At 42.0% G+C, this 57,671-nt stretch carries 51 protein-coding genes (1 of these 51 running past the window's edge); 41 read left to right on the top strand and 10 right to left on the bottom strand.

What is annotated here, in order from left to right:
- The 10 genes from LKJ51_RS02130 to LKJ51_RS02085 all read left to right on the top strand — a co-directional run.
- Positions 1-548, top strand: the 3' portion of a protein-coding gene (locus LKJ51_RS02130; RefSeq protein ID WP_291978935.1) for a TatD family hydrolase. It extends 268 nt beyond the left edge of the window; only the last 548 of its 816 coding nucleotides appear in the window; its start codon lies off the left edge, out of view; its stop codon occupies positions 546-548.
- Positions 535-1,095 carry a ribonuclease M5 gene (rnmV, locus tag LKJ51_RS02125; protein ID WP_291978937.1) on the top strand — a complete coding sequence of 187 codons (561 nt, stop codon included), beginning with the start codon at positions 535-537 and terminating at the stop codon, positions 1,093-1,095. Before LKJ51_RS02130 ends, rnmV begins: the two co-directional genes overlap by 14 nt.
- Positions 1,092-1,985 (top strand): 16S rRNA (adenine(1518)-N(6)/adenine(1519)-N(6))-dimethyltransferase RsmA, encoded by an 894-nt coding sequence (gene rsmA, locus LKJ51_RS02120; RefSeq protein WP_291978939.1) that lies wholly within the window; start codon positions 1,092-1,094, stop codon positions 1,983-1,985. Before rnmV ends, rsmA begins: the two co-directional genes overlap by 4 nt.
- 87 nt (positions 1,986-2,072) lie before the next feature.
- Positions 2,073-2,324: a Veg family protein gene (locus LKJ51_RS02115; protein WP_291978941.1), complete on the top strand. Its 252-nt coding sequence runs from the start codon at positions 2,073-2,075 to the stop codon at positions 2,322-2,324.
- A 330-nt stretch (positions 2,325-2,654) separates the two neighbouring features.
- A complete protein-coding gene (gene ispE / locus LKJ51_RS02110; protein WP_291978942.1) occupies positions 2,655-3,506 on the top strand; it encodes a 4-(cytidine 5'-diphospho)-2-C-methyl-D-erythritol kinase in 852 nt (283 codons plus the stop codon).
- Positions 3,507-3,624: 118 nt separating this feature from the next.
- Positions 3,625-4,458, top strand: a complete 834-nt coding sequence (gene purR, locus LKJ51_RS02105) for a pur operon repressor (RefSeq protein WP_291978944.1) — start codon at positions 3,625-3,627, stop codon at positions 4,456-4,458.
- A 9-nt stretch (positions 4,459-4,467) separates the two neighbouring features.
- Positions 4,468-5,832: a bifunctional UDP-N-acetylglucosamine diphosphorylase/glucosamine-1-phosphate N-acetyltransferase GlmU gene (gene glmU, locus LKJ51_RS02100; RefSeq protein WP_291978945.1), complete on the top strand. Its 1,365-nt coding sequence runs from the start codon at positions 4,468-4,470 to the stop codon at positions 5,830-5,832.
- 150 nt (positions 5,833-5,982) lie between these two features.
- Complete coding sequence (locus LKJ51_RS02095; RefSeq protein ID WP_191684446.1) at positions 5,983-6,966, top strand: ribose-phosphate diphosphokinase; 984 nt, start codon at positions 5,983-5,985, stop codon at positions 6,964-6,966.
- Positions 6,967-7,355: 389 nt separating this feature from the next.
- Complete coding sequence (locus tag LKJ51_RS02090; RefSeq protein ID WP_291978946.1) at positions 7,356-8,030, top strand: hypothetical protein; 675 nt, start codon at positions 7,356-7,358, stop codon at positions 8,028-8,030.
- A 60-nt stretch (positions 8,031-8,090) separates the two neighbouring features.
- A complete protein-coding gene (locus LKJ51_RS02085; protein ID WP_291978947.1) occupies positions 8,091-8,978 on the top strand; it encodes a linear amide C-N hydrolase in 888 nt (295 codons plus the stop codon).
- A 198-nt stretch (positions 8,979-9,176) separates the two neighbouring features.
- On the opposite strand, the gene yidA is transcribed toward LKJ51_RS02085, so the two are convergent.
- The 3 genes from yidA to LKJ51_RS02070 are packed head-to-tail and all read right to left on the bottom strand — an operon-like array spanning position 9,177 to position 12,191.
- Positions 9,177-9,998 (bottom strand): sugar-phosphatase, encoded by an 822-nt coding sequence (gene yidA / locus LKJ51_RS02080; protein WP_291978948.1) that lies wholly within the window; start codon positions 9,996-9,998, stop codon positions 9,177-9,179.
- On the bottom strand, positions 9,988-11,361 hold the full coding sequence (locus LKJ51_RS02075) for an HD domain-containing protein (protein ID WP_291978949.1): 1,374 nt from the start codon (positions 11,359-11,361) through the stop codon (positions 9,988-9,990). The genes yidA and LKJ51_RS02075 overlap by 11 nt, the downstream gene beginning before the upstream one ends.
- 5 nt (positions 11,362-11,366) lie before the next feature.
- On the bottom strand, positions 11,367-12,191 hold the full coding sequence (locus LKJ51_RS02070; RefSeq protein ID WP_291978950.1) for a lipoate--protein ligase family protein: 825 nt from the start codon (positions 12,189-12,191) through the stop codon (positions 11,367-11,369).
- 148 nt (positions 12,192-12,339) lie between these two features.
- On the opposite strand from LKJ51_RS02070, the gene LKJ51_RS02065 reads away from it, so the two are divergent.
- The 8 genes from LKJ51_RS02065 to LKJ51_RS02030 all read left to right on the top strand — a co-directional run bounded on the left by LKJ51_RS02065 (position 12,340) and on the right by LKJ51_RS02030 (position 20,100).
- Entirely contained in the window at positions 12,340-12,750 is a 411-nt protein-coding gene (locus tag LKJ51_RS02065; RefSeq protein ID WP_291980077.1) for a DUF1934 domain-containing protein, read from the top strand.
- Between the two features lie 44 nt (positions 12,751-12,794).
- Complete coding sequence (rpoE, locus tag LKJ51_RS02060) at positions 12,795-13,343, top strand: DNA-directed RNA polymerase subunit delta (protein ID WP_291978952.1); 549 nt, start codon at positions 12,795-12,797, stop codon at positions 13,341-13,343.
- Positions 13,344-13,515: 172 nt separating this feature from the next.
- Positions 13,516-15,126 (top strand): CTP synthase, encoded by a 1,611-nt coding sequence (locus tag LKJ51_RS02055; protein WP_291978953.1) that lies wholly within the window; start codon positions 13,516-13,518, stop codon positions 15,124-15,126.
- A 229-nt stretch (positions 15,127-15,355) separates the two neighbouring features.
- Positions 15,356-16,630, top strand: coding sequence for a UDP-N-acetylglucosamine 1-carboxyvinyltransferase (locus LKJ51_RS02050; protein ID WP_291978954.1), 1,275 nt, complete (start codon positions 15,356-15,358; stop codon positions 16,628-16,630).
- A gap of 97 nt (positions 16,631-16,727) precedes the next feature.
- Positions 16,728-16,973 carry a type B 50S ribosomal protein L31 gene (locus tag LKJ51_RS02045; protein WP_003717829.1) on the top strand — a complete coding sequence of 82 codons (246 nt, stop codon included), beginning with the start codon at positions 16,728-16,730 and terminating at the stop codon, positions 16,971-16,973.
- 247 nt (positions 16,974-17,220) lie between these two features.
- A complete protein-coding gene (locus tag LKJ51_RS02040; RefSeq protein WP_366017767.1) occupies positions 17,221-18,420 on the top strand; it encodes a PTS transporter subunit EIIC in 1,200 nt (399 codons plus the stop codon).
- Positions 18,407-19,306, top strand: a complete 900-nt coding sequence (locus tag LKJ51_RS02035) for an alpha/beta hydrolase (RefSeq protein ID WP_291978956.1) — start codon at positions 18,407-18,409, stop codon at positions 19,304-19,306. Before LKJ51_RS02040 ends, LKJ51_RS02035 begins: the two co-directional genes overlap by 14 nt.
- 80 nt (positions 19,307-19,386) lie before the next feature.
- Entirely contained in the window at positions 19,387-20,100 is a 714-nt protein-coding gene (locus LKJ51_RS02030; protein ID WP_291978957.1) for a class A sortase, read from the top strand.
- Positions 20,101-20,588: 488 nt separating this feature from the next.
- On the opposite strand, the gene LKJ51_RS02025 is transcribed toward LKJ51_RS02030, so the two are convergent.
- Complete coding sequence (locus LKJ51_RS02025; RefSeq protein ID WP_291978958.1) at positions 20,589-21,059, bottom strand: low molecular weight protein-tyrosine-phosphatase; 471 nt, start codon at positions 21,057-21,059, stop codon at positions 20,589-20,591.
- Positions 21,060-21,198: 139 nt separating this feature from the next.
- Here LKJ51_RS02025 and LKJ51_RS02020 point away from each other — a divergent pair, with 139 nt between their 5' ends.
- The 5 genes from LKJ51_RS02020 to LKJ51_RS02000 all read left to right on the top strand — a co-directional run bounded on the left by LKJ51_RS02020 (position 21,199) and on the right by LKJ51_RS02000 (position 31,390).
- Positions 21,199-21,759: a LemA family protein gene (locus LKJ51_RS02020; RefSeq protein ID WP_291978963.1), complete on the top strand. Its 561-nt coding sequence runs from the start codon at positions 21,199-21,201 to the stop codon at positions 21,757-21,759.
- Positions 21,760-21,769: 10 nt separating this feature from the next.
- Positions 21,770-22,669 carry a zinc metalloprotease HtpX gene (gene htpX, locus LKJ51_RS02015; protein WP_291978959.1) on the top strand — a complete coding sequence of 300 codons (900 nt, stop codon included), beginning with the start codon at positions 21,770-21,772 and terminating at the stop codon, positions 22,667-22,669.
- Between the two features lie 321 nt (positions 22,670-22,990).
- Positions 22,991-24,373 carry a UDP-N-acetylmuramoyl-tripeptide--D-alanyl-D-alanine ligase gene (locus tag LKJ51_RS02010; protein ID WP_291978960.1) on the top strand — a complete coding sequence of 461 codons (1,383 nt, stop codon included), beginning with the start codon at positions 22,991-22,993 and terminating at the stop codon, positions 24,371-24,373.
- Between the two features lie 64 nt (positions 24,374-24,437).
- Complete coding sequence (locus tag LKJ51_RS02005; RefSeq protein ID WP_291978961.1) at positions 24,438-25,949, top strand: DEAD/DEAH box helicase; 1,512 nt, start codon at positions 24,438-24,440, stop codon at positions 25,947-25,949.
- 341 nt (positions 25,950-26,290) lie between these two features.
- Complete coding sequence (locus tag LKJ51_RS02000; RefSeq protein ID WP_291980076.1) at positions 26,291-31,390, top strand: DUF1542 domain-containing protein; 5,100 nt, start codon at positions 26,291-26,293, stop codon at positions 31,388-31,390.
- A gap of 126 nt (positions 31,391-31,516) precedes the next feature.
- Here the strand turns inward: LKJ51_RS02000 and dltD are convergent, their stop codons facing one another.
- The 5 genes from dltD to LKJ51_RS01975 are packed head-to-tail and all read right to left on the bottom strand — an operon-like array spanning position 31,517 to position 35,970.
- The gene (gene dltD / locus LKJ51_RS01995; protein WP_291979317.1) at positions 31,517-32,812 is read right to left on the bottom strand and encodes a D-alanyl-lipoteichoic acid biosynthesis protein DltD; all 1,296 of its coding nucleotides are present in this window, start codon (positions 32,810-32,812) and stop codon (positions 31,517-31,519) included.
- Positions 32,805-33,044, bottom strand: a complete 240-nt coding sequence (dltC, locus tag LKJ51_RS01990; protein ID WP_291979319.1) for a D-alanine--poly(phosphoribitol) ligase subunit DltC — start codon at positions 33,042-33,044, stop codon at positions 32,805-32,807. Before dltC ends, dltD begins: the two co-directional genes overlap by 8 nt.
- Positions 33,045-33,072: 28 nt before the next feature.
- Positions 33,073-34,287 (bottom strand): D-alanyl-lipoteichoic acid biosynthesis protein DltB, encoded by a 1,215-nt coding sequence (gene dltB / locus LKJ51_RS01985; protein ID WP_291979321.1) that lies wholly within the window; start codon positions 34,285-34,287, stop codon positions 33,073-33,075.
- A complete protein-coding gene (gene dltA / locus LKJ51_RS01980) occupies positions 34,284-35,837 on the bottom strand; it encodes a D-alanine--poly(phosphoribitol) ligase subunit DltA (RefSeq protein WP_434737669.1) in 1,554 nt (517 codons plus the stop codon). The genes dltB and dltA overlap by 4 nt, the downstream gene beginning before the upstream one ends.
- On the bottom strand, positions 35,827-35,970 hold the full coding sequence (locus tag LKJ51_RS01975) for a teichoic acid D-Ala incorporation-associated protein DltX (protein ID WP_291979352.1): 144 nt from the start codon (positions 35,968-35,970) through the stop codon (positions 35,827-35,829). The genes dltA and LKJ51_RS01975 overlap by 11 nt, the downstream gene beginning before the upstream one ends.
- A gap of 314 nt (positions 35,971-36,284) precedes the next feature.
- Here LKJ51_RS01975 and acpS point away from each other — a divergent pair, with 314 nt between their 5' ends.
- From acpS to LKJ51_RS01950, 5 genes are all read left to right on the top strand, one after another.
- The gene (acpS, locus tag LKJ51_RS01970; RefSeq protein ID WP_291979325.1) at positions 36,285-36,653 is read left to right on the top strand and encodes a holo-ACP synthase; all 369 of its coding nucleotides are present in this window, start codon (positions 36,285-36,287) and stop codon (positions 36,651-36,653) included.
- Positions 36,646-37,770, top strand: coding sequence for an alanine racemase (gene alr, locus LKJ51_RS01965; protein WP_291979353.1), 1,125 nt, complete (start codon positions 36,646-36,648; stop codon positions 37,768-37,770). Before acpS ends, alr begins: the two co-directional genes overlap by 8 nt.
- Positions 37,771-37,953: 183 nt before the next feature.
- Positions 37,954-39,330 carry a cytosine permease gene (locus LKJ51_RS01960; protein ID WP_291979327.1) on the top strand — a complete coding sequence of 459 codons (1,377 nt, stop codon included), beginning with the start codon at positions 37,954-37,956 and terminating at the stop codon, positions 39,328-39,330.
- Positions 39,320-40,558: a cytosine deaminase gene (gene codA, locus LKJ51_RS01955; RefSeq protein WP_291979329.1), complete on the top strand. Its 1,239-nt coding sequence runs from the start codon at positions 39,320-39,322 to the stop codon at positions 40,556-40,558. Before LKJ51_RS01960 ends, codA begins: the two co-directional genes overlap by 11 nt.
- 389 nt (positions 40,559-40,947) lie before the next feature.
- Complete coding sequence (locus LKJ51_RS01950) at positions 40,948-41,616, top strand: Fic family protein (protein ID WP_291979331.1); 669 nt, start codon at positions 40,948-40,950, stop codon at positions 41,614-41,616.
- Between the two features lie 66 nt (positions 41,617-41,682).
- On the opposite strand, the gene cbpA is transcribed toward LKJ51_RS01950, so the two are convergent.
- Positions 41,683-42,318, bottom strand: a complete 636-nt coding sequence (cbpA, locus tag LKJ51_RS01945; protein WP_291979333.1) for a cyclic di-AMP binding protein CbpA — start codon at positions 42,316-42,318, stop codon at positions 41,683-41,685.
- Between the two features lie 250 nt (positions 42,319-42,568).
- Here cbpA and pth point away from each other — a divergent pair, with 250 nt between their 5' ends.
- The 13 genes from pth to LKJ51_RS01880 all read left to right on the top strand — a co-directional run bounded on the left by pth (position 42,569) and on the right by LKJ51_RS01880 (position 56,943).
- A complete protein-coding gene (pth, locus tag LKJ51_RS01940; protein ID WP_291979335.1) occupies positions 42,569-43,129 on the top strand; it encodes an aminoacyl-tRNA hydrolase in 561 nt (186 codons plus the stop codon).
- 271 nt (positions 43,130-43,400) lie between these two features.
- Positions 43,401-46,919, top strand: a complete 3,519-nt coding sequence (mfd, locus tag LKJ51_RS01935) for a transcription-repair coupling factor (protein ID WP_291979337.1) — start codon at positions 43,401-43,403, stop codon at positions 46,917-46,919.
- Between the two features lie 15 nt (positions 46,920-46,934).
- Positions 46,935-47,204 (top strand): RNA-binding S4 domain-containing protein, encoded by a 270-nt coding sequence (locus LKJ51_RS01930; protein WP_291979338.1) that lies wholly within the window; start codon positions 46,935-46,937, stop codon positions 47,202-47,204.
- 114 nt (positions 47,205-47,318) lie between these two features.
- The gene (locus LKJ51_RS01925) at positions 47,319-47,675 is read left to right on the top strand and encodes an FtsB family cell division protein (protein ID WP_291979340.1); all 357 of its coding nucleotides are present in this window, start codon (positions 47,319-47,321) and stop codon (positions 47,673-47,675) included.
- A 149-nt stretch (positions 47,676-47,824) separates the two neighbouring features.
- On the top strand, positions 47,825-48,325 hold the full coding sequence (locus LKJ51_RS01920; RefSeq protein ID WP_291979341.1) for a S1 domain-containing RNA-binding protein: 501 nt from the start codon (positions 47,825-47,827) through the stop codon (positions 48,323-48,325).
- 1 nt (position 48,326) lies between these two features.
- Positions 48,327-49,712: a tRNA lysidine(34) synthetase TilS gene (gene tilS / locus LKJ51_RS01915; RefSeq protein WP_291979342.1), complete on the top strand. Its 1,386-nt coding sequence runs from the start codon at positions 48,327-48,329 to the stop codon at positions 49,710-49,712.
- Positions 49,712-50,248: a hypoxanthine phosphoribosyltransferase gene (gene hpt / locus LKJ51_RS01910; protein WP_291979354.1), complete on the top strand. Its 537-nt coding sequence runs from the start codon at positions 49,712-49,714 to the stop codon at positions 50,246-50,248. The genes tilS and hpt overlap by 1 nt, the downstream gene beginning before the upstream one ends.
- Before the next feature lie 216 nt (positions 50,249-50,464).
- Positions 50,465-52,624, top strand: coding sequence for an ATP-dependent zinc metalloprotease FtsH (ftsH, locus tag LKJ51_RS01905; protein ID WP_291979343.1), 2,160 nt, complete (start codon positions 50,465-50,467; stop codon positions 52,622-52,624).
- A 75-nt stretch (positions 52,625-52,699) separates the two neighbouring features.
- Entirely contained in the window at positions 52,700-53,602 is a 903-nt protein-coding gene (gene hslO / locus LKJ51_RS01900) for an Hsp33 family molecular chaperone HslO (protein WP_291979345.1), read from the top strand.
- Between the two features lie 105 nt (positions 53,603-53,707).
- Positions 53,708-54,718 carry a tRNA dihydrouridine synthase DusB gene (gene dusB / locus LKJ51_RS01895; protein ID WP_291979347.1) on the top strand — a complete coding sequence of 337 codons (1,011 nt, stop codon included), beginning with the start codon at positions 53,708-53,710 and terminating at the stop codon, positions 54,716-54,718.
- A 20-nt stretch (positions 54,719-54,738) separates the two neighbouring features.
- Complete coding sequence (lysS, locus tag LKJ51_RS01890; RefSeq protein ID WP_291979349.1) at positions 54,739-56,262, top strand: lysine--tRNA ligase; 1,524 nt, start codon at positions 54,739-54,741, stop codon at positions 56,260-56,262.
- An 80-nt stretch (positions 56,263-56,342) separates the two neighbouring features.
- The gene (locus LKJ51_RS01885; RefSeq protein WP_291979350.1) at positions 56,343-56,621 is read left to right on the top strand and encodes a hypothetical protein; all 279 of its coding nucleotides are present in this window, start codon (positions 56,343-56,345) and stop codon (positions 56,619-56,621) included.
- 1 nt (position 56,622) lies between these two features.
- On the top strand, positions 56,623-56,943 hold the full coding sequence (locus LKJ51_RS01880) for a hypothetical protein (RefSeq protein ID WP_291979351.1): 321 nt from the start codon (positions 56,623-56,625) through the stop codon (positions 56,941-56,943).
- The last annotated feature ends 728 nt before the right edge of the window (positions 56,944-57,671 follow it).

Below are 57,671 nucleotides of genomic sequence, written 5' to 3'. Positions count from 1 at the left end.
AATTGCATGATCCTAAGGTTGTTGGAATCGGAGAGATCGGTTTGGACTACTTTAACGATGAACAATCGCCCCATGACCGCCAGCAGGAAGTTTTTGCCCGTCAGCTAGAAATTGCCCGTCAATTTCACTTGCCTGTATCAATTCATGTTCGGGATGCCTTGGAAGATGCGTACCCGATTTTACGTGATTCACATGTGGATGAGTTTGGTGGGGTAATGCATAGCTTTAATGGGTCACCAGAAATGGCCGAAAAATTTATGGATTTAGGAATGGCGATCTCGTTTAGTGGCGTCGTTAGTTTTAAAACTGCCGAAGAAGTCCATCAGGCTGCGCTAGCGGTCCCGTTAGACCGGATGATGGTTGAAACTGATGCTCCTTACTTGACGCCAATTCCGTACCGGGGCAAAGAGAATGAGCCGGGATTTACCAAGTTTGTCGTTGATGCAATTGCCAAATTGAAAAATGTTGACGCTGAATTAGTAGCTTACAAGACATTCCATAATGCTCAGCAGCTATTTTTAACGGAGAAAGTTAATGAAGAAGATTAAAGAAGTAATCGTTGTTGAAGGAAAGGACGATACCAAGCAAATCTTAAAAGCAGTTAATGCCGATACCTATGAGACTAACGGGTCAGCACTATCGGAAGTTGATATTGCTCGCCTAAAGAAGCTCCAGGCAACTCGCGGGCTAATCGTATTTACCGATCCCGACTTTAACGGTGAACGGATTCGCAGAATGATTAGCAATGCAATTCCGGGGGTCAAACATGCCTTTATTCGCCGCGATCAGGGTGTTCCTGAATTTAAAGGAAGCCTTGGGGTTGAACATGCGGCACCAGAAGTGATTAAGTCAGCTTTGGCGAACCTTTATACTCAGGGAGAGCCAGGAGCAGCTGAAATAACGAGTGCTGATTTGAAGATAGCCGGACTAACTGGGAGGACTAATTCACGTCATCGTCGGGAACGGCTTGGTCAAATTCTCGGGATTGGTTACGGAAATGGTAAACAACTTTTGAAACGACTACAGCTGTTCCAAATTCACCGAGAGGATTTTGAAAATGCAGTTCGACAATTGGATCGGGAGGAAGAAAAATGAGTGAATCAACACAAATCGGTAACAGAAAAGAAACCCGTTCAATCTTGAACGAATATGGGATTCATGCCAAAAAGGGGTTTGGTCAAAACTTCTTGACCGATCCTGAAATTCTCCACCGGATTGTTGATGCGGCAGAGGTTACGAGTGAAGATAACGTAATTGAAATTGGCCCTGGAATTGGTGCTTTAACCGAACAACTAGCCAAGGCGGCTGGACAGGTGGTTGCCGTAGAAATTGACCAGGATTTGATCCCGGTTTTGGAAAAGACATTGGCTGCTTACGATAATGTTACGGTGATTAATCAAGACGTTTTAAAGGCAAACTTACCTGAACTAATTAAGCAGCAATTTACTAATCCAGATAAACCGATCAAGGTTGTCGCTAATTTACCGTACTATATTACAAGCCCTATTTTGATGAACTTGTTGTCAAGCCCCGTTCGCTGGAATTCAATCACCGTGATGATGCAAAAAGAAGTTGCCCAGCGGTTAACAGCTAACCCAGGAACAAAGCAGTATGGTTCACTAACGTTAGCGATTGAGTACCAGATGGAGGCGGAGATTGCCTTTAACGTTTCACGGCATTCGTTTATTCCTGCACCAAACGTTGATTCCGCGATCGTAGTCCTTAAACAACGACAAGAACCACTTTCTGTTGAACCATTCGATAAGCAAAAGTTAATGGGATTTATCCGTGGCTGTTTTGCTCATCGACGGAAGAGTTTATGGAATAATCTACAAAGTGTCATTGGTAAAGATGCAGATATAAAAGCGAAAATGACAAAAGTTTTGGAACAGATCGAGATCTCACCCCAGGTTAGGCCAGAAAAGTTAACTTTAGCCCAATTTATCAGCCTTTTGAACGCGTTCCACCAAGAAAAATTAATTTAAAATATGATTGAATTATCGCTAAACTTGTGATAAAATTTTGACTTTTATGCTAAATCAGCGTATAGTTCAGCCTGTGAGGTGAGATGTGTGGCAAAAAGTATATTAGAGATTAAGCAAGAACTCGAGGGACGGATTGGCCAACGAGTTCTAGTAACTGCTCAAGCAGGTCGTAAACGAATTGCTAAGCATCATGGTGTCCTTAGCAAGACCTATCCAGCAATCTTTGTTGTTCACGTTAATGAAGGACAAGGACAAATTAGCCGGATTTCCTACAGTTATACAGATCTCTTAACACAAAATATCTCGATTGATTTCGAAGATGAAGAAGCACAGGCCTAAAGTAATAAAGCTCCTGACATTGGATGTCGGGGGCTTTTTGTGTAGTTGAAATGAACATAGTAAACGTGCTCGCCGGGATCTTACTAGAGCTTTCTGGGCAACATAGTGGAAATGTGCGCAGTAGCTAATTAGACTTGCGAGGGTTCACGAACGAAAACAAGTTTTCTAGTTCACTCCTTCGCAGGGAAGACTCTATAGACAACAAACTCTCTCCCAGATGCTTTTAGCATCCAGTCAGGAGAAATTGTTGTCTTACGAGCCTTCTTTGCCTGCTCACACTCTGCTATAATCAATGTAAAATACTTGACTAAAACTGGGGAGGTGTGTGGGATGCTGATTACGGAAAAGGCACCGGCAAAGCTTAATTTAAGCCTTGATACTCCAAGACGCTACTTTGATGGGATGCTGAAGTGGGATATGGTAATGGTTTCTGCTGACTTAGCTGATTACGTTACAGTGGAAATTCATGACCAGCCAGGTGAAATTAAGGTATATACCGATAGCAGTTTTCTCCCAAATGACCAACGGAACCTGGCCTTTCAAGCAGCTAATATTTTACGGAATCGGTTCCATCGACGTGAAGGATTAACGATTAATATTAAGAAAAATATTCCGGTGGCGGCTGGACTTGGCGGTGGTTCATCTGATGCTGCTGCCGTGTTGCGAATTCTTAATTCTGCCTGGGACCTTGGCTTATCGCTAGAAGAATTGGCACGGCTATCACTTTCCATTGATTCCGATGTTCCTTATTGCGTTTATGGTAAGTTGGCTCACGTAACCGAACATGGCGAAAAAATTGAACTGTTACCACATCAACCACATTATTGGGTGGTAATCGCAAAACAGCAGATCAGTGTATCAACGCCACAGATCCTTCGCCAAATTGATTACACTAAGATTAAGCACTTAGAGAATGAAAAGCTAATTGAAAGTCTAGAAAATAGTGATTGGCAAACGGCCACTAAGTATATGGGAAATGTTTTAGAACCGTTGACAATGCGCTATTATCCTGAGATTAAGCGGTTAAAGGATAAGATGATTGAACTAGGTGCTGATGTGGCGCAAATGAGTGGGACCGGGCCTTCCGTCTTTGCAATTTGTCATACGGAATCACGGGCACGCCGAGTTCAAAATGGGATTTCTGGCTTTTGCCGTAACGTCAATATCGTCACACTATTATAATTTTTGACTGGGCCTCTTCTAATACTGAAGAAAAGTCCAGTTATTTTAATGAACATTAAGCAAAAGACGAACATTTATGTTAAAATCAAAGGCAATTAATACTTTTGGAGGATTGAATATGAAGGTTAGACGTAGTAACCGCCTTGTTGATATGACAAGGTACTTAATGGAACACCCGCGGTCCCTTGTTTCACTGAAATTCTTTGGGGAACGGTATGATTCTGCTAAGTCGTCAATTAGTGAAGATCTCAGCATCATTCGGCATACTTTTCACTCATGGGGAATGGGTCAACTTGAGACAATTCCTGGAGCAAGTGGTGGAGCAGTATTAACGCCATTCTATTCACGGGAGAATGCTGAAAAAGCGATTGCTGATCTGGTTGAGGCGGTTAGTGATGATACACGTTTACTGCCTGGGGATTACGTTTATCTCTCAGATCTAATCGGTCGTCCGGATATTTTACGGCGGGTTGGTCGTTTAATCGCTACCCAGTATGTTGATCAAGACGTTGACGTGATCATGACTGTTGAAACTAAGGGGATCCCGATTGCTCAAAGTGCCGCGATGTACCTTAATAAACCATTTGTGATTGTTCGGAATAGTTCTCACATTACAGAAGGACCTACAGTGAGTGTTAACTATGTCTCTGGTTCCGTTAAGCGGATTAAGAAGATGGAATTGTCACGGCGGACACTTTCTGCGGGCGCTAACGTTGTGATTGTTGATGACTTTATGAAGGGTGGTGGCACCCTGAACGGGATGAAGTCATTGATTAAGGAATTTGATGCGAACCTAGTAGGGATGACTGTCCTTGCAGAAGGTGAAGTTACGGGGAAACGGTTGGTAGATAACTGTACTTCACTGATTAAGGTTAATGCAGTTGACGATGAAAAGAAGACGATCCAAGCCGGACCGGGTAGTTTTATTAAAGATGTTTTTGAGAAGGAGTAACGGAATAAAATGAAGCGGAATGCGATTATTCTAGCAGCCGGTAAGGGAACCCGGATGCGGTCAAAGTTATACAAAGTTTTGCACCAGGTATGTGGAAAGACAATGGTCGAACACGTTGTTGGCCAATTGGAAAAGGCAAATATTGATAATATTATTACGGTTGTCGGCTTTGGTGCTGATCGGGTTGAAGAAGTTATTGGTAACCGGACTAAGTTTGCTTTACAAGACCAACAATTGGGGACTGGTCATGCGGTAATGCAAACAAAGAAGCTCCTTGCAGACGAAGATGGTGAAACAATCGTTGTTAGTGGTGACACACCATTATTTACTGCGGATACTTTCAAGAAGTTGTTTGAATACCATGAACAACGTCATGCTGCAGCAACGATCCTTACTTCCGTTGCACCGGATCCAACTGGCTACGGTCGGATTATTCGGAATGAAGTTGGTATCGTTGAACGGATTGTTGAACAGAAGGATGCCACTCCTGAAGAACAAGAAATCCATGAAATTAATACTGGTGTTTACTGCTTTGACAACAAGAAACTTTTTGCTGCTCTGAAGAATATCAATAATGATAATGCCCAAGGTGAATACTACCTGACTGATGTCATTGAAATCCTTAAGCGGGATCAAGAAGTCGTAACTGCCTACAAGATGGCAGACTTTGATGAATCAATGGGAGTTAACGATCGGGTTGCTCTTGCACGGGCAAATAAGCTGATGCGTAAGCGGATTAACACTCAGCTAATGAAGTCGGGTGTAACAATGCTTGATCCAGAGACAACTTACATTGATGATGGGGTCAAGATTGGCCAAGACACCGTAATTGAAGGTGGTGTCGTAATTAAGGGTAAGACCACGATTGGTAATGATTGCTATATTAGTGCTCATTCACGGATTGAAGATTCGACCATTCATGATGGGGTAACAATTACGTCCTCAACGCTCCAGAATGCTGAAATGCATGATGGTAGTGACATTGGCCCTAATAGTCACTTGCGTCCAGATGCTGAAATTGGTAAGAATGTTCATATTGGTAACTTCTGTGAGGTTAAGAAGGCCTTTATTGGTGAAGGAACTAAGGTTGGCCACTTAACTTACATTGGTAACGCAACTCTTGGTAAGAACATTAATGTTGGTTGTGGAGTTGTCTTTGTTAACTACGATGGTAAGAACAAGCACCACACGAATGTCGGTGATCACGCCTTTATCGGTAGTAACAGTAACTTGGTGGCACCAGTTAATCTTGCAGCCAATGCCTTTGTTGCGGCCGGTTCGACAATTACGGACAATGTTGACGAATACGATATGGCAATTGCCCGTGCACGCCAGACCAATAAGGAAAATTACGCGAAAAAATTACCTTGGTAAGCTTTCCGCTCTTGCTTTTTGTGGAGCAAATTTATATTATTGAAGTGTTGATATGATAATGCTTACTGCACATGTAATATTATTTAATCCGAAGCTGTAGGCATTGATGTCACAGCTTCCCAGTTTTGAATTAATCCAGTGGAGGATGCAATGACTACTAATCATTATTTTGACCCTAAGTTGAAGATTTTTGCTTTAAATTCAAACCGGCCGCTTGCCGAAAGTATCGCTAAGCATGTTGGTGTTGAATTGGGTAAATTGTCTGTTGACCGTTTTAGTGACGGTGAAATCCAAATTAACATTGAAGAAAGTGTTCGTGGTGATAATGTTTATGTTATTCAATCCACGTCAGCACCGGTCAATGATAATTTGATGGAATTGCTGATCATGGTTGATGCTTTGCGTCGTGCAAGTGCCAATACCATTAATGTGGTAATTCCTTACTATGGTTACGCACGCCAAGACCGGAAAGCGCGTAGTCGTGAACCAATCACTGCTAAGTTAGTTGCTAACATGCTACAAAACTCTGGCGTTGACCGGGTAATCGCTTTGGACTTACATGCTGCTCAAATTCAAGGGTTCTTTGATATCCCTGTTGATCACTTGATGGGAGCACCATTATTAGCTGAATACTTTATCAAAGAAGGCGTTGCTCAAGATGCCGTTGTTATTTCACCTGATCACGGTGGTGTTACTCGGGCACGGGCATTGGCTGAATTCTTGAAGTCACCAATTGCGATTATTGATAAGCGTCGTCCACGAGCAAACGTTGCCCAAATTATGAACATTATTGGGGATGTTAAGGGGAAAAAGTGTATCATGATTGATGATATGATTGATACTGCCGGAACGATTACCCTTGGTGCTCAAGCATTAATTGATGCTGGTGCCAAAGAAGTTTATGCTTCATGTACTCATGCGGTCCTTTCTGGCCCAGCAATTGAACGGTTATCTAAGTCACCAATTAAGGAAGTTGTTGTGACTGACTCAATTCAATTACCAAAAGAAAAGCAGATTGATAAGATTAAGCAAGTTTCCGTTGCCCCACTTATTGGTTCTGCAATTAAGCGGATTAACGAAAACCGTCCTGTTAGTCCTTTGTTCAAGCAAGTATTTAAGAGTGCTGAACTTTAATATATTGAAAATGAAAAAAAAGTGGTTGCTGTTGAACCGGCAATCACTTTTTTCATTTTCTGTTGTTTCATTGCAATATGGTCAAAATGTTGGAGTGAACTAGAAATTGATTTATCAATTTCGTCTGTGAACCCACTCAGTTACTGCGCTTCATCTGAGTTTCCTAGATTTTCCTCCTAATGCAACACAGTAAAAATGTGTTCGCCCTAGCCTTCCTCGAGCTAGCAACCTCCTTCCTAGGCGCAAGTCGCCTTCGTCAGGAGAAATTGCTAGCTTTCCGGAAACTCTTTGGGATGAAGACACTCTAATTTTTTCTTAAGCCTTTCTCTCAGGAAGGTTGGTAGAAAGTGGGAATGGTATAATTAGGGGTGGAAAAAGGAGGAGTAATTATGACAGTAAATAAGTTCTTCAAGAATATTTCGGTAGGGGCTGCGGCGGTAACGTTAGCTTTGACACTGGCTGCTTGTGGTAATAGTCAATCAACTAGTTCAACGAAGAGCTCATCTACCAGTAGTGCTCAATCGTCTGAAAGTGATTCAACAAAGGCAGTTCGTTCAGCAAATCGTTCAATTCATAATAATGATTTTCAAGCTGCTTACGATAAGTTGAATAATACTGAAAACCGTTCGAATGAGGCTAATAACTTAAAGGGCGATTTACAAAACTACCTAACTGCAAAGCAGGCATATGATAATGGCGATTATCAAACTGCAGCGAATAGTTTAAAGCCGTTGAAATCTACTAGTACCGCAATGCGTGATGCATATACGAGCTTACGGTCAAAGATTAACAAGAAACAAAACGTTAAGGTAAAGAACTCCTCATCCAGTCAACGAGTAGCTAACCAACAGGCATCTGATAAGACAAGTGATAGTGTTATTGAATCATTTGCTAACAAGATGGGCTTTACGGGAGAAAAAGGCTACTCAATCACGCCAACTTCTGCTAACGGCAATGTATATAAGCTAGAAGTACGGCAAAATAATAGTGACAATACTGTTGCTAACTTAATCGGAATTTACCAGTACAATAGTCAAACTGGCGCCGTTACTAAATTGCAATAATTTTAATTTCAAGGTAGGGCGTAAACCCTGCCTTTTTCTTTAGAAGGCGGGGAAAAGCTAATGTGTACAGTATTAACGTTAGATCATGAAAAATTATTCGGGCGGACGATGGATTTTCCACCGCGGACTCCATGGCGATTGACATTTCTTCCTGCTGGTCATAAGTGGTCACCTGCGGGTCAGACATTACAAATTCAGGATCAATACGCAATTCTGGGAGGAATGCGCCTCGTTGGTGATCACTATCTGATCGGTGATGGAATTAATGCGCGTGGGCTTATCTGTGCTGAGCTATTTTTCCCTGTTGCTGCTGATTATGGTTCACGCCAACCGGGTAAATTAACATTAACTCCGCAAGACTTTATTCATTGGATCCTGGCAAAACACGCGACTGTTCAGGATGTGGTTAATGATTTGCAAAACGTAAGCGTGATTAAGGAAAAATGGTTTGATAATCAGCAATATCCATTCCACTGGCTGCTGATGGACTCGACCGGGACATACGGAATTGAACCTTTGAATGGTCAATTAGTGGTTTTCAAAAATTCGATTGGTGCGTATACAAACACTCCTGCCTATCCAGAACAAGTAAAAAAACTCAATGATTTCCTTGGTAATGGAGAAGATCCCAAGTTTACTTCACAGACAAAGACTTCATTATTAACAATGAAAAAGTCGGTTACTGGTCGTAATTCTAGTGATCGCTTTATCCTTGCAGCCCAGGCACGGTGGCAAAATAAAATTTCAACAACTAAGGAGCTATCTTCATTTCTTCAATCAGTGACGGTTCCCAAAAATGAACACCACCTGCATAACTATACCCATTATCAAGCAATCATTAACCAGCAAAGCGGGGAGTACCGTTTTTGGAATCAGATTACGGGCGAGATAACTAGCTATAACGTTAAGATAAACGCGGACCAGAAGAAAATTCAGCGTTTTGAATAGTAAAGAGGGTGGAAAAAACTAAACGTTTTTTTTCACCCTCTACCTATACTTAGTAATCTCCGAACTTACAGAGTCTAATCGCGGGAATTAACTGAGGGACTTGAGCCTAACTACGAACAACTCTGATGATTTCATCATCATTCATCGTTCTAGGTTAGTCAACCGTCCCTCCGAGAAAGTTAATTCCCAGCTTCTTCTTTAACGTAATACATATTTTTCAACGGCCTTACCAACACCATCATTATTATTGGTATCGGTGATTACATCAGCAACCGCCTTAGTTTCTGGGACTGAATTACCCATTGCAACGCCGATGCCAGCGTATTCGATCATTGAATTATCATTTTGGGCGTTACCGAGAGCCATGACTTCGCTTTGCTTAATACCGAGCTCCTTAGCCAGAGCCTCAAGGGTACTTCCCTTGCTTGCTCGGTGATTGACGATTTCGAGGTAAAAGTCTTCGCTTCGAATAATTGTAAAGCGTCCAGCAAACTCTTTACTGAACTTTGGCTGAACCTTATCTAACTCTTCCTTATCGCCGAGCATCATTCCCTTAGCCAGAACGTATTGATCCTGCGTGTGGGCCATTTCATCAAGTGACCGTACCCGAACCGGCATGCTTACCAAATCAGATTCGTGGATTGTCAACGGACTGAGATCGCGGTTGGTTGTGTAAATATAGTCGCGGGATTCAAATTGTGACTTAACGTTATTCTTGGTGCAAAATGCTTGCCAATCAACATAATCATTAAAAGATAGGGTATAGTTAACAATTACTTTTTCGTTCGTTGACTGTGCAAGGGCACCGTTAAAACTAACCACATATTGATCATCCTGGTGGTTTAACCCTAATTCAGTAAGGTAGGCGTCTACTCCCGTCATCGGACGACCTGTACATAGGACTACTTTAACACCTTGTTGTTTAGCTGCCTCAAGGGCTTCCTTTGTTCGAGGGGTAATTTGACGTTGATCGTTAATCAACGTTGCATCAATATCAATTGCGATTAATTTAATTGCCATTATTATTCTCCTTTGGATTAACGACGTGGTTATTTTGAATATAGCTTTGAAATTCTTCGTAAATTGGTTCGAAAATTTCAATATCCTGGTGTTCGTTAAGCATTTCTTTCGGGAAGAAGAACCGTTGATCCCCGGCTTCCTTACCAGAAACACTCGCAACTAGGGTACTAACTTGCGATAGTTCAATCAGTTTGCCATTAGGTTGAATCAATTCAATTTGGGTTTGCGGATTTGAATCTTGCGGATTGTAGGTATCGTAGGGAAGCTTAAAGCTATCATTGACGGCGGTGTAGTAATCGCTATTAAATCCAACCGTCTGAATAAGCTTTCGCAGCTTTGGTAAAAGCGGTTTTGATTTTTCGTCATAAAGGGCGGATTTAAGTGGCCGCCGATTAAGGAACCTTCTTGCAAGGTCATTTAAGATGTCATCCCGTGAGTGGGTCCAGTGGTTAAAGTAGGTTGTGAGGACCCCGTCATCAAGAGCAAGGTAGTCGTCCAAGGTAAAGTGATTATTGAAAAACGGCATCAGCATATATGGTGTGAATTCTGGCTCGAACTCGCTCGGGTGCTGGTAGATATAGTTTGCCCGCTTCAATAGGTGGTCGAGAATTACTTCCATTGAACGGGAAACCGGGTGGAAGTAAATCTGGAGGTACATTTGCAGACGACTGATGATGTAGTCCTCAACTGCGTGCATTCCTGAAATATCAAATGCAATCCCACTTTTAATTGGACGCATCATTAGGAGCACCCGGTCTAGATCAAACTTTCCGTAGTTCGTCCCGGTGTAGTAGGAATCGCGTTGCAAATAGTCCATTCGGTCGGCATCGACTTGACTAGAAATCATTTGAACGACTTGCGGATTATGGTAGGTGTGGTCGATGACACTGGCAACATCTTCGGGGAAAGTCGGTGAAACCCGACGAAGAATCCGGTTTACGTTAGTTGATGGACTAGTAATAATTTCCCTGGTAATTGCTTCGTGATTTGTGTGAAAGATATGTTCAAAAGTGTGTGAATACGGTCCATGCCCGAGATCGTGTAGAAGGGCAGCACAAAGCGCAACGGGACGTTCACGATCGTCCCAAAGACCATCATTTGGTTCTCTTGTTGGGTAATTACGCTGAAACCTGTTGCACATCCGGCGGGTGATTTCATATACACCAAGGCAATGACCAAACCGTGAATGTTCAGCACCATGGAAGGTTAAAGATGACGTTCCTAATTGTTTGATCCGGCGTAACCGTTGAAATTCAGGGGTATTAATTAGGTCAAGCAGGATCTGGTTATCAACGATAATCTGGCCGTGAATTGGATCCCGAAAGACCTTTTCCTTAGCTAATTGTTCATCCTGAAAGGACATTTTGCTTATTCCTCCTTATGAAGGCGTTCTTGAAGTCGATTGATTGTGGTTGATTCTTGCTGAAGATACTGGATAAATTTGTTTGACCACATTACCTGTTGCAGTTGTTGGCTTCCCCGATCGGAAAAGACATTCAGTAGACGTTGATTAGCTTCTGCTAGGCTAAGTGGTTTACCAAGCAATTCTTCAATTGTTGTCATCGCGGTTGGCCAGATGTCAGGGAAATGCCACTTGTTTTCGACATTTTGAAGTCCACGGGTATAGAAGTCACGAATGATTTCACCACGAAGCATTTGGGGACCGTTAATGCTTAGGTACAGCATAACGACTACTCCTGACCGGTTCCGCCGTTGGGACATTCCGCCAATCTTTTGACCATTGACGCTGAGATCGAAAGTTCCTGGGCAATATGAATGTGTGATTTCACCAGTCTTAATTGTGATTTCAGGGAAAGCAGCACTAACGACATCAGTCATTACTTGGTAGGCTTCGTCAATTTTTAATTCACTACTATTAACGTGCCAGGGAATAAAAATGGAAAAATTAAGGATCCCTGAATCACTAGCAACGGCGAGCCCCCCTGAGTTACGGATGAAATAATGGAGACCTTTACCATCAAGATAGTTCAGAGCTTTCTGGAGGTAAGGAAGTCGCTGGTCCTTCAATCCTAGAATCACGGTATCCTCTAGAGTCCATGAGTGGAGAACTGGGGATGATAGCTGTTCACTTGCCCGCAATAAGGCGTTTGTATACGCGAACGAAGCAAGGTTATTTTCCGGCTTAAGTGGTTGAGAAAATGTTTCGACGTGTTGGTTTGAGATATTAATCATAGCTAATTCTTCTTTTCTATTGAAATACTGGTAATCTTTGACATTTTCATTATACTAAACTAGGCAAGATAATAACATTCAACGATTAAAAACGGTTATAATCAGGACAAAATGACTAACTAGGGAGGAATAGCATATCAAACGTTCAGTGCCAGTTCATATTCAATTAACAACCACGATGGAACAGGATGGTCAACAAGATCAGTACACCTTTGATGAACAGGGACAATTTGTTGATTTAAATGGGAAATACTATCTTCGTTATCAGGAACATCAAGCTGGTACAGTAACACCAGTGCAGTTTCGCCTGGGAACGGATAAGCTTCATTTAAGACGAAGTGGTGTTCGGGAAACTGATTTTGAATTTCAATTAGCGGCGCCAACAAAAACGCGTTACCTAACCGAATACGGAATCATCGGCATGGTAGTGACGACTAATCGGCTAGCAGTTGATTTTGATCCGCAAGATGTTAATGGTTCAATTGATTTGGAATATCAATTAACCGCAAATGATCAATTAATTGGAACTTACCAAGTTCAATTGCAATTTGCAGCTTAGCATTGTATACTGTAATTTAGACTTTTGAAGGGATGTGCACCAATTTGGATTTAAAGATTTTTGACGGCCAAGACAAATCAGAACTTTCAATGATCGAAGTTGCCCACGCTATTCTCGCACACCACGGCGAAGCAATGGCATTTGTTGATTTAACTAACGAAGTTCAACAATACCTTGGTAAGAGTGATGAAGAGATTCGTGAACGACTTTCACAGTTTTACACTGATTTGAACATTGACGGCAGTTTTATCTCCCTCGGTGATAACACTTGGGGTCTACGTGCATGGTACCCATACGAATCAATCGACGAAGCAACTGTTGGTGAAAACGAGGACGAAGAAGATGATCGTCCAAAGAAGAAGCGTCGTAAAGTTAACGCCTTCTTAGCTGACTCTGATTCAGATGATGATGTGATCGACTACGATAACGATGATCCTGAAGATGAAGATCTTGATGATCAATCCGATGATGACAACACCGATTATGATGACGACGATGACGATGATGATTATAGTGACGATGATAGCCTCGATGATGGAATTGAAGGACAATTATCTGAACTACATGATGATGACGACGATGATGAAGAATAATTTTTAAGATTTTATTCTTGACTATCTGAGGGCGAGCCTGTATTATCTTTCTTGGGCGCCTGTGATTCACAGGTAATCGTTCGTTAAAATGTTGGCTCCCTATTTCAATGGAAATGGGGAGTCTTTTCTGTTTATTAACCCCATTAAAAAACAAAAAGGAGAATATTACGCGATGACTAAATACATTTTTGTAACAGGTGGAGTTGTATCGTCACTGGGCAAGGGGATTGTTGCTGCTTCCCTTGGTCGCCTTTTGAAAAACCGTGGCTTAAAGGTTGCCATTCAAAAATTTGACCCATACATTAACGTTGATCCAGGAACAATGAGTCCTTATCAACACGGTGAAGTTTTTGTTACCGATGACGGGACTGAAACTGATTTGGATTTAGGTCATTATGAACGTTTTATTGATAACGACTTGAACAAGTACTCTAACGTTACTACCGGAAAGATTTATTCCGAAGTACTACGGAAGGAACGTCGGGGTGATTACTTAGGACGGACCGTTCAAGTTATTCCACATATCACTAACGCAATTAAGGACAAGATTAAGCGTGCCGGTGAAAGTACTGACGCTGAAGTTGTTATTACTGAAATTGGTGGGACCGTTGGTGACATTGAATCACAACCATTTATGGAAGCCATCCGTCAGATGAAGGAAGAAGTTGGCGATGACAATGTCTTATACATTCACACCACATTAGTTCCTTACCTTCGGGCTGCTGGTGAAATGAAGACTAAGCCAACTCAACACAGTGTTCGTGAATTGCGTGGCTTGGGAATCCAACCAAACATTTTAGTTGTTCGGACTGAAAAGCCAATCACTGATGAAATGCGGAACAAGATTGCTTTATTCTGTGATGTTGATCCAAAGGCTGTTATTGAATCAATGGATGTCAATACTCTTTACGAGATTCCGTTGAACTTACAAAAGCAGGGGATGGATCAATTAGTTGTTGACCACTTTGGCCTTGATTGCCCAGTTGCTGATATGCGTGAATGGACAAACATGGTTAACCATATTGAAAACGATCTGAACAAGAACGTTAAGATTGCCATGGTTGGTAAGTACACTGACTTACAGGATGCTTACATTTCGGTTAATGAAGCTCTTCGCCATGCCGGTTACCCGGTTGATGCCAAGGTTGATATTGATCACTTCAATGCCGAGAACATTAATGAGGACAACGTTGCAGAAACACTAAAGGATTACGACGGGATCCTTGTTCCAGGAGGCTTTGGTAGCCGGGGGATTGAAGGAATGATTACTGCGATTAAGTATGCTCGTGAAAACGATGTTCCTTACCTTGGAATTTGCCTTGGAATGCAAACGGCATGTATTGAATTTGCTCGGGACGTTCTTGGTTACAAGGATGCTAACTCAACCGAGTTTGATCCAAATACTAAGCATAACATCATTGACTTGATGTCCGATCAAGAAGACGTTGAAGATATGGGTGGTACCCAACGGCTTGGTGCTTATCCATGTAAGCTAAAGCCAGGTACTGTTGCTGCTGCGGCATATGATAACCAAAAGATAATTAGCCAACGTCACCGTCACCGTTATGAATTCAATAACGAATATCGTCAAGAAATGGAAGACAACGGTTTAGTCGTATCTGGTATTAATCCAGACCGGAACCTAGTTGAAGTTGTTGAATTACCACAAAAGAAATTCTTCGTGGCTGCTCAATACCACCCAGAATTCAAGTCACGGCCAAACCACCCAGAAGGTTTATTCAAAGCCTTCGTTAAGGCAGCCGTTGAAAATAAAAACAACTAACCTTTAAGTGCTCTCAAGGTAGGCCAAAATAATCACCTATCTTGGGAGCCTTTTTTGGCTAAAAAAGGTTATCAAAAATATTTAAGATTGCTGACAAAAGGTTGTAATTTGTTAAACTATTAATTATCATTGTTATTGATTGTTTTGATTGAGAATCAAGCAAGATTTAGCTAAAATTAAATTAAAAATATTATAAAATTATAGAAATCTTAAGCGAGGATACACGGAAATGAAACGAATGATCATTCAAGGAGGAAACCGACTTTCGGGCGAAGTCACGATCGGTGGTGCCAAGAACAGTACTGTTGCCTTGATTCCAGCAGCAATCTTAGCTGATACCCCAGTTGAATTTGATACTGTTCCAGATATCTTGGATGTTCACAACTTAATGATCATTTTGAAATCGATGAATGTTAGCTCATCATTTACTCATGGATTCTTAGATATTGATCCAACTCAGATCATTGAGGCTGAACTTCCAAGTAAAGCAATTAAAAGTTTGCGAGCTTCCTACTACTTTATGGGAGCTCTCTTAGGTCGTTTCCACCGGGCAACGTTGACGTTCCCTGGTGGCGATAACATTGGACCGCGACCAATTGATCAGCACTTGAAAGCATTTAAGGCATTAGGAGCATCTGTTAGCGAAAATAACGGGACCGTTCATCTTGACGCACCAAATGGTCTTCATGGAACCCGAATTTTCCTGGACATGGTATCAGTAGGGGCAACGATTAATACAATCTTAGCTTCGGTTCGTGCCGAGGGAACAACGGTAATTGAGAATGCGGCTAAGGAACCTGAAATTATTGACTTGGCAACATTTCTGAATAATATGGGTGCTAAAATCCGGGGAGCCGGGACCGATACAATTCGGATTACTGGTGTTGATACTCTCCAATCAATGAATACCCATACGATTATTGCGGACCGGATTGAATCAGGAACCTATTTAGCAATGGCGGCAGCTGTTGGTGATGGTGTAATGGTTCATAACGTGATTCCTGAACACTTGGAATCATTTACAAGTAAGATGATCGAAATGGGTGTTGATCTGCAAATCGACAGTGATAAGATCTATGTTCCTAGGGCTGATCACTTAAAGGCAATTCATGTTAAGACAATGCCATTTCCTGGATTTGCGACTGATTTACAGCAACCACTGACCCCACTAATGTCATTAGCGGAAGGTGACAGTACGGTTGTTGACACGATTTACCCAAAGCGAGTTAAGCACATTCCAGAATTGCAAAAGATGGGGATGAACATTGAGGCCCATGACGGAATGATCTTAATTAAGCATACGGATCATCTTCATGGTGCTGAAGTTACCGCCGGCGAAATTCGTGCTGGTGCTTCTCTAACGATTGCTGGTTTAATGGCTGAAGGAAAAACGGTTATTAATAATGCCGGTAATATCCTGCGTGGCTATGACCGGATCGTGTGGAAGCTAAACCGACTTGGCGCTGATGTTACTATTGAAGACGACAGCTCAGTAAAAATTTAATAAGTCTATTGCATCGATAATTGATTCATGTTATCCTGATAGGGTTGATTATCTATGTTTCAGGCAATGATTCATGGCAAAAGGAGCGTAATAAATTATGAAACAAGGAATTCATCCAGATTATCATCCAGTAGTATTCCAAGATGCATCTACTGGCTACAAGTTTCTTTCAGGTTCTACTGTAACCTCAAGTGAAACTATCAAGTGGGAAGACGGTAACGAATACCCATTAGTACGGGTTGAAGTTACTTCTGATTCACACCCATTCTACACTGGTAAGCAAAAGTTTACTCAAGCAGATGGTGCTGTGGACAAGTTCAACAAGAAGTACGGTCTCAAGTAAGACTTGGCTTTATTGTTCTAAAAAGACGTTGGAAAGTTCCAGCGTCTTTTTGTTTTTAAATAATTTTAGGGAACTAACTAATGCTTAAGTAGGTATAATGAAATTAGGTTTTTAAAAGGAATGATGATTTATGCTTCGCCGTTTAATAAGGGGAATGATAAAACTTAATAAATGCTCGTTCTTTCGGGTTGTCCGTCAGACACTTTCGATGTTATTCCCTTTTGCATTATTGGGTTCGTTTTCGCAAATGATCTATCGGGCTTTTCTCAGCCAAAATGGTCTCTTTTATAATATTGCCTATTTAGGTGACTGGGTTCCAGACTGGTTGATGAGGGATTTACAGGCTGCATTCATTGGGGTCAGTCGGATTACATTTAATTTATTTGGGATCCTGGTTGTGTATGCAGCCGCAAAGTATACCGCCCGGATATATCACCGTGATTCACAGTTAGCAGGGGCTACTGGAATTATCGTCTTATTGCTAATTGCTTTTCGGTATGACCACGCAGCGTTTGATCATGCGATTGGGTTTAATTGGCGGTTATTGAGTACCCAAAGTATGCTGATTGCGTTAATCGTTGGTTATGCAATCGGCCAGGTTTATCGTTGGTTAGGAGTTGAACGAAACTTTCAAAAGACAAGACAAATTATTAGTGTTCGTGACAGGTCATTCTATGCAATGAAACCCTTGGTAACATCCATCATTCTGGCAATTATTTTTACATATATCCTTAACTTTGGTTTGTTAAGTAAGGTATTACGGGGAGTTTATTCCCAGATGGTAACGGTTGGTCAAAATAATCAGGGGATTTGGTTAACGATTGCCGGGACTGCCCTGATTACCCTCTTTGATTGGCTGGGCCTCGGATCCGTCGCCAATTCTGGAGCTGTCTTAAGCGGGGGACCATTTGCAAGTAATCTCAGCTATGCATTACAACATGGTTCAGCCTGGAATATTCCTCACCCATTCTTTGGAGGATCCCTTTATAACTCATTCGCTAACTTTGGTGGCAACGGTCTGATCCTTGCACTGACGGTTGCGATTATTATCACGTCCCGGACCAAAGGACAGCACCAAATTGCTCGCTGGACGTTAGTACCGACGCTGTTTAATTCAGAATATGCTGCAATGGTCGGTTTTCCAATCATTATGAATCCTCTCTATCTTTTGCCGATCCAGTTACTGCCGATCATGAATATCATAATTGCCGCAGGAGCAATTGCGCTTCACATAATTCCGCCAACGCCCTATCCGGTGTTAATGGGGACACCAGGACCGCTAATTAGTTTTGTTGCTAGTAACGGTAACTGGTGGGTACTAGTGTTTACCTTGGCCCTCTTTGTCTTAGATGTTTGGTGCTTTATTCCCTTTGTTAAAATAATTGATCACTTTGATCAGGAACTTTCTTTAGACTCTTCAGAGGTGGATTATTATGCAAAAAAATGAAGAAAATCTCCGGAGAAAAAGTCGTCAAATCCTTTTTTTAATAATTATCGTTCTTATCTTGATCGCGGTACCCACATATTTCTGGATCCGAAATAGTAACAAGTACCGGGCGATCCAGGAGAAGTCGCGAATGTCACCCGTTATTATGGTACCAGGGAGTTCAGCAACCAAGGAACGGTTTAATGAGTTGATCAGCCTTCTGAATAAGGATACGGATAAAAAACATAGTGTCCTCAAAATGGAAGTCTACAATAGCGGAAAAATTAGTTATAATGGAACAATTGCCCGGAATGATAATGAACCATTTATTATCATTAGTTTTGAGAATAACAAGGATGGCTTTTCAAATATTAAAAAACAGGCGTCAATGCTCAATGATGCCTTTGGTAAATTGACTGACCAGTATTACTTCAATAATTTTAAGGCGTTTGGTCATTCTAACGGTGGTCTTATCTGGACCTATTGGCTAGAACATTACTATGCTAATTATTCAGACAGTATTAAGATTAAGAGCTTAATGACTCTCGGGACACCGTATAACTTTGCCGAAACGTCGATAAAAAACCCAACACAGATGTTTACGGAACTAAGTAAGAACCGGGATAAGATCCCCAAGAGCCTAAATGTCTTTTCAATCGCCGGAACAGAAAATTATGATTCGGATGGGCTAGTTCCAGAGGAAAGTGTTCAGGCCGGAAAGTACATCTTCCAAAAACGGGTAAACCACTACACGACAATGACGGTCACTGGTGATGAGGCGCAGCATTCCAGTTTGCCCCAAAATAAGCAGATTGTTAAAATGATTGAGGAATACCTCCTCGATAATCGCGTTCCTGGAAACCCAAATAATAAACGGGCTTCTAACCTGGATAACAATAATAATTAGTCCGCATTCTTAGAGCTGTTCAAAGAATTTAAAACGGGTTATACTATTGCTAACTTACTAAATGAAAGGAAATATTAAAAGTGAAACGAGAAAACAAGAAGAGATCGCGTGGCTGGCTTCGCTGGACTGCGGTAGTGATCTTACTGTTAGTTGGCTTGGTCTTAATCTTCAACCAACAAATTAAGTACTACCTAACCGAAAGCTACCGACCACAAATTACGCGCCAAGCGATTAAGAGTAACCAAAGTAAACAGGATAGTGCAAACTATGACTATAGCAATGCTCAGGATTTAAGTTTACAGACAGTCGCGAAGGCCCGGGCAAAGAAACAGCCAATTAATGTTATTGGTGAAATTACTGTCCCGGCAATTGACCTGACGATTCCGATTGCTAATGGTGTTGACAACACAACGTTGGCGTTGGCAGCCGGGACGATGCGACCAAACATGAAGATGGGTGAAGGTAACTATGCGTTAGCTGGTCATAATATGGCAAACGGTAGTAAGGTTCTCTTTTCACCCCTTTACTCTAAGTCAAAGGTCGGTCAAAAAGTTTACATTACCGACTTGAAGAACGTTTATGAATACAAGATTTATGAACGGAAGATTATCTCACCATCTAAAGTTGAGGTTGTTAATAATACCAAGAATAAGATCATTACGTTGATTACCTGTGACGAAACCGGTGCTCACCGGCTCATGGTCCGCGGAAACTACGTAAAGAAAATGCCATTTAATCAAGCACCCCACCAAGTTCAACATAACTTTAGTAGTAAATATACGACGGGAAGATAGAAGAGTGCTTTCGCCCCAAAGAGTTTCCGGAAGGCTAGCAATTTCTCCTGACGAAGGCGACTTGCGCCTAGGAAGGAGGTTGCTAGCTCTAGGAAACTCGGGCGAAGCACGTTTCGACAATGTTGCAGTAGAACTAGTTAGCTTGAGGAAGTTTAGGCTGAGCACGTTTCGACAATGTTGCAGTATAACCGTTAGCTCTAGCAAGTCCCTGGCGAGCGTGTTAACTCCACCATCTTCACCATTTAAAACAGCAAAAGAGATCGAGAATTAACTCGATCTCTTTTCGTTTAAATGTGAAAAATTACTTTTCAACCTTTTTAGCTTCATCCATTGCCTTCATGAGGGAAGGGTTCTTTGAATGACAGTCCTTGATCATTTGGTAGTCTTGTTCGTTTAATTCTACAACGTACTTTGTCATCATGAGCGCCTCACTTTCCATTAATCGTAACTATACTATACCACAAGACTTTCTAGTTATTCGCTGAAAATTAATTACGATTTAGCTCGTGGGAAAGCTTTGTTAACCAGTATGGCAGAGCTTCGGCAAGACTTTGGTAGGTATCCTCAAAGCGGTGAGTATACCAGGGGTCGGGGATGCTGGTTCCGGCTTTCCCGGGGACAATGTCATATGCTTGAAAAATCTTTCGTTTATCCTCTGCAGGTGCCATCCGCAAGAGGTTTTGCTTGTTCATTTCATCCATGCAGACAATGTAGTCGGCGGAATCGAAGTCGCTTTTGGTAATTGGCCGTGAAACAAGACCGGTTGGATCCAGGTGATGACGGCGCATTGTCTTTTTGGCACCGGGATGTGGTGAATTTCCTTCTTCTTCGTTGCTTGTTCCCGCAGAATCAATTTGGATTTGTGAACTTAGCCCCTTTTCTTCAACCATCTGGTGAAACATTGCTTCAGCCATTGGTGAGCGACAGATATTGCCGAGACAGACGAACAAAATTTTCATAACTAGCACCTCACAATTGTTTTCTTCTATCATACCGAATTTGCTAATATTTTGCTAAATTAGTCGCTTAATTATCGCTTCAGCAGGAGAGCCCTGGTATGATAGTAAATAAACTAAAATAATGGAGGAAGAGCGTATGATTGTGACAATTGTTGTCATTGTTATTATTGTTTTATTAATCGCCCTTTATGCTGGCCTGTATAACGGCTTAGTTCAATTACGGACCCATGCTGAAGAGTCTTGGAGCCAAATTGATGTTCAGCTTCAACGACGGAATGACTTAATCCCTAATTTGGTATCAACGGTTAAGGGTTACAGTAAGTATGAAGCTAGCACCTTAGAGAAAGTTACTCAATTGCGGAGCCAGCTGGAGAATGTTCCAGAGGATGATCACGCCCAAAAGATGGCCGTTTCCAATGAATTAACAGGAACATTGCGGTCACTGTTTGCGGTTGCTGAAAACTATCCTGATTTAAAGGCAAGTACCCAATATCAATCACTAATGGAAGAACTAAGCAATACAGAAAACAAAATTGCTTATTCACGCCAGCTTTATAATTCAACGGTTGCTAACCTGGACGCCAAGATTCAATCATTCCCAAGTAACATTATTGCTAAGATCCACCACTTCAAGCAAATGGACTACTTACAAGTACCGAAGGAATCAAAGGCTGTTCCTAAGGTTTCATTTGATGACTAGGTGATTAAAAATGTTGTATCAACAAATTGCCAAAAATAAACGGAAAACAATCTTTGTCCTTGGTGGCTTCTTCCTTTTGGTAGCCCTAATTGGTGCAGCAATCGGTTATTTATTTGCAGGATCAGCGGTTGGTGGAATTGTCATTGCTGGTGTTTTAGCAGTGATCTATATGTCAGTGATGATTAGCCAGTCGACTGAAGTAGTTATGAACATGAATAATGCCCATGAGATTCATTCAGCTCAGGAAGCACCTGAACTATGGCATGTGGTTGAAGATATGGCAATAGTTGCGCAAGTACCGATGCCCCGGGTCTTCATTATTGATGATCCGAGTCCCAATGCTTTTGCAACAGGAAACGATCCGCAACATTCAGCGGTAGCGGCGACCACTGGACTTCTTCAGATGATGAATCGGGAAGAACTAGAAGGCGTGATGGGCCACGAAATGAGCCATGTCCGGAATTACGATATTCGTTTACAGACCATTGCGTTGGCATTATCAGCTGCTATTTCAGCTTTAGTTAGTTTTGCTGGAAACTTCTGGTGGCTTGGCGGTAGTCGGAGTTCAGACGATGATGACAATGGTGCAGTTGGTATCTTTGCAGTAATCGGGTCAATCCTGCTAATTATTTTAGCTCCCTTGGCCGCGACGATTGCCCAAATGGCACTTTCCCGTAACCGAGAATACTTAGCCGATGCCGGATCCGTTGAACTAACCCGGAACCCCCTCGGCTTAATCAGCGCCCTGAAAAAACTAGAGACCGCCCAACCAATGAAGCAAGTTGCCCCCAGCAGCTCCTCGCTTTACATTAGCGATCCCGAACTAAATAGTCACCATAAACCTTTCGCCCACCTCTTCGACACCCACCCACCTCTGGAGGAGAGGATAGGGAGATTGGAAAGAATGTGAGCCAGCAAAGAACTCGCGGAAGGCTAGCAATTTCTCCTGACGAAGGCGACCTACGCCTAGGAAGGAGGTTGCTAGCTCTAGCGAGTTCCCGGCGAACAGATCTAGACTATGTAACAGTGGAAACTCGGGCGAAGCACGTTTTGACCATTTTGCCTAGAACCTTCCTCTGGCAAACAGCCATATTTAACATTAAAACACCAACCAAGCAACACCCCAAGCTTAGTCCCTGCGACTTTCTTCCGGTGTTGCTTTTTAATCTCCCCCTGACGTGATATAATTATAAAGCTAGACTTATATATAGGAGATAGAGGGAGCTTTTCCATGAAAATGAAATTGGCCGAAATTGCGAAGGCAATCGGCGCAGAAAACAATATTGAACAATGGAAAGACGTTGAAATCACTAGCGTCGCATTTGACAGTCGGCAACTTGACGCAGGAGCATTATTTATTCCACTTCAAGGAGCTCAGGACGGTCACCAATATGTTGAAAGTGCGTTTGCCAATGGTGCAGTTGCATCTTTATGGGCCAGTGATCACGATGTAACCACAACGGCGGATCAACCAATTTTGATCGTTGACGATCCGTTAGAATCATTACAGAGCCTAAGTAAGTACTACTTGCATAAGATTAATCCAATTGTTGTTGCGATTACCGGGAGTAATGGTAAGACCACGACTAAGGATATGACAGCTTCGATCCTTAGCACTCAGTTGAACGTTACTAAAACCCATGCAAACTTCAATAATGAGATCGGAGTACCGGTTACCTTGTTAAACATGGAATCCAGTACTGAGGTTGTCGTTGTTGAAATGGGGATGGACCGTCCTGGTCAACTCGACTTTTTAAGTAAGTTAGTTTCACCTGACTTTGCTGTTGTAACAATGATTGGGGAAGCCCATATCGAATTCTTCGGTACGCGCGATAAGATCGCTGATGCTAAGATAGAGATCACTCATGGACTAAAGGAAGACGGGACGTTTATCTTCAATGGGGATGAACCACTGCTTCAGGAACGAGCTGCTAAGGTTGAACAACGGCAGGTAACTTTTGGACGCCAGCTATCCAATGATTTTTACGCAACCAGTGTCAAGCAGCACGAGACTTCAATCGACTTTAAGGTTAACGAATGGCCTGACGAAGAGTTTACGATTCCAATGGTTGGTGAGTACAACGTTAATAATGCGTTGGCCGCGATCACTGTTGGAAAGCAACTCCATATTACGCCTAACCATATTCAAAAGGCATTGAAGAATGTGGAATTAACCGAAAACCGAGCAGAATGGGTTGATGGTGCACAGGGAGAGAAGATCCTGAGTGATGTTTATAATTCTAACCCGACCGCTGCCAAGCAGGTATTGCGGACGATTGAAGAATTACCGACTAACGGAAGACGAATCGCTGTGTTGGGTGACATGCTTGAACTAGGGGATGCTTCAGCACGACTCCATGCTAGCTTGGCTGCTAACATTGATCCAAAGAAGATTGAAGAAGTTTATCTTGTTGGTTCAGAGATGGAGAATCTTCAGAAAGCCTTGGAAAAACAGGGTTATCCTGCCTCAGCAATTCACCATTATTCCACGGCTGAATTAGACAAGTTAGTGGCAGATTTACAGGCAACGATTAATGCCGATGATCTCGTATTATTAAAGGCTAGCCACGGGATTCACTTAGAAAAAGTTTTAGCTGAATTAACAACAAAATAGATAGCAAGACCAGCCGACAGACAGAGCTTGTTTAGTCGGCTGGTAATTTTTAGGAGGAACATATTTGAAGTTTAGTGAATTAGGATTGTCAGATAGCTTATTGAAGGCAATCAAGCGGAGTGGGTACGAAGAAGCAACACCAATTCAAGAACAAACCATTCCGATGGTATTAAAGGGTCAAGATGTCATTGGTCAAGCACAGACCGGGACAGGAAAGACCGCCGCATTTGGTCTCCCAATTATTGAAGAAATTGATACGGATAATCCAAATATTCAAGCGATCGTTATCTCACCAACTCGTGAGTTAGCCATCCAAACCCAGGAAGAGTTGTATCGCTTAGGAAAAGATAAGCACGCTCGAGTTCAAGTAGTCTATGGTGGTGCTGATATTCGGCGGCAAATCCGAAGTTTAAAACAACACCCACAAATCCTTGTCGGTACTCCAGGACGGCTTCGCGATCACCTTAATCGGCATACGGTAAAGTTAGATCATATCAAGACATTGGTTCTGGACGAAGCCGATGAAATGCTGAACATGGGATTCTTGGATGACATTGAAGCGATCGTTAACCAAACACCAAGTGAACGGCAAACCTTACTATTCTCCGCAACGATGCCACCGGAAATCAAGAAGATCGGTGTTAAGTTCATGACTAACCCAACGATGGTACGGATTAAGGCAAAAGAATTAACCACGGACTTGGTTGATCAATACTACGTTAAGGCGCGGGATTACGAGAAATTTGATATTATGACCCGGCTGATTGACGTCCAAGATCCTGACCTTACGATTGTCTTTGGTCGGACTAAGCGCCGGGTTGATGAACTATCACGGGGATTAGTTGCCCGGGGTTACAATGCTGCTGGAATCCACGGTGACCTAAGTCAGGATCGCCGGACCAAAATCATGAAGAAATTTAAGCATGGTGAACTTGATATCTTGGTAGCAACCGATGTGGCAGCCCGGGGATTGGATATTTCCGGTGTGACCCACGTTTATAACTATGATATTCCGTCAGATCCAGACAGCTATGTTCACCGGATTGGTCGGACCGGCCGTGCCGGACACCATGGTGTTTCACTGACCTTTGTTACACCAAACGAAATGGACTACCTTCGGGAAATTGAAAAGTTAACTCGGGTTCGGATGTTACCATTGAAGCCACCAACAGCCGAAGAAGCCTTTAAGGGGCAAGTTGCCAGTGCCTTTAACGACATTGATGAGTTGATTTCTCAAGACTCCACGGAGCGTTACCAAGAGGCCGCTGAAAAGCTGTTAGCAACCCATGATGCTACTGACCTAGTTGCCGCTCTCTTGAACGAAATGACCAAGGAACCTGCAAGTGATGTTCCGGTTAAGATTACACCAGAACGGCCACTTCCACGCCGGGGTCACGGTCATCGCAATGGTCGTTCAGGCCACGGTTACCGCGGTCCTCGCGATCGTCGTCACAACAACTACAGCCATCGTCGGCGGAACCATGACGGTCATAGTCGTTCTCGTCGACATGATGGTCATGGTAACAGTCATTCCAGTCGTCACTCATTCAATATTCGTCACCGGAATGAAGACTAACTAAATAGGTAGAAAAAAGCATTAGGAAAGGTGTATCTGTGCCGTTCTTAATGCTTTTTTGTGTGCTCTACCAATGTCTAAATTAATTGCAAATAAGTACTTTTTAAGTTAAACTGTAGGCACAATAGTTGAAAATCCCTGGTTGAGTAATCAGGGAAAATACCACTTTAAGAGGGTATGTTGTTTGAATTATCAGTTACTTTATATTTATGATCGATGAGTCATTATTTGTAATTGGTTGATTACTTGATTAGTCAATCACAAGTAAAAATTGACAGTGGTTTTGAGTATGAAGTGGCTGATTTTTTACTTATTGTCAATTTAAACGGGGAGGATTATTTATGGTATCCAAAAATAATCGGAAATTGATCGCAGATAAGAACCGGAGAAACGAAAAACAACGGTTTGGCTTACGAAAGCTAAATGTTGGTGTTGCTTCGGTCCTTTTAGGTGTAACCTTTAGTCTTTATGGTGGTGGTCAAATTGTTGCCCACGCCGATACCACACCTAAGGCTAACGGTAATGGTAGTGATGAAGCTAAGACGACTAGTCAAGATTCATTGGCTGATCAGAAACAATTTGTTTTGAAGTCAACTGACCAACAAAATACTCAAGCTAACACAACAACTGGTGAATCAGCACAAAGTCAAAGTGCTCAAGCTTCACAAACCGTGGCTGAACAACAAGCAGAGAAAAAGGTTAATGATTCTGTTGTTCAGCCTGCAAATGAAAAACAAAGCGCTGAACAGACTGTTACTAAGCAGACAAAAGAACAGAACTTTAATGAAGTAAGACTGCGGACAAAGGCAATTACTAACAGTAATAACCAAGCCAGTCAAGCAACTAAGGAATCTCAAACTAGCGACCAAACTACTGATAAGAATACTGAACAATCAGTTGTAAAGACTGATAGTAGTGAAAAAACCAAAACGAATGCTCAAAATACAACTACGCTTAATCTAACCAAGTCAAGTGATCGCCAAGCTAACACAGTAACTACAGATAAAACGTTAGCGGCTTCATTGGTAGCAAAAGCTAATGATGCTACCGATACTGATACGGTAACGGTTACTACTGCCCAAAAATTAATTGATGCCATTCAAAAGGGCAAGTACACTACAATTAATATTGCTAGCAATATTGATTTAGGCGAAAAGACAAGTAGCCTATACACAAGTACGCCAATCTCTAACAAGCGGAACATCACGATTCAATCTGCTGATGGTCAGCGCTATACCGTTGATTTTAATGGTTATGGTTTCAACATGTACAGTAACGATTATGGGGTTACCTTTAAGAACCTAGATCTGTATGGAAGAAGCTATTTTGGTATTTTCAGAAGTGCTGGTTCATATACTTTTGATAATGTAAACTATACAGGGTCACAACTTATTTATACCGACTCTGGATATGATACTACTGTAAACTTCGATGGTAATGTAACCGCAAAGTCAGTTGGTTCATATGTTAGTCCATTAAATAATAAGAACCAGACTAGCCAAGGTGGTAACACTCAACAAGTTATTCAATTTACCGCTGGAACGAATACGATTAACTTTAATTCTGGAAGTAATGTTAACCTAACAACAACGAACTCTAATGTTCTTGAAGTTGATGCAGGAACAACTACTATTAATGTGAAAAATGACGCGCAAGTAACATTGAATCCACATACTCAAAATGGTCCTGAGCAACTTCATGGTATGAACATGGATGGCATTGCTCGAGGAATTGCTTCAAATGGAACTACTACCTTAAATGTCGATAAAGGTGGTACTTTAAATATTGATTTGAAGAATAATCCTGAAGATAAATATCATTCTAGTGCTCTTTATCTAAATTCAGGAGCAACTATCAATGCTATGGGTAATTTAAACATTAATTCTGACGGTGAACCGTACTATAGAAGTCAAGGTACGGATGATCCGGTTTATATTAATGGTAGTGCTGCTATTAATGTAAATGGTGGTTCATTCAAGATAAATGCCACGAACATGGGCAATCATAAGGGATCAATCATTACTTCAAACGGTTCTTCAACAATTGCCATTAAGCATCAAGGTACTTTTGAAGTTACTGGTGATGGTACCAAGGCGAATGCGGTACAACTTGGTAGTGGTAGTACCTTTACTTCAGATCAACCTGGATTGTTTGAAATTTCGATGCCGGAAGGTGCCACTGCGATTAAAGGTGGTAAAGTTCAATTTAGTCGTGTAAAGACTTCAGAAAGTGGTCAACCAATTGGTGAAATTGACATTACTTATGCTAGTGATGGAACACCAACTGTTACTAAGGTTACAAGTCATGATAGGCAAACTGTTATTGATACCAAGAAGGCCGATGATGAAGCCAAGAACAAGATTAACTTAATCGCAGCTGGTGAAAATGTTGATTTAAGTAATGCAGTTTTGACTAAAGATGCAGATGGCAATTACACAATGAGTGGCACTGCAACGCCTGGTTCATATATCACCATTAATTTGGATGGTAATACTTTACCATCTTCTGGCTCAACTGGAGATCACTCACAAACTGTTTATACGATTACAAATAGTAGTGATGAGCCTACTACAATTACTGTTCCATACACTGTTCAAGCTGGTACAGATGGTAAATGGACAGTTGATTTGGGACGTTTAGGTGAAAGTGGTACGCTATCAGCTCAAGCATCTAAGGACTTTGTTGAGAGCAATACTGAGAGTAAAACTATTGAAGAATGGTTGAAGGAAAGTGGCGACACATTAAATCAGGCCAAGGACAAGGCCAATACTGCGATTGACAAGGCCGCCCAGGATAAGAAGGACGAGATCGCTAAGTCATTGCAAGATGGCAACATTGATCAAACTAAGGCCGATGCCTTGAATCAGAAAGTTGACGATGAGGTGACAGCAGCCAAGAAGGCGGTAGACGAAGCCACTAGTCCAAAAGGCGTAACGCAAGCGCAAACCGAAGGTGTCAACAAGATTAAGGACATTAAGGTTCCAGGTGCCAAGGACAAGGCCAATACTGCGATTGACAAGGCCGCCAACAAAGCCAAGGATAATATTGATCAAAATTCTGATTTAACTTCTGATCAAAAGAAAGCAGCCAAGAAGAACATTGACGATGATGTGAATGCTGCTAAGGATGCTATCAAGAATGCTAAGAATGATCAGGAAGTTACCGATGCTAAGAATAACGGTTTGACTGATATCGCTAAGGAAGAGGCCAAGGCTGCTATTGACAATGAATTAGCTAAGAAAGATAAGGAAATTAGTAATTCAAGCTTAACTAATGAAGAAAAAGATGCCAAAAAGCAAGAAGCTAAGGCAGCTGCCGATAACGCTATAACAGACATCAATAATGCCAAGGATGTTGCAGGTGTAAATGCCGCTAAGAATACTGGTATTACTAACATTGATAATGTTAAGGTTCCAGAAACCTCACCAGTCAAGGATCAGGCTAACCAAGCTATTGATGATGCTTTAGCTGCTAAGAACAAGCAAATTGACGATGCAACTAACTTATCAGATTCTGAAAAACAAGCCTTGAAAGATCAAGCGAAGAAGATTGCTGATGATGCTAAGGCTGCTATCAAGAATGCCAAAGACAGTGCTGAAGTCAATAAGACAAGAGATCAGGCTGTTAATGACATTGCTAATGTTCCGGTTCCAAGTCTTGATGACACGAAGAAGCAAGCTAATGATATGGTTGATAAGGCTCTTGCTAAGAAGACAGATCAAATCAATGATATCGATACACTATCACCAACTGACAAAGCTAATTTAATTCAAAAAGCAACTGACGAAGCTAATAAGGCTAAGGATAACATTAACAAAGCCAATACTAACGATGAGGTTAAGACGGCTGAAGACAATGGTATTAAAGCAATTGAAAACATTAAGATCCCTGGCTTAAATGATGTTAAGAAGAATGCTGTAGAAGCAATTGACCAAGTTGCCGCAGCTAAAAAGAAGCAGATTGATGAAGCAACCAACTTAACTGATCCTGAAAAGGCTGCTTTGAAGAATCAGGTTGATGATCTTGCTAATAAGGCTAAGGACAATATCGAGAAGGCCAACACTAACAAAGTCGCTAATAATGCTCGTGATAAAGGTATTAGTGCTATTACTGGTGTCAATATTCCTAGTCTTGATTCTGCTAAAGCTGATGCTAAGCAGGCAATTGCCGATGCTTTGAAGAGTAAGAATAGTGAAATTGAAGCTGCTACTAACCTATCAGACAGTCAAAAGACTGATTTGAAGAAGCAAGCCCAAGCCGCTGCTGATTCTGCCAATAAAGCCATTGATGAAGCTACAACTAACGACGCTGCTAAGAGTGCTGCTGATCAAGGAGTTGCCGATATTCTAGGAATCAAGGTTCCAACACTTGATGAGGCTAAGGACAATGCAAACCAAGCAATTGACCAAGCCGCTAAGGATAAGAAGGACGCTATCAAGGACGCCCAAGCTGCTGGTAATATTACCGCTGATCAAGCAAAGAACTTGAATAATCAAGTTGATCAAGCTGCTAATGATGCTAAGGACGCTATCAAGGCTGCTCAAAATGATGATGCAGTTAAGGCCGCCCAAAAGCAGGGTGTCGACACAATCAATGGCATTAAGGTCCCAACTACTCCTGTAACGCCAACAACACCAACCCTTGATGAGACAAAGGATAGTGCTAACCAGGCAATTGATAATGCTGCCGCAGCCAAGAAGGATGCCATTAAGGCTGCTCAAGATGCCGGTAACATTACCGCTGATCAAGCCAAGGACTTGAACGACCAAGTTGATAGTGCTGCCAAGAGTGCTAAGGACGCTATCGATGCCGCTCAAGATACTGATGCAGTTAAAGCTGCTCAAGAAGCTGGTATTAACAAGATCAACGGCATTAAAGTTCCAACTACTCCTGCTACGCCAAGCATCAATGATGTTAAGAACGCCGCAAAGGATGCTATTGACCAAGCAGCTAAGGCAAAGGATGCTGCTATTGATGCTAGTGGTTTAAGTGACCAAGAAAAGGCCGACCTAAAGAACGAGGTTAAGATTATCGCTCAAACTGCTAAGGAAAACATTGATAGTGTTGATAGTGCGGCTGAAGTTGAAAATGCTAAGAATGCCGGAATCGCTGCTATTAATGGTATTAAGGTTGCTACTAGTTCAGATAACCAAAATGAACAATCAGGTAACAACGGTAGTGACATTAATAATGGTTCAGGTGTGCTTACAAATAATAACGGTAGCCAAGCTGGTGCTGCAACGACTCAATCCAATGGTGCTAAGATTTCTGCTACTAGTCTAAACGGTCAAAATGCCGTTCGGACTAATAGTAAGCAAGCAGCCCAATTACCACAGACTGGTAATGAGAACAATGCTAGCCTTAGTGCAGTTGGTTTAGCTGCAGCAAGTCTTGCTGGTCTCTTCGGCTTTGCTAAGTTAGGCAAGAAGAAGGAAGACTAGTAAGTTAGCTAGTAACTAGTTAGCTAAATTCAAAAGCGACCCAAGAGGAAAATCCTCTTGAGCCGCTTTTTTAGATCAAAATAAAATCCCAGGATGAGATGATCTCATTCTGGGATTTATTGAATGTTACTTATTCAATTCTTGTTCCTTGAACTGGTTCAAGTTCTGTTGAGTTGGAATTAGGTTTGCCCACTTCTGAGTTAAGAACTCATCACTCAACTGGTAATGAGGTTGTGGTTGGCTTTGTTCGATGAACTTACTTGTAGCACTATCGAACTTAACCCAACCAGCATACCCAATATGAATGGTATCTTCCATGAAGTAAGGTTGGTTACCATCATGGGAGAGGTCAAGGATATTATTGAATCCTTGTTGCCGCAGTTGGAACTTGATCTTGTCAACGGTCCGGTAGTACATCTGCATATCCATTCCAGTATATGCTTCCCAACGACCGTTAACTGGTGGAATAACGAACATCACATTGGTGTTATTATTCTTGAACTGGTTCAAAACAACTTGGAGATCACCGTATTCTGGTGATTGATTATAGTCAAAATTTCGTTGTGACCCCTTTAGCTTCTTAAGGTGTGGTTTAACCTTCTTGGTATAGAATGAATTCTTGACGTGGAAGCTATTATTATCTGTTTCCTTTGCTGCCTTATTAACGGCCATTTGATGTAACCGTGCTTCATCGTACTTTGCCGGAAGTTTGTTAACCTGTGGCTTGATAAAACGGTCATAATTATTCTCTAATTGGAAACCAGAGAATAGGGCATCCTCATGTTGGAGCAGGTTTATGCGGAAGTTCAAAACGGTTTTATCCCAACCACTTAGAGCTTTTCCTTGAGCAATCTTTGCTGCATCATCAGCCACCGAACCACCATTGCCAATCATTTGGATTAGTCGCTTGGCAACATAACGATCATATGGTGACTTTGGGTTAGCCTTCTTCAACCAAGTGAGGTCGGCTAATTCACCATTGTAGTACTTAAAGGCCGGTGGTAAGATTCCCTTTTTGACAAACCATTGTGGGGAAACAATATAGACGGCTTTCTTATCCCGCAGTTGTCCTTCCATTGTGGTGATGTTAAAGAACTGGGGAAGAGATTGAGCACCACGTTGTCCGAGGAGGAACGGGGTGTAATTATGGTAACGAGCCGCCATGATTGATGGGTGGAAATTATCAAACCGGCGTAATTCACTAGAACCAAAGAAAGGAACGTAGCGCGTATTCTTATCAGAAAGTGCTTGTTGCTTGATCTTTTGGTTTTTGAAAATTACTGGGCTAAGTGATGAGGCAGCCCGTTGTTCGGTTTTTGCTGAATAATGACCGCCGAGTGGGAGCATGAAAAGAATTAAAATCAGGACAAAGGCAAGAATAACTGGGCCAAAGATATACCACAGTCGCTTGCGATTAGTCATTTTGGAGCTCCTTTACACGATCAGCCATCTTATCAACTGAATTCCATTGGCTCCGGTCAAATTCGGAAACTGGAACTTGAATTCCAAATTGATCTTGGAGGGCCAAGAGAACACTAACCGTTGCCATTGAATCTAATAAACCATCTGCAAACAAGTCTTCACTAGTATCACTGAAGTCACTTACGTCACGACCAGTTGCATCAGCTAAAATATTAATAATATCGTCTTTCATTGTTAAAATCCTCCTAAATTAATTCTGATTACCCGAAGAAGTAAGTATTGAGGTAACCACTAAAGAGTAAGAACGTAAACATTACAAAGTTAAAGGTAACGAAGATCGCAACGCATTCAGTGAATTTGTTGTGTGGCATCTTCTTGAGGTGTTTCCGTTTGTAACGAAGCCACCAATCATTCACTACAAGGGCAAGCCCATGCAGGAACCCATATAAAATATAATACCATGTAATTCCGTGCCAGAAGCCCATTGTTAACATGTTGAGCATGTATGCCGTTGCGGACAGGGCGTTCCGGTTTTTGAACCACCGCTTCTTGGTTGCCATGAAGACAAACCGCATGAAGATGTAGTCACGGAACCAGAATGACAAACTAATATGCCAACGGTTCCAGAATTCCTTGATGTTCTTTGACTTAAATGGTTGCTTAAAGTTCATTGGGGTCTTGACACCCATAAAGTAACTAATGGCAACCGCAAATAGGGAATAACCCGCAAAGTCAAAGAAGAGGTAGAAACCGTAAGTATACATCACCCCAAGCATGTTCCAGGAGAAGAAGCCATCACTCATGGCTGCCTGTTCAAAGTGGGGGTAAAAGCGTTGACCAAAGAAGTAGGCAATAACGAACTTGTACAGAAAACCAAGGAAGAGGTAAAAGACACCTTTTTCAACTAGCTTTAAGTAGTCAGAACGCTCTGGAACCTTTTGATAATCTTTTGAGAAACGCCGATAGCGGTCAATTGGCCCGGATGTAATTGTCGGCATGAAGAGCATGAAGCGGATGAAATGCCATGGTGTAATTTCCTTTACCATTCCGTCACGGGTTTCAATGATTGTCCCGACTGCCCGGAATGTCAGGTAACTAATTCCTAAGAAACCAAGCAGTGAGTTGTGACCAACCATCGCTGGCGATAGCTTAACCACAATAATTGGAATCAGTGAAAGAAATGAGAAGAGGTAAAAGACGCCACTTGAATTATTGGTCTTCCTGTAATGGTGGTAGTACATGACCAAAAAGGTTTGGTAAATGACGTACGCAATTAATGAAAATAGTTGCTGCCAACTCGCACCATCAAACATTAAGAAGATAAAGATAAAACTAATTAACGCTTCATACCATTGGAATCGTTTGCCAAAGAATAAACCAATACCTAACGGGAGTAAGGCAAGTAATAAATAGATAAAGTAAACAGGTGTCCCGTAGGCAGTAAAGTTTGGCAAACTCGAGAGCCAATTAATCATTGGTTAGCCTCTTTAATTAATTGTTTAACTGCAATCTTGCCATTTGCAGACATCGGGAATGAGTCCCGGTAAATAAATTGGGTTGGCATCATGTATGGCATGATTAACCCCTTGAGGCTTTCGCGGATTTCCTTAGTTAGTTCCGCTTGATCCTTATCGTTATCTTGAGGAATCACGTAAGCAATCAAGTGAGCAACTTGACCATTCTTGTTGTATTTTGGTGCAGCTACGGCCTGCTTAATGAGCGGACTCTTTTCGAGGCTTGCACGGACTTCATCAAGTTCAACCCGGAAACCGTGAAGCTTAATTTGGAAGTCCATCCGTCCCTTATGGTGAAGGAGTCCGTCAGCATCGAGAGTTCCAGCATCACCAGTCCGGTAAGCTGGTTCACCATTAAATTCAAAGAAGGCCTTTGCCGTCTTTTCAGGATTGTTCATGTAGCCGCGTGCCACACTATTTCCACTAATAATGATTTCACCTTGTTGACCGGGCTCAGTTAATTGCTTGTCGCCATCCCAAATTGAAAGTTCAACGCCAGGCTTAGCATAGCCGACAGGGAGCCGGTCATTATTAGCCACGATTTCTGGAGTAATTTCAATTCCAGAAATAGCAACCGTTGTTTCGGTTGGGCCATAGGTATTAAAGATTCGTGCATGTGGGAACCGTTGTTGGAGAGCTTTGGCTGTCTTAACGGTTAACTCTTCGCCACAGAACATGAAAATCTTAAGGCCAGGCATTTTTTCTTCATTAAATGCGGGACTCAACATTAACATGTCAGCAAATGATGGGGTTCCCACAAAGACATTGAGATCCAATGTTGGCAGTGCCGTAAATAGTTGACCAAAGTTTTCCACTACAGAGTGTGGGATCGCTTTAATTGTGCCACCACTTAACAACGCTGGTAACCAGTACATATTTGAAAGGTCAAATGAGTATGGTGGTTGGCCTAAGAAGTTAGCGTGTTCTGGAATATTGAAATTAGAATCGAGAACCCAGTCTACAAAGGTCTTGAAGTTGTCATGGCTAACCTCAACCCCCTTAGGCGAACCAGTAGTTCCGGACGTAAACAAGACATATGCGAGTTCATCGCCGGACACTGGATTACCAGGAACAAATTCCCGAGCTGTTGCAAGGACTGAAGCTAACTGTTCTTTTGAAACCACTTGAGCATCAAATTGCAATTGTTCACTAGGAAAATTATCAACAGCGATAATTAATTCCGGCTTAGCGGTGTCAAGGATTGACTGGATTCGAGGAATCGCAGAATCAGTTGAAACGGGAATGTAAGGATGTCCCGCTTTTAGTGCCGCTAAGAAACTAGTAATCATCTCAACTTGGTGATCACCGAAAACGAGGATTGGACTTTGAGAAGTCAAGCCTTGTTCATTCAGCCATGCAGCTAAGCTTTCGGTATTCTTTTTTAAATCACCGTAGCTTGTTTGCTTTCCCATCTCATCATAAGCAACCCGCGTTGAATTATCTTTGGCAACTTGGTCAAAGATATTAACGATATTTGTATTCAATTCTATTTCCTCCACATTAGAATTCATTGTAAATGAACGGTTCTTGACCTGCTCCATAATAACCATATAAATAGATTAACAGGAGAATAACGATAAAGTAGAATACCGTTTTTAAGATGAATATCAGTGCAGGATGATTCTTAATGCTTTTAGCAAAGATTACGAATCACTCCTTTCGCTTATAAATGCCAAGATATCATGAAGAGTTTAGCGCACCATGATATGGTAGTTAAATGTTTCAGCAAAAATTTAAGATATTCGTAATTAAATTTTTACACCTATCCATTATAGATAATTTGCGTTAAGGTTCAAAGTAAAATAATGCAATCTGGTGAATTATTATTGAATTAATTTGCCAACGTTTATAGAGACGTAATTCCTGGTAACTAATTGATGACTAGGAATGGCAGTGGTGCGCTTAAAGTAGCTTTTTGGTAAAATAGTAACTTAGCGTACGATAAAGGAGTCCTGGTGATGATTAAGGGAATCGGAATCGATCTGACGGAGATTGAGCGGATCCATGAAATGGTTCAAAAACACCCCCAATTCGTTTGGAAAATATTAACACCTGCTGAAAAGGAACAGTACGAAAAACTTGGTGGCTCACGGGCACTTGAATATCTCGCTGGTCGCTGGTCACTAAAGGAGTCCTTTTCTAAGGCACTGGGAACTGGAATTGGCAAAGAGGTTGGTTTCCAGGATATTGAGATTATTGATAACCAACTTGGGGCGCCGATCGTTACCCACTCGCCATTTAAAGGCAGAGTTCACGCATCAGTTAGCCACACGGCGGTTAATGTAATGACTGAAATTATTTTAGAAAGTGAGAATGAGAATGATTAATGGACGGTTACGAGATACAGAACTAATTGTTGACTTGGGTGCAATTAAGCACAACATTCATGAGCAACAAAAATTGTTGCCACCAAATAGTAAAATTTTTGCGGTGGTGAAGGCAAACGCATACGGTAATGGCCTTGTACCAGTGGCGCAGACGGCAATTAGTGCTGGAGCAACGGGTGCCTGTGTAGCAATTCTCGACGAGGCACTTGAGTTACGGGATAATGGGATTACGACAACGATCCTGGTTCTTGGAATTACGCCAGTTGAGAATGCACATGTTGCTGCAGAAGCGGGTGTATCGTTAACAGTTGGCTCGCTAGATTGGTTGGAAGAATACCACCGGTTAGCATCAGAAAACCATTACACAAAGCCATTGGAGGTTCATTTGGGGATTGATTCCGGAATGGGGCGAATTGGTTTCACGACCGTCGAAGACTTTCACGCTGCGGTTAAGTTTCTTCGGGAACACGATGAATTTGAGTTTGAGGGAATGTTTACCCACTTTGCTACTGCAGATAGTGCTGATGATAGTTACTTTAATCGGCAAGTTGCCAAATGGGAGCAGTTTGTTAATAGCTTGACGGAGTTACCACCGTTCGTGCACATGGCAAACTCGGCTACTGGGATGTGGCACCGGGAAAAGATCACCGCTAATACTGTGCGGATGGGAATCTCAATGTACGGACAGAACCCTTCTGGACGTGAATTGGCTGCTACCCTGGATTTAAAGCCGGTTGAACAGCTGGTGACGACCATTAGTTTTGTTAAAAAGCTTCGTGCTGGTGAGTCGGTCAGTTACGGGGCCACTTATACTGCTAAGGAAGATGAGTGGTTAGCGACACTGCCAATTGGTTATGCCGATGGTTATCCACGATGCATGACCGGGTACAAGGTCCTTGTTGATGGGCAGTTTTGTGACATTGCTGGACGGGTCTGCATGGACCAGATGATGATTCGTCTGCCGAAGCGTTACCCGGTTGGAACAAAAGTTGTCTTGATGGGTCGTTCTGGTGACAAAGAGATTTCTGCTAACGACTTGGCAGAACAGGCGGGAACGATTAACTATGAGATTATGACAAACATCAGTAACCGGGTCCACCGAACCTACTTGAGTTAAATTCTTGACATTAAGCATCTATCTGATATAATTCAATTAAAATTTAGAAGTCCTTTAATGTAGCCCCGTGAGACTACGAAAGACTACCGTATAAATATAAGTCGTGATCCATATTCGATCGCGCGGATTGGCTAGCCTTGAGTTCTTAACGGGACTCAAGGTTATTTTTTAGGAGGAACGATTGTGGAAGATAAACAACACACGCCAATCTTGAGTATTCCGATGAAGAGTCGGCGGACAACTCGTTGGGATATGTTTGCAACCTGGGTTGGGGCTAACGCTAACAACGGAACCTGGTTTGTCGGGGGAGTCCTCGCAGCCTGTGGTTTTGCCCTAGCAATGAAAGTGCTAGTTCTTTCTTCAGCCTTGTCATATGTTTTCCTGAGCTTGATTGGTTATATTGGTTACCAAACTGGGGTTTCAACCATGGCAGTTAGTCGAGCATCATTTGGGGAACGCGGTAGCTACTTGCCATCGTTGGTTAACATTACCCAATTTATTGGTTGGACGGCTGTCAATACCTTTATTGCCGCTCAATCAGTTAGCTTACTTTTTCACCAGCTTCTTCACTGGCCACTTTGGGGACAGCCAGGTGGTGATAAGGGTTTAGTTGTCGGAATCCTGATCATGAGTATCCTACATATTATTAGTGTTTCTAGTGGTTCTCGTTCTGTCCAATTAATTGAGCGAATCGGAATTGTTCTGGTCTTTATCTTTGTTATCTGGGAATCTGTCGCCGTCTTTAAGACCGTCTCAATGGGACAGATTGTTGATTGGCACGTTCCAGTAAAAGCTAAGATGGCTACTGGAGCAGCGATTGACTACGTTGCCGCCTTTAACCTTGCTTGGGTGACTGCCGGGGCCGACTTTACTCGTTTTACTTCAATTAAAAATAATGCAATCCACACTCCATTCTGGGGAGCTTTAATCGGGGTTGTGTGGTTTGCTTTCATTGGCTTGATTTCAACAATTAGTATTGCAATCTCTAGCGGGGTCTACAATGCTAATAATTCTGACCCATCAACAATTGCCAGCAAGTTAGGTCTTGGTGTTGTCGCTTTCTTGGTAATTATCCTGACATCAATGACCGCGAATGCCGTTAACTTGCTTGCTGCTGGTTCAGCCTTGTCAAATATCTTTATCCGCCTTCGCTTAAAGTACTCACTTTGGATTGTCGTCTTACTGGCAACAATCGTGACCTTTATTCCAATGTTTGTTGGTAGTTTCTTGGATACCTTTGAATCGTTCCTTGACTATGTGGGGATGGTTCTGGGACCAACAATCGCGATTATTTGTACCGACTTCTATATCCGTGCACACCAGCACTACGACGTTAAACAATTAGGCTTAATCAAGGGCAAGTACTGGTACCACCACGGGATTAACTGGATTGCCTACCTTGTTTTTGCCTTAGGGGTTGCCTTCTTTATCGCAGTTCACCAATTGCCAATTTTTGCCGATACAATCGGCGCAACCTTTGTTGATATGGTATTAAGCGGTTTACTTTACTACATTTTAATGGCCATTTACGACCGGAAAGGAGCACGTCATGCTAATTAAGAGTGTTCATATTGATAATAAAGAAGAATTGAAGGACGTTCGGGTAACTGACGGTCAATTTAGTGAAATTGCAGCGAGCCTTGAACCTCACGAAGGCGAAAAGGTTATCGATGGTCACGGAACCTTAATGTTGCCACCATTTGTAGATTCTCATGTGCACCTTGACGCAACCCTAACTGCTGGGGAACCCGAATGGAACGAGACGGGAACGTTGTTTGACGGGATCCGGATCTGGAGTGAACGGAAACAGGATCTTTCGATTGAAGATGTAAAACGGCGGGCAAAAGCTACCATTAAAAACATGGTTGGTCATGGGATCCAGCATATCCGGAGTCACGTTGATGTTACTGATCCGCATTTAATTGCAGCTCGGGCATTGCTTGAACTACGGGAAGAATTAAAGGACCAAATCGACCTTCAACTGGTTGCCTTTCCTCAAGAAGGAATTTTAAGTTTCCCTCATGGTCGTGAATTAATGGAACAGGCCGTTAAGGAAGGACTTGACGTTGTTGGGGGAATTCCTCACTTTGAATTTACAACTGAATACGGCTGGCAATCAGTTCATTTTTTGATGAAATTAGCTGATCACTACGATCGTTTGGTTGATGTTCACTGTGACGAAATTGACGATCCTGCTTCCCGGAACCTTGAAGTATTGGCTACCGAAGCCTATGAACGAGGGATGAAAGACCGGGTTACTGCTAGTCATACTACAGCCATGGGATCATACAATGATGCTTATACCTATAAGCTATTCCGGTTACTGAAGATGAGTAATATTAACTTTGTCGCCAATCCATTAGTTAATATTCACCTTGGCGGTCGGTTCGACACTTATCCAAAGCGGCGGGGAATGACCCGGGTTAAGGAGTTGACTGAAGCGGGGATGAATGTTTCCTTTGGTGAAGATGATGTTCGTGATCCATGGAATCCACTCGGCAACGGTAACATGCTTGATGCAGTTACAATGGGTGTTTATGCTGGTCATTTAATGGGTTACCACCAACTTCAAGATGCCTTTAAGTTTGTTACATATAATGGTGCCAAAACACTTCATATCAGTGACCAATACGGAATCGAAGTCGGCAAGCCAGCCAATTTTATTCTTCTTAACGCTCCCGACTTTTACAACGCCTTAAACAAACACGTCGAAGTCCTCGCCAACGTCCGCCACGGCAAGTTCCTTTCCCAAACCAAGCCAGCGGAAACGAGGGTGAATTTAAAGTAGAGCGTGAGCAGGTGAAGAAGGCCCGTAAGACAACAATTTCTCCCGACTGGATGCTGAAAGCATCTGGGAGGGAGGTTGTTGTCTATAGGGGCTTCCCTGCGAACGTGTTTCGACTCGGTTGCAGTAGAATCGTTAGCTCGAGGAAGTTTAGGCTGAGCACGTTTTGGCTATGTCGCAGTAGAACTGTTAGACGGAGGTGGCGGTCGCGGTGAGCAGATCTTGGCTATGTTGTCTAGGACTGCTAGCTCTAGGGAACTCGAGCGAAGCACGTTTTGACTATGTTGTCTATAGGGGCTTCCCTACGAACGCGTTTCGCAGTAAATCCTCGCCAAAAAAGCACATACAGGTTTATAGTAGACATTAATCTAATGTTATACGAGGATGTTATTATGTTTGAAAATAAATATCACTTAACTGCTGACCAAAATAAACGATTGGCACGTAGTAATCTGGTAAAGCTGGTATATGTTAATTCTCGCTTTGAAGGATTGAACACAACTCTTCCTCAAACCCAAACAATTATTGATGGATTGGGAGTTGATGGAGTTTCAATTGATGATATTAATATCATTGTTCAGTTAAAACGAGGCTGGCAATATGTTATTAATTCTTCGGAGAACTTAAACCTAGACTTCTTAAAGCATATTAATAAAATAGTTGCTCTTAATGAATCGCTAGACCCTGGTGAACTAAGAACCGGGAGCGGCGCTGTTAATACAATGAAGGGTGAATTTATCCCACCAGAAGTTAACCAAGCTAAAGAAAAAGGTTTTCTAGCTAACCTGTTAAGTGACTCATCTCGTTCAATTACTGATCGGGCACTTACTCTAATGTATCATTTAATGAGGAATCAAATCTTTTGGGACGGCAATAAACGAACAGCTACGTTAGCGGCTAATAGATTGATGATTGAGCATGGTGCTGGATTAATTAGTGTACCGTTGGATTTATGGCCCACATGGAATAATTTAATTGCTGAATACTATTATTCAGGTGATATGAAGCAACTAAAGGTTTGGACCTATAATAATGGTATCCAGGGTGTAGATTTGAACTAATTTAATAAAAAAAGATCCAAACAGTGTTCTCCGTTAATGGAAAATAACTGTTTGGATCTTCTTATTTTAAGCCTTATGTAAATCTTCAATTTCAGTTACTTCAAAGCCCTTCTTAGATAGTCGCCGAACGATCCGTTCCATTCGATCGTGATCGACATTGGTTGGTAGGGTAAATAAGACTTGCTTAACTGAAGACTGATCGGGATCTAAAGAAATGACATTGACAATTTGACAGAAACGGGTGATTTCCTTTGCGGCATTCATTAATGCTCCACGCTCGTCGTGAGCAACAACTGTTAGCACGTAACTCCCGTTGTTAACATTCCACCCGGCTGCAAGCATTCGGAGTAAGCGGTTATGGGTAAGGATCCCGTAAAATTGGTTGTTTTCGTCTAAAACAGCGATGTAGGGAAGGTCACGAATTGCAAAGAATACGGAGAAAAAGGCGGAATCAATTGAAACGAACTTGGTAGAGTTCTTAAGAAGTGAAGTTACCGGGAGCGACATGTAACCGTTCCGTGATTTGTGACGGTAAATGTGCATCTTGTAAATGTTACCGCGGAAAATTTTACCAGACTTATCTAAAATTGGGACACAACGATAACCGGTATTTTCAAGAACCGTCAATGCTTCTTGTAAGGTTGCAGTTTCGGGCAGGGTGGTAAGCTCTGCCTTCTTTTTGATGAGCGAACTGAAAATCATAATGTTCTTCCTTTACTAAAACGTTCTAAGTGCACTAAACATCATACCACAGAATCACTTCTAATATTAGAACAAAATGAGAGAATTAAGAATAGTTAATGGTAGGCGTGAATGCTTTTGGTTTTCATAGTAGCTAGGGTATAATAAACATCAGGTAATTCTTGGCTTCGAGAATTAAACGAAGTAAATAAGCACTGGGCTGCAATCAAGGCGGCCTTTTTGCATTTCATTAAAAGGGGACAAAAGAACAATGAAAATGATTGTTGGCTTAGGGAACATTGGAACTCGTTATGATGAAACGCGGCACAATACCGGCTTTATGGTAGTAGAACAATTGGCTCGCGATTACCACTTGGGGGCATTTACGCACCTTAAACAAGAAGCAGTAGCGGTTAACGGAATGATCGATGGTGAAAAGGTCATGCTGGTAAAACCAACAACGTTTATGAATGATTCTGGCAGAGCTGTTGGACCATTGGTTGATTACTACAACCTTGACCTTGATGATCTGGTAGTTGTAAATGACGATCTCGATATGCCTGTTGGTAAGGTTCGGTTAAAGACCCATGGTGCATCTGGTGGTCATAATGGCTTGAAAAGCATCATTAATGCACTCGGAACCAATAAATTCAACCGGATCAAAGTTGGAATTGACCACCCTAAACACGGAACCGTCGTCAGCCACGTCCTCGGTAAATTCACCTCAGACGAACGTCCTGTCTTCGATCAGTCTGTTCTCACCGCCGAACACGCCCTCGAAGACTGGATCCACGGCGAAAACTTCGCGGAGTTGATGAATAAATATAATTAGAGTGCGAATCGCGACGAATTAGCCACCGAGTACTAAGGAATCCCGGACGATGATTGTTTAACAATCAAGGACGGGATATTTAGACGGAGGTGGCGGTCGCGATGAGCACGTTTCAGCTATGTAGCAGTAGAAGGTGGAGGTTGCTAGCTCTAGCAAGACCCTGGCGAGCACATTTTGGCCATGTTGCAGTAAAACGTTAGCTCGAGGAAGGTTAAGGCGAGTAGCTCTCAACCCCACCACACCCAAAACCATAAAGAAGGGAGGAATACAAGTGGAATTAACAGATTTCTGTACACGAACAAAAGAGTTTAAGCAAATCCTCGCCGCAATTCAAGAACACCAGCGGCAATTGATTACCGGAATTTCAGGTTCAGCACGAACCTTACTTCTGGCAGCATTACACAAAAAGCTTCAACAACCACAACTAGTCATTACTGATAGTCTTTTTCACATGCAAGAGCTGGCAGCTGACTTAGAAAGCCTGTTACCAGAAGAAGCCGTGTACCAGTTTCCGGTAGAAGAAGTCCTTGCTGCTGAAGTAGCCACGAGTTCACCAAATTACCGTCTTCAACGAGTCCAAGCACTTGATGCTTTGATTAATGACCGACCAGCGATTATTGTTGCTTCAACAGCAGGATTACGGCGGAATGTTGTTAGCCCGGAATTATTTAAGCGTGCCAAGATGGTTCTTCAAGTTGGTAGTGAACTTGATCCTGAAAAGGTAATTGACCAATTGAGTTCAATGGGCTACCAACGACAGAAAATGGTATTACGGCCAGGAGACTTTGCTGTTCGTGGTTCGATTGTTGATATTTATGCTCTAAATACCGATGATCCAGTTCGGGTTGATCTTTTCGATACCGAAATTGATTCTTTACGGTACTTCGATGCTAGTACTCAACGAAGTATTAAAAATGTTGAAGATGTTGAAATTTTACCGGCAACTGACTTTATTTTGCCAGTTAGCGAGTTTGAACGAGTTAAAAAAGAATTAGCGGCTGAATATCAGCAATTAGATAAGCAGGTTGATGGTGAAGACGAAAAAGAACAGCTTGCTAACCGGTTTGAACCGTTACTAACTGCTCTGGACCAGCACCAGTTGACTAATGAACTACTTGTTTTTAGTGATTTGATTTATCCCAAAAAGCATTCATTGTTAGATTATCTTTCTGCTGATGGTGTTGTTCACTTTGATGATTGGAGTCGAATTAAGCAGACCGCTAAGGAGATTAACGAAGAAGAACTTGGGTGGTTGGAAGATAAGGCTAAACATCGGCAAATTCTTCAAGCCACACCACTCGGTCACGATATTAGTCAGTTAATGGGTAAGGATCACCATGCTCAAGACTTTTGGGCACTCTTTCGTAAGGGAATGGGACGGTTGCGTTTCCAAGCCTTAACGGAACTTGGCAGTCGAACAATGCAGCGGTTCTTTGGTCAGTTACCATTACTCAAAACAGAGATGCAGCGGTGGATTGATCAGGGACAAACCGTCATCCTAATGGCAACTAGCAATGAACGGCGAAACCAGATTGCTCAAACAATGGATGATTTTGGAATTAAGGTAACTTCGACTGAATTAGATCAAATTGAACAGAATGTTGTTCAATTAGTACCGACGAATCTTGCAAATGGTTTTGAAATTCCCCCAATGGGATTAGTGGTCATTACTGAAGGAGAGATGTTCAAGCAGGTCAAAAAGCGACGGATCAGGCCGCAAAAGTTGGCTAACGCTGAACGGATCAAAAATTATCTAGACCTGAAGCCCGGAGATTACGTTGTTCACGTTAACCATGGGATCGGGATTTTTAGCGGGATTCGGACCATGGAAGTCGATGGTGTTCACCAAGATTATATGGTGATCAATTATCGGAATAATGCCCAAATTTTTGTTCCGGTTACTCAATTAAATTTGGTACAAAAGTATGTGTCTGCCGAATCAAAGACTCCACACATTAATAAGTTGGGAGGCAATGAGTGGGCAAAAACGAAACGGCGCGTTGCCTCTAAGGTTGAAGATATCGCTGATGAATTGGTTGACCTTTACGCAAAACGGGAAACCGAAAAGGGACACGCATTTCCAAAGGATGATTATCTTCAAAAACAATTTGATGCTAACTTCCCGTATTCCGAAACCCGTGATCAGTTACGGAGCATCAAAGAAATTAAGGAAGATATGGAAAAGCCTAAACCGATGGATCGTCTATTAGTGGGGGATGTTGGTTATGGAAAAACGGAGGTTGCGTTGCGGGCAATCTTTAAGGCCGTCACTGGCGGTAAGCAGGTAGCCTTCCTTGTTCCAACAACCGTTTTAGCCCAGCAACACTATGATACGATGCAAAAACGGTTTGAAGGATTTCCAATCGAAATCGCTTTAATGTCCCGGTTCAAAACCAAAAAGGAACTAACTGAGACCGAAAAGGGCCTTGCGGATGGTTCGGTTGATGTTGTAGTTGGGACCCACCGGATTCTCTCTAAGGATGTTCATTTCAAGGACTTAGGTCTATTAATTGTGGATGAAGAGCAGCGGTTTGGGGTTAAACACAAGGAAAAACTAAAGCAGATGAAGAATAATGTTGACGTATTAACGTTAACAGCGACCCCAATCCCACGAACGCTCCATATGTCAATGCTTGGGGTTCGTGATTTATCCGTTCTGGAAACCCCGCCTGCTGGTCGTTACCCGATCCAAACCTACGTAATGGAACAAAATTCTGGAGCAATCCGTGATGGCATTCTCCGTGAAATGCAGCGGGGTGGACAGGTTTACTACCTTCATAACCGAGTAATGGATATTGAAGAGACGGTGGCTCACCTTGAACAATTAGTTCCAGAAGCACGGATTGGTTATATCGATGGACAAATGAGTGAAAATCAATTGGAATCGGTCCTGTATGAGTTTATTCAGGGAAGTTACGATGTGTTAGTAACGACTTCGATCATTGAAACCGGGGTTGATATTCCAAATGTTAATACCTTGTTTGTCGAGAATGCAGACCGGATGGGGCTTGCACAGTTGTACCAAATTCGTGGACGGATTGGTCGAAGTAATCGGGTTGCCTATGCCTACTTTATGTATCAGCCAAATAAGGTTCTCACGGAATTAGGGGAGAAACGGTTGGCGGCGATCCGAGACTTTACCGAATTAGGTTCCGGCTTTAAGATTGCGATGCGGGATCTCTCAATTCGTGGTGCCGGCAATCTTCTTGGAAAGCAGCAGCACGGCTTTATCGATTCGGTTGGTTATGATCTCTATTCCTCAATGCTTAGTGATGCTGTTGCAAAGAAGCAGGGGAAAAAGCAAGTTGCCAAGTCAGATGCGGAAGTCGAACTTGGTGTGGAAGCCTACTTGCCTGATGATTATATTAACGATCAACAGCAAAAGATCGAATTATATAAGACGATCCGGACGGCAGCCAGTGACGATGAGCTCCTGGATATCCAGGGTGACCTGATTGATCGTTTTGGTGATTACCCGAAAGCCGTTGGAAACCTTCTGCTAATCAGCCAATTGAAGCTTCATGCGGATTTGGCAATGGTATCCAGCATCAAGCGGCAGCGTGACCAAATTATGATTACCTTTACGGAAAAAGGCAGTCGAAACATTGCTGCACCGCAGATTATCAAAGAATTAGCTCAAACAAAATTTAAGGCAACAATTGGGGAGAATAATCGGCAATTAAATGTTCGGTTAGTAATTCAACCGAAGATGACCGTTGACGATTGGCTCCACCAACTCCTTAAATTTGTTACTGCATTGAGTAACCTAAAGCAAACAAACAATAAATAGAAAGAGGAGAACAAAATGCGCTTAGATAAATTTCTGAAAGTATCACGAATCATTAAACGCCGGTCAGTCGCTAAGGAAATTGCTGATCAAGGGCGAATTTTAATTAATGATCGTCCAGCAAAGTCTTCTAGCCAGGTAGTTGCCGGTGATACGTTAATTATTAAGTTTGGCAATAAGACCGAAACGGTAAAGATTAACCAAATTGTCGAAACAACTAAGAAGAGTGAAGCGGAGAATATGTATAAAATTATTGATGAAACCTACGCTGAAAATTTTAGCGAATAAAGATAATGTACAATTTTTAATAAAATATTTAATAATTTTAAATCTTTATAGACATCTACCCATAAATACTGTTATACTTAACCCGTGATAAGTCAGTTTAGGGGGAGTGACGATATGCGAAAGCAGTCTGCAAAAATTTCACGGATTAATACGCCTTACGCACGTCAGATGGATGCTAACCAACATGTTATTCATCGGGCACACGTTAAGCGGTGTAAGCGGATCCTCTTATTTTTCTCGATCGTCTTCCTCATTCTTGGCTTTCAAATTATTCAAAGCAAGCGATCTTTATCGAAGATTGATGCAAGTATTCATACTTCAAAGACCCAGTTGGCCCGGCAAAAAGAAATTGGTAAGGACCTTAAACAAGAGAAAAAGCAGTTACATAATCCTGATTACCTGCAACAAATAATTCGCTCAAAGTATAACTATACCAAGAAGGGCGAGACAGTTTATAATTTAGATAATTAGTAACAAGAAAACAGGAACTGGGTAGGAAAATAACTTGTTCCTGTTTTTTCTAATATTGATGGTTTAACGCCCTTTTCTGGTTTGAAGTATGTTATACTCAACGTACATTTATTATAAGTATTGTGGCTTGAGGAGGATCAATTAATTTCATGTCAATTGAAGTTGGAGCAAAAGTTTCAGGTAAGGTTTCAGGAATCACTAATTTTGGGGCTTTTGTTGATTTGGATGATAACCAAACTGGTTTAGTACACATTAGTCAGATTTCAAACAACTATGTGAAGGATATTCATGATGTACTAGCTGTTGGTGACACAGTAACGGTTAAGGTTACTAAAGTTGGCGATGATGGTAAGATTGCATTATCAATGAAGGATGCAGAGGAACACCATCATAATAATGAAGGACGGGATGAACACCGTCATAACAATTTCCACCGTGAACATCATGAACGGCGGAACAATAATCACTTTGCTCACCAAAGTCAGCACGGTTATCATGGCGGATTCAATTCAGGTCACCACCAATCGCGGCACCATGAAGACTTTAATGAAATGTTAGCCGGTTACTTAAAGGAAAGCGAATCTCGTCTTTCAACATTAAAACGGCAAACAGATGGTAAGCGTGGCGGCCGTGGTGGTCGTCGGAGCTAAGATGGATTTAAATAAAGAATTTGAGCGGCACCTGGTACGGGGTCGCTTTTTTAATAAACAAGACAAAGTAGTTGTTGCTGTTTCAACTGGTGTCGATTCGATGGTTCTTCTTGATTTATTGCAACGTCTTCCTGAAAAGTACCAGCCGCAAATAATCGTTGCCCACGTTAACCATCAATTACGGAAGCAAAGCAGTGAGGAAGAACGATTTATTCGTCAATACTGTACTAGCCATGACCTTCAATTGGTTGTTCACCAATGGTCGCAGTCAATGCATCCGCAGACCGGGATCGAAGAAGCAGCTCGCCAGATGCGTTATGATTTTTTTGCCAGAGTAATGAAGGAAAAGCAGGCGGCAATTTTACTGACTGCACATCATCAAAATGACTTAGCAGAGACAATGCTAATGAAACTAACTCGTGGTGGACAACTACACCAACTAATTGGTATTGAAGAAAAGCGGCCCTTTGCAACGGGGATGCTTGAGCGACCACTATTGGACTTTCCTAAGCAACAATTACGTCAGTATGCCGTTGATAATCACTTGACTTGGTATGAAGATGCAACTAATCGGGAACTAAATGTTAGCCGAAATAGATTTCGTCACCAGGTAATCCCGTTGTTGGAGAAGGAGAACCCTAATTTGCTACACTCTTTGAGCAATTACCACCAGCAGTTAGAGTTAGCGGTTGAACTCGAAGAACAATTTGCCCAGCAAAAGCTAAGGGAACTTCTTGATGAGCGTGGTCACTTAAATTTGCTTCGCTTTCAGGAATTCTCTTTAGCAAAGGAACGGCTAATTTTAGTGAAGTGGTTAGAGTCAAAGAACGTTTTGAACTTGGGACAAGGATTTATTGACCAGTTGCTATCTGACATTAATAATCGGAAATTACCGCAGTTTAGCCGCCAAGTCACAGCAGACTTGACTCTATTTAAGAACTATTCCGAACTATTTTTGAAAAGCGTTAACCAATCGCCACAAAAATCTCAAATTTCGGTAAATTGTGTGGTAAAATTGGGCCGTTGGTATTCAATGGGAAACGATTATCAAATCGCTGTGGCAGAAGATAAAGACTTCTTTGAGCAGGGATCAGACTACCAAGAAATGTGGTTATCACCTCAGCAGTTACCGTTAACCCTTCGTAAATGGCATGAACAAGATTGCTTACCGTTAAAGAATGGTGGCCACCAGAAGGTTAATCGGGTTCTCATTGATCAAAAAGTACCGTTATTAGAACGCAATCAGCAACTTGTACTTGTTGATGCTAAAGATGCCGTTGTTTGGGTGGTTGGTCGAAAATGGGGTTGGTTTACCCGGCCAAGTGATTATCTTACTAAGTGGCAGCGGCTATTTATCGGCATACGTAATTTAAAGAGGAGACAATGATGAATAACGATATTGAACGTGTTTTATACAGTAAAGAAGAGATTGACCGGCGAATGGATGAACTTGCTGAACAATTAACAGCAGAGTACAAGGATCAGCGGCCGTTAATTATCTCCGTTATGACTGGGGCAGTTTTGTTTACCGTTGATATGATTAAGCGGATGGATATAATGGCCAAGCTTGATTTTATTGATGTTTCCAGTTACTTTGGGGGGACTTCTTCTACCGGTAAAGTAAAATTAGTTCAAGATTTAAAATCGGATGTTAAGGGCCGGTCAATTATTATCATGGAAGATATTGTTGATACTGGTCATACACTGAAGTATTTAATTGATCTCTTAAATGAGCGTGGTGCCAAGAGTGTTAAGGTTTGTACGCTATTAGATAAGCCTGAAGGTCGTCAAGTTGAAGTTAAGGCCGATTATGTTGGATTCAATGTTCCTAATGAGTTCTTGGTCGGTTATGGCCTAGACTATAAAGGCTACTACCGGAACCTTCCCTATGTTGGCATCTTAAAACCAGCAATTTATGAATAAACTTAATAAGTAGGCGGTGAGAAAGCAGGATTTTCTTACCGCCTTTTTGCAATTATCATCAAATCAGTGGAAAAATAAGCTTAAAAAATGTAAAATTGTGCAGTGTTGGTGGGTGATTATCAGCGCGATAATTGACTGGTCAATATTTGTCAATTATGCTATGATAGTCACTACAATTGTAACCACACTATTGTTGCTGGTAGATAGGAGGTTGTTATGAATAACAATCGGAGAAACAATAATTTTACTCATAACGTTCTCTTCTACGCAGTGATTTTCTTATGTATTATGGGGATTGCTTACTTCTTCTTTGGTGGTAACCAGAGTAATGGTCAAAGTAAGAACGTCTCACAAACAGAGTTTATCTCTGAATTGAAGAGTAACAAGGTTAAGAGTTTCCAACTACAGCCAAATGGTGGAGTTTACAAGATTACAGGTACTTATCGTAAACCTCAATCTGCTAATAATAACTCCGCTAATAGTTTTGGCTTTGCCACGCAACGTAACAGCAAAGTTAACCACTTCCAAAGTTCTGTATTGCAAAGTGATGTCACCGTTAGTCAACTTCAAAAGTATGCTAACCGGGACAATGTTAAGATCAGTACACGAGCAGAGGAATCCAACAGTGTTTGGATGAACTTGCTGTTAACCGTCTTACCACTAGTTATCATGATATTCTTCTTCTACATGATGATGGGCCAAGCTGGTCAAGGTGGCGGTGGTCGAGGAGTAATGAGCTTTGGAAAGACAAAGGCAAAACCTGCCGATGCCAAGAAGAACAAGGTTCGTTTCTCTGACGTTGCTGGTGAAGAGGAAGAAAAGCAGGAATTGGTTGAAGTTGTTGAATTCTTAAAGAATCCAAAGAAATTCACTCGACTTGGTGCCAAGATTCCATCTGGTGTCCTCTTGGAGGGGCCTCCAGGTACTGGTAAGACCTTGTTAGCGAAGGCCGTTGCTGGTGAATCAGGTGTGCCATTCTTCTCGATTTCTGGTTCTGATTTCGTTGAAATGTTTGTCGGTGTTGGTGCTAGTCGTGTTCGTGATTTATTCGAACAGGCCAAGAAAGCAGCACCTGCAATTATCTTCATTGATGAAATTGATGCCGTTGGTCGGCGTCGTGGTGCCGGAATGGGCGGTGGCCATGATGAACGTGAACAGACATTGAACCAATTACTGGTTGAAATGGATGGGTTCCAAGGCGATGAAGGGGTCATTGTAATGGCCGCTACTAACCGTTCTGATGTTCTGGATCCAGCCCTCCTTCGTCCTGGTCGGTTTGACCGGAAGATTTTGGTTGGTCGTCCAGACGTTAAGGGTCGTGAAGCAATCCTTCGTGTTCACGCCAAAAATAAGCCATTAGCCGATGATGTTGACTTGAAGGAAATTGCTAAGCAAACACCAGGATTTGTTGGTGCGGATTTAGCTAACCTATTAAACGAAGCTGCATTGTTAGCTGCACGACGGAACAAGACGAAGATTGATGCTGCTGACCTTGATGAAGCTGAAGATCGTGTTATTGCTGGTCCAGCTAAGCATGATCGGGTTGAATCAAAGCAAGAACGACGGACAGTTGCCTACCACGAAGCTGGACACACGATTGTTGGCCTTGTTCTAAACGATGCTCGAGTTGTTCACAAGGTTACGATTGTCCCTCGTGGTCGTGCCGGTGGTTATGCAATTATGCTTCCACGGGAAGATCAAATGCTAATGTCTAAGAAGAATGCTGAAGAGCAGATTGCAGGATTAATGGGTGGTCGTGCCGCCGAAGAATTAATCTTCAAGTCTCAATCTTCAGGTGCTTCCAATGACTTTGAACAAGCAACTCAAATTGCTCGTGCAATGGTTACTCAATACGGGATGAGCGACAAGATTGGTCCTGTTGAATTACAAAGTTCTGGTCAAGTCTTTACTGGACAGGGCTACGATCAATCACCATACTCCGAAAAGACCGCTGCGTTGGTCGATGAAGAAGTTCGCCGGATCCTCCGTGAAGGTCATGAGCAGGCTCTTCATATTATTGAGACTCACCGTGAACAACATAAGCTGATCGCCGAAGCCTTGCTGAAGTACGAAACGCTTGATGAAAAGCAAATTCTTAGTCTGTACAAGACCGGAAAGTTGCCAGAGAAGGATATCGCAGCGGCTGATGAAGAAGCTCGCGCCCAAACCTTTGAAGAATCTAAGCGTGCCTTAGAGCGATTAGAAGATGAAAAGCACAGTAACGTTACTGAACAACTTAAAGCAAGTAGTTCAGCTGACGATGAAAATGCCGAATCGGCAGCAGATACTCCAAACAGTGAAGCTGCTGATGCACCAACATCCGCTAGTGCTGAAGATTCTGATCACTCTGACACTTCAGATGATCAAGATAAATAATTAATAAAGCAGGGGGAATCAACCGTGATACGGCCGTGTTCCACCTGTTTTTTATTATGAAGGAGAAGATAAAAAATGAAATCAACAGATTACTTAGTAAAGAGTATTAGTAAAAACGGTAAGTTCCGTGCTTACGCGGTTAACGCAAGTCAGTTAGTAGAAAAGGCCCATGAAATTCATGATACCTGGAGTGCATCTTCGGCAGCCCTTGGGCGGACATTAATCGGAACATTACTATTGGCTACTTCTGGTCTTCAGGGTGAGGAGGGAATGACCGTTAAGATCCAAGGAGATGGACCAGTAGGTTTTATTGTCGCGGACGGGACGGCTCAAGGAACCGTTAAGGGCTACATGGGGAACAACCATGTTAGTTTGCCAGCAAATGCCAAAGGAAAAATCGACGTTTCTGGTGCGGTTGGTAAACATGGAACTTTATCGGTTACCAAGATGGCCCCTGGAGATAAGGCACCATATACTGGCCAAGTTAATCTTGTTTCGGGAGAACTCGGCGATGACTTTACTTACTACCTCGCTCAATCAGAACAGATTCCTTCAGCTGTCGGTCTTTCCGTATTTGTGAACCCGGATGAATCAATTGAGGTTGCTGGTGGATTTATGATTCAAGTCCTTCCTGGTGCAAGCGATGAGGAAATCAGTAAGCTTGAAAAGAAGTTGAAGGATTTGCCATTAGTATCAGAAATGCTTCGTGATGGTGATACTCCTGAAGATATTTTGAAACGGATCTTTGGTGATCAATTAAAGATCCTCGATCAAATGCCTGTCTCGTATCGTTGTGATTGCAGCAAGGAACGTTTTGCTCACGCATTGGCAAGTATCTCAAAGAAGGATATGGAAAAGATGATTAATGAAGATCACCATGCCGAGGCGGTTTGCCAATTCTGTGGTAAGAAGTATGAGTTTAGTGAACAAGAATTAAAAGATATTTATGCTAAGATGGATCAAAAAGATTCTGAATAACACAATTTATTTGGTGAAAAATCAATGATGTGCTATCATGATTTGGTTATTGAACGAAGAATTAGCCAGTGCAGTTCACATTAATTTTTATAATGAGGTGAAAAGATGAAGTGGCAAATCGGAAATGTCGAAATTCCTAACCAGGTCGTAGTTGCTCCGATGGCAGGGGTTACTAACTCCGCCTTTCGGGTGATTTGTAAGGAATTTGGTGCGGGTTACGTGGTTTGTGAAATGATCTCTGACCGGGGAATCATGTACCATAACAAGAAGACATTAAACATGATGGACGTCGATCCGAGTGAACACCCAATGGGAATTCAAATTTTTGGTGGAACAAAGGAGACCCTGGTTCAGGCGGCCAAGTATGTTGATGAACACACAGCAGCTGATGTGATTGATATTAATATGGGATGCCCAGTTAATAAGGTTGTTAAAACTGATGCTGGTGCACGGTGGCTTCTTGATCCAAACAAGGTTTATGAAATGGTCTCTTACGTTACCGATGCTGTAAAAAAGCCAGTTACGGTAAAAATGCGGACAGGCTGGGATGATAAGCACATCTATGCCGTTGAAAATGCCATGGCTGCTGAACGGGCTGGTGCTGCAGCATTAGCAATGCATGGTCGAACTCGAAAACAAATGTATACGGGACACGCTGATTGGAATATACTAAAGGAAGTAGCGGATCATTTATCAATTCCATTTATGGCAAATGGAGATGTCCGGACACCGGAAGATGCTAAGCGAATTCTGGATGAAACAGGTGCAACGGCTGCAATGATTGGTCGTGCAGCTTTGGGAAACCCGTGGATGCTTAAGCGGACGGAACACTATTTAGAAACAGGAGAACTACTTCCTGAAGCAACTCCCGAACAAAAGATCAAGATGGCTAAGGAACACCTTAACCGTTTGATTGATTTGAAGGGTGAATACGTTGGTGTTCGTGAATTTCGTGGTCTTTCAACATACTACCTTAAAGGGATTCCCCGTTCCGCACGTACCAAGGCAGCATTGGTTGAAGCCGAAACCCGCCAAGAAATGAATGATATTTTTGATCGGTTTGCTGAACAAACAGCTGAGCGTGAAATGAAAAAGGCCCAGAGAAAGCACGCTTAATCAAGAGGAGGAGAAAGTAAGTGTCACAAGAATTAGATCAAATGCGCGTTCGTCGCGAAAAGATGAATGAACTTAAAGAAGCCGGAATTGAACCATTTGGTCGGCGGTTTAAACGTGATCATCTTGCACAAGATTTACATGACGAGTACGATCGCTACGATAAAGAAGAATTAAACGAAAAGGGCGAAATGGTAATCATCGCCGGACGAATGACAAGAAAGCGGAGCAGCGGTAAGGCCGGTTTTGCTGACTTTGTTGATCGGACAGGGAAAATTCAGGTATACGCACGGAAGGACATGGTTGGTGATGAACCTTACCACATTTTTAAGCGTGCTGATATTGGTGACTTTCTTGGTATTGAAGGGGATGTCATCAAGACTAATACTGGTGAATTAACCGTTCGTGCCCACAAAATTACATTCCTATCTAAGGCTCTGCGGCCACTTCCAAACAAGTGGGAAGGGGTTACGGATCCAGAGACGATCTATCGTCAACGTTATCTTGATCTGATTTCGAATCCAGAGAGTTTTAAGCGATTCCACCAACGGACTGCAATTATTAAGGCTGTTCGTCGTTACATGGATGAACATGGCTTTACTGAAGTTGAAACCCCAATTCTGAACACCCAAGCTGGTGGTGCCAATGCTCGGCCATTTATTACTCACCACAATGCATTGGATATTGATATGTACTTGCGGATCGCAACTGAACTGTACCTGAAGCGATTGATTGTTGGTGGATTTGAGCGGGTTTATGAACTTGGACGGATTTTCCGGAATGAAGGGATGGATCCACACCATAACCCAGAATTTACAACTATGGAAACTTATGCTGCTTACTTCGACTTCCGTGATGTTATGGATGAAACCGAAGGAATTGTTAAAGCAGCTGCAAAGGTTGTTTCTGATGACGGTAAGATAACTTACCAGGGTCATGAAATTAACTTGAGCGATGACTTTAAGCGGATTACCATGGTTGACGCTGTTAAGGAAAAGACCGGAATTGATTTCAGTGATCAATCAATGACTGATGATGATGCAAAGAAGCTTGCGGATGAACATAAGGTTGAGTACAAGCCTTACTGGACAAAGGGTCATATTCTCAATGCCTTCTTTGAAGAATTCGTTGAAGACACTTTGATTCAACCAACGTTCGTTTATGAATATCCGGTTGAAGTTTCACCATTGGCAAAGCGGAATAAAGAAAATCCTGCAATGACTGACCGGTTCGAGTTGTATGTCGACGGTAGTGAATTAGCTAACGCCTTCAGTGAATTAAACGATCCAATTGACCAAAAGGAACGTTTTGAAATGCAAGCTAAGGAAAAGGCTAATGGTAATGATGAAGCAGAACCAGTAGACTTAGACTACGTTGAGGCCCTTGAATACGGGATGCCGCCTACAGGTGGTCTTGGAATTGGAATTGACCGGTTAGTAATGCTATTGACCGATGCCAAGTCTATTCGTGATGTTATCCTCTTCCCAACCATGCGCCCCGAAAAGGAAGAAACGAACGGTAAGAAGAAAAAGAACAAGAAGAAGTAAAACTAATGAGAAAGACTTGTACCTGTCTTAGTGTGGGTACAGGTCTTTTTTGGTAAAAATTACAAGAAAGGAAGGATGTCATGAGAGAAATACCGATTAAGCAGGCAAAAGCATTTCTTAAACGAAGCCTAAAGGGCAAACTAGATCAGCAAGTCAAGCTACTGACAAAGAAGAAGGATCGTTCCCTAACACTAGTAATGCGGAATGATGAACTGACTCTAATCGAACAGGGGTATGTTAATAGCAGTGTGACGTATCAACGAGGAAGTAGTGACGCTAAACATAAGATAGCAATAGCGTTTAAGCGTGAGTTCCCACGAAGCCACCAGCTTTACTTGGTTCAGAAAGTGGAGGATTGAGATGAAAGTTGAATTTTACGAACATGGCTGTAAGTCATTTTTTAAGAAATATCGGAAGCAGCATAACGAGATTACGACAATGATTAGCACAGCAGTTAATAAAGAAATGGCGACGGGGATGACTAAGGTTAAGTTGGCAACCAGAAAGAAAATCGCCGGGAAGAGTCTTTATGAATTTCGGTTGAATATCGGAAAGACTGGTTCTGTTAGGATAGCATTTACGAAAGATCAGGACAAAGTGATTATTTACTTTATTAGCAGTCACCTACAGAAAGCGACTTTTACTCACGAACTTGACCGAGTGATTGATAAAACCGATTAGGGATCTAAGTAAGCTGCTGTGATGATAGTAGTATGGAATGGATCGTGGAAGAGAAACTAATTGAGTAAAGAAAAGTAATTAAAGGAAAACCAATCTGAAGTTATGATCGCATTAACGACACTATTGTTGCACTTAATTTGATCTTTACTTGGCAAGAAAAATCGTTAATCTAAATACGGTGGAAAAATTGTGTTGGCTATTTTTTAAATTATCATTGTTTTGAAATTGGCCGATGAAGAAGAGTGTTAACGGTTTAAATTCAATGAACATTCGGAGAATACAAATGCTTGGAACTTTAACATTAAATAAAGTTCGTAAATCAAAGAAGGTGTATTAAAACGCGGACAAAAAAGGTGTTGACGGAAGAATGAAAGCAATGTATAGTAGTCAACGTTGTCAAGCGGTTAGAATTTTATTGAAAGTAACAGATTGTTTGTTTATTTCAATTTATTCGTTGACATCCACTTGATGACATGGTATCTTATAAAAGTTGCTTATAAGCAATGGTTAATAACTTAATTTGATAACTTCTTCAAATTAGTTGTTGACATTGATGATGAGCATCTGATATAATTATGAATGTTAACTGTCGCTTAAATGGCAGTTAAGGTAGACCTTTGAAAACTGAACAAAGTTTCGACGAATCAAATGTGTAGGGTCTTCAATCATTACGATTTGAAGCAAAACATTTGCGAAGTCAATTCGCTTAATTAATTTGAATTAGAGCT

The sequence above is a fragment of the Limosilactobacillus sp. genome (assembly GCF_022651205.1).
GTDB lineage: Bacteria > Bacillota > Bacilli > Lactobacillales > Lactobacillaceae > Limosilactobacillus.
The sequence above is the reverse complement of the archived record's forward strand: the minus strand, read 5'-3'. Positions and strand labels throughout refer to the sequence as shown.

Excerpts from the sequence above, each read along its gene's own strand:
- rnmV (WP_291978937.1), top strand. The coding sequence starts at position 535 with ATGAAGAAGATTAAAGAAGTAATCGTTGTTGAAGGAAAGGACGATACC.
- rsmA (WP_291978939.1), top strand. The coding sequence starts at position 1,092 with ATGAGTGAATCAACACAAATCGGTAACAGAAAAGAAACCCGTTCAATC.
- ispE (WP_291978942.1), top strand. The coding sequence starts at position 2,655 with ATGCTGATTACGGAAAAGGCACCGGCAAAGCTTAATTTAAGCCTTGAT.
- purR (WP_291978944.1), top strand. The coding sequence starts at position 3,625 with ATGAAGGTTAGACGTAGTAACCGCCTTGTTGATATGACAAGGTACTTA.
- glmU (WP_291978945.1), top strand. The coding sequence starts at position 4,468 with ATGAAGCGGAATGCGATTATTCTAGCAGCCGGTAAGGGAACCCGGATG.
- LKJ51_RS02095 (WP_191684446.1), top strand. The coding sequence starts at position 5,983 with ATGACTACTAATCATTATTTTGACCCTAAGTTGAAGATTTTTGCTTTA.
- LKJ51_RS02090 (WP_291978946.1), top strand. The coding sequence starts at position 7,356 with ATGACAGTAAATAAGTTCTTCAAGAATATTTCGGTAGGGGCTGCGGCG.
- LKJ51_RS02085 (WP_291978947.1), top strand. The coding sequence starts at position 8,091 with ATGTGTACAGTATTAACGTTAGATCATGAAAAATTATTCGGGCGGACG.
- yidA (WP_291978948.1), bottom strand. The coding sequence starts at position 9,998 with ATGGCAATTAAATTAATCGCAATTGATATTGATGCAACGTTGATTAAC.
- LKJ51_RS02075 (WP_291978949.1), bottom strand. The coding sequence starts at position 11,361 with ATGTCCTTTCAGGATGAACAATTAGCTAAGGAAAAGGTCTTTCGGGAT.
- LKJ51_RS02070 (WP_291978950.1), bottom strand. The coding sequence starts at position 12,191 with ATGATTAATATCTCAAACCAACACGTCGAAACATTTTCTCAACCACTT.
- LKJ51_RS02055 (WP_291978953.1), top strand. The coding sequence starts at position 13,516 with ATGACTAAATACATTTTTGTAACAGGTGGAGTTGTATCGTCACTGGGC.
- LKJ51_RS02050 (WP_291978954.1), top strand. The coding sequence starts at position 15,356 with ATGAAACGAATGATCATTCAAGGAGGAAACCGACTTTCGGGCGAAGTC.
- LKJ51_RS02045 (WP_003717829.1), top strand. The coding sequence starts at position 16,728 with ATGAAACAAGGAATTCATCCAGATTATCATCCAGTAGTATTCCAAGAT.
- LKJ51_RS02040 (WP_366017767.1), top strand. The coding sequence starts at position 17,221 with ATGATCTATCGGGCTTTTCTCAGCCAAAATGGTCTCTTTTATAATATT.
- LKJ51_RS02035 (WP_291978956.1), top strand. The coding sequence starts at position 18,407 with ATGCAAAAAAATGAAGAAAATCTCCGGAGAAAAAGTCGTCAAATCCTT.
- LKJ51_RS02025 (WP_291978958.1), bottom strand. The coding sequence starts at position 21,059 with ATGAAAATTTTGTTCGTCTGTCTCGGCAATATCTGTCGCTCACCAATG.
- htpX (WP_291978959.1), top strand. The coding sequence starts at position 21,770 with ATGTTGTATCAACAAATTGCCAAAAATAAACGGAAAACAATCTTTGTC.
- LKJ51_RS02010 (WP_291978960.1), top strand. The coding sequence starts at position 22,991 with ATGAAAATGAAATTGGCCGAAATTGCGAAGGCAATCGGCGCAGAAAAC.
- LKJ51_RS02000 (WP_291980076.1), top strand. The coding sequence starts at position 26,291 with ATGGTATCCAAAAATAATCGGAAATTGATCGCAGATAAGAACCGGAGA.
- dltD (WP_291979317.1), bottom strand. The coding sequence starts at position 32,812 with ATGACTAATCGCAAGCGACTGTGGTATATCTTTGGCCCAGTTATTCTT.
- dltC (WP_291979319.1), bottom strand. The coding sequence starts at position 33,044 with ATGAAAGACGATATTATTAATATTTTAGCTGATGCAACTGGTCGTGAC.
- dltB (WP_291979321.1), bottom strand. The coding sequence starts at position 34,287 with ATGATTAATTGGCTCTCGAGTTTGCCAAACTTTACTGCCTACGGGACA.
- dltA (WP_434737669.1), bottom strand. The coding sequence starts at position 35,837 with ATGAATTCTAATGTGGAGGAAATAGAATTGAATACAAATATCGTTAAT.
- acpS (WP_291979325.1), top strand. The coding sequence starts at position 36,285 with ATGATTAAGGGAATCGGAATCGATCTGACGGAGATTGAGCGGATCCAT.
- alr (WP_291979353.1), top strand. The coding sequence starts at position 36,646 with ATGATTAATGGACGGTTACGAGATACAGAACTAATTGTTGACTTGGGT.
- codA (WP_291979329.1), top strand. The coding sequence starts at position 39,320 with ATGCTAATTAAGAGTGTTCATATTGATAATAAAGAAGAATTGAAGGAC.
- LKJ51_RS01950 (WP_291979331.1), top strand. The coding sequence starts at position 40,948 with ATGTTTGAAAATAAATATCACTTAACTGCTGACCAAAATAAACGATTG.
- cbpA (WP_291979333.1), bottom strand. The coding sequence starts at position 42,318 with ATGATTTTCAGTTCGCTCATCAAAAAGAAGGCAGAGCTTACCACCCTG.
- pth (WP_291979335.1), top strand. The coding sequence starts at position 42,569 with ATGAAAATGATTGTTGGCTTAGGGAACATTGGAACTCGTTATGATGAA.
- LKJ51_RS01930 (WP_291979338.1), top strand. The coding sequence starts at position 46,935 with ATGCGCTTAGATAAATTTCTGAAAGTATCACGAATCATTAAACGCCGG.
- LKJ51_RS01925 (WP_291979340.1), top strand. The coding sequence starts at position 47,319 with ATGCGAAAGCAGTCTGCAAAAATTTCACGGATTAATACGCCTTACGCA.
- LKJ51_RS01920 (WP_291979341.1), top strand. The coding sequence starts at position 47,825 with ATGTCAATTGAAGTTGGAGCAAAAGTTTCAGGTAAGGTTTCAGGAATC.
- tilS (WP_291979342.1), top strand. The coding sequence starts at position 48,327 with ATGGATTTAAATAAAGAATTTGAGCGGCACCTGGTACGGGGTCGCTTT.
- hpt (WP_291979354.1), top strand. The coding sequence starts at position 49,712 with ATGAATAACGATATTGAACGTGTTTTATACAGTAAAGAAGAGATTGAC.
- ftsH (WP_291979343.1), top strand. The coding sequence starts at position 50,465 with ATGAATAACAATCGGAGAAACAATAATTTTACTCATAACGTTCTCTTC.
- hslO (WP_291979345.1), top strand. The coding sequence starts at position 52,700 with ATGAAATCAACAGATTACTTAGTAAAGAGTATTAGTAAAAACGGTAAG.
- dusB (WP_291979347.1), top strand. The coding sequence starts at position 53,708 with ATGAAGTGGCAAATCGGAAATGTCGAAATTCCTAACCAGGTCGTAGTT.
- LKJ51_RS01885 (WP_291979350.1), top strand. The coding sequence starts at position 56,343 with ATGAGAGAAATACCGATTAAGCAGGCAAAAGCATTTCTTAAACGAAGC.
- LKJ51_RS01880 (WP_291979351.1), top strand. The coding sequence starts at position 56,623 with ATGAAAGTTGAATTTTACGAACATGGCTGTAAGTCATTTTTTAAGAAA.